This is a genomic window from Paenibacillus sp. TSA_86.1 (assembly GCF_052691815.1).
The window spans coordinates 1-57,671 of the sequence record NZ_JBQZGE010000011.1 but is presented as its reverse complement, the minus strand read 5'-3'; the positions used below and the strand labels follow the sequence as shown (position 1 = coordinate 57,671).

Annotated in this window: 58 protein-coding genes and 1 other annotated feature; of the genes, 9 read left to right on the top strand and 49 right to left on the bottom strand. The window is 45.9% G+C overall.

Annotated elements, in window-relative coordinates; translation table 11 throughout:
• Nucleotides 1-390: 390 nt before the first annotated feature.
• The 15 genes from ACUTVW_RS19240 to ACUTVW_RS19170 form a co-directional block, all read right to left on the bottom strand.
• Complete coding sequence (locus ACUTVW_RS19240; RefSeq protein ID WP_445647256.1) at nucleotides 391-1,326, bottom strand: acetamidase/formamidase family protein; 936 nt, start codon at nucleotides 1,324-1,326, stop codon at nucleotides 391-393.
• A complete protein-coding gene (locus tag ACUTVW_RS19235; RefSeq protein ID WP_445647255.1) occupies nucleotides 1,323-1,811 on the bottom strand; it encodes a DinB family protein in 489 nt (162 codons plus the stop codon). Before ACUTVW_RS19235 ends, ACUTVW_RS19240 begins: the two co-directional genes overlap by 4 nt.
• Before the next feature lie 101 nt (nucleotides 1,812-1,912).
• The gene (locus ACUTVW_RS19230; RefSeq protein WP_445647254.1) at nucleotides 1,913-2,446 is read right to left on the bottom strand and encodes a hypothetical protein; all 534 of its coding nucleotides are present in this window, start codon (nucleotides 2,444-2,446) and stop codon (nucleotides 1,913-1,915) included.
• A gap of 55 nt (nucleotides 2,447-2,501) precedes the next feature.
• On the bottom strand, nucleotides 2,502-3,095 hold the full coding sequence (locus tag ACUTVW_RS19225) for a hypothetical protein (RefSeq protein WP_445647253.1): 594 nt from the start codon (nucleotides 3,093-3,095) through the stop codon (nucleotides 2,502-2,504).
• Nucleotides 3,096-3,213: 118 nt separating this feature from the next.
• Entirely contained in the window at nucleotides 3,214-3,732 is a 519-nt protein-coding gene (locus tag ACUTVW_RS19220; RefSeq protein ID WP_445647252.1) for a phosphotransferase-like protein, read from the bottom strand.
• A 52-nt stretch (nucleotides 3,733-3,784) separates the two neighbouring features.
• Nucleotides 3,785-4,267 carry a DinB family protein gene (locus tag ACUTVW_RS19215; RefSeq protein ID WP_445647251.1) on the bottom strand — a complete coding sequence of 161 codons (483 nt, stop codon included), beginning with the start codon at nucleotides 4,265-4,267 and terminating at the stop codon, nucleotides 3,785-3,787.
• Between the two features lie 46 nt (nucleotides 4,268-4,313).
• Entirely contained in the window at nucleotides 4,314-4,607 is a 294-nt protein-coding gene (locus ACUTVW_RS19210; RefSeq protein ID WP_445647250.1) for a hypothetical protein, read from the bottom strand.
• A 75-nt stretch (nucleotides 4,608-4,682) separates the two neighbouring features.
• Nucleotides 4,683-5,195 (bottom strand): helicase, encoded by a 513-nt coding sequence (locus ACUTVW_RS19205; protein ID WP_445647345.1) that lies wholly within the window; start codon nucleotides 5,193-5,195, stop codon nucleotides 4,683-4,685.
• 250 nt (nucleotides 5,196-5,445) lie between these two features.
• Nucleotides 5,446-6,051 carry an oxidoreductase gene (locus ACUTVW_RS19200; protein ID WP_445647249.1) on the bottom strand — a complete coding sequence of 202 codons (606 nt, stop codon included), beginning with the start codon at nucleotides 6,049-6,051 and terminating at the stop codon, nucleotides 5,446-5,448.
• A 191-nt stretch (nucleotides 6,052-6,242) separates the two neighbouring features.
• The gene (locus tag ACUTVW_RS19195; RefSeq protein ID WP_445647248.1) at nucleotides 6,243-6,692 is read right to left on the bottom strand and encodes a hypothetical protein; all 450 of its coding nucleotides are present in this window, start codon (nucleotides 6,690-6,692) and stop codon (nucleotides 6,243-6,245) included.
• A 60-nt stretch (nucleotides 6,693-6,752) separates the two neighbouring features.
• Nucleotides 6,753-7,628 carry a hypothetical protein gene (locus tag ACUTVW_RS19190; RefSeq protein ID WP_445647247.1) on the bottom strand — a complete coding sequence of 292 codons (876 nt, stop codon included), beginning with the start codon at nucleotides 7,626-7,628 and terminating at the stop codon, nucleotides 6,753-6,755.
• 388 nt (nucleotides 7,629-8,016) lie between these two features.
• Entirely contained in the window at nucleotides 8,017-8,607 is a 591-nt protein-coding gene (locus tag ACUTVW_RS19185) for a hypothetical protein (protein ID WP_445647246.1), read from the bottom strand.
• Nucleotides 8,608-8,770: 163 nt separating this feature from the next.
• Nucleotides 8,771-9,652: a GNAT family N-acetyltransferase gene (locus tag ACUTVW_RS19180; protein WP_445647245.1), complete on the bottom strand. Its 882-nt coding sequence runs from the start codon at nucleotides 9,650-9,652 to the stop codon at nucleotides 8,771-8,773.
• 447 nt (nucleotides 9,653-10,099) lie between these two features.
• Nucleotides 10,100-10,522, bottom strand: a complete 423-nt coding sequence (locus ACUTVW_RS19175; RefSeq protein WP_445647244.1) for a VOC family protein — start codon at nucleotides 10,520-10,522, stop codon at nucleotides 10,100-10,102.
• A 536-nt stretch (nucleotides 10,523-11,058) separates the two neighbouring features.
• A complete protein-coding gene (locus ACUTVW_RS19170) occupies nucleotides 11,059-11,769 on the bottom strand; it encodes a hypothetical protein (protein ID WP_445647243.1) in 711 nt (236 codons plus the stop codon).
• 242 nt (nucleotides 11,770-12,011) lie between these two features.
• Here ACUTVW_RS19170 and ACUTVW_RS19165 point away from each other — a divergent pair, with 242 nt between their 5' ends.
• On the top strand, nucleotides 12,012-12,302 hold the full coding sequence (locus ACUTVW_RS19165) for a hypothetical protein (protein WP_445647242.1): 291 nt from the start codon (nucleotides 12,012-12,014) through the stop codon (nucleotides 12,300-12,302).
• Nucleotides 12,303-12,589: 287 nt separating this feature from the next.
• On the opposite strand, the gene ACUTVW_RS19160 is transcribed toward ACUTVW_RS19165, so the two are convergent.
• The 6 genes from ACUTVW_RS19160 to ACUTVW_RS19135 form a co-directional block, all read right to left on the bottom strand.
• On the bottom strand, nucleotides 12,590-13,690 hold the full coding sequence (locus ACUTVW_RS19160) for a Gfo/Idh/MocA family protein (protein ID WP_445647241.1): 1,101 nt from the start codon (nucleotides 13,688-13,690) through the stop codon (nucleotides 12,590-12,592).
• 110 nt (nucleotides 13,691-13,800) lie between these two features.
• Entirely contained in the window at nucleotides 13,801-14,973 is a 1,173-nt protein-coding gene (locus ACUTVW_RS19155) for a Gfo/Idh/MocA family protein (RefSeq protein WP_445647240.1), read from the bottom strand.
• Nucleotides 14,970-15,890, bottom strand: coding sequence for a sugar phosphate isomerase/epimerase family protein (locus ACUTVW_RS19150; protein WP_445647239.1), 921 nt, complete (start codon nucleotides 15,888-15,890; stop codon nucleotides 14,970-14,972). Before ACUTVW_RS19150 ends, ACUTVW_RS19155 begins: the two co-directional genes overlap by 4 nt.
• Before the next feature lie 263 nt (nucleotides 15,891-16,153).
• The gene (locus tag ACUTVW_RS19145) at nucleotides 16,154-16,651 is read right to left on the bottom strand and encodes a metallophosphoesterase family protein (RefSeq protein WP_445647238.1); all 498 of its coding nucleotides are present in this window, start codon (nucleotides 16,649-16,651) and stop codon (nucleotides 16,154-16,156) included.
• A gap of 15 nt (nucleotides 16,652-16,666) precedes the next feature.
• Complete coding sequence (locus ACUTVW_RS19140) at nucleotides 16,667-17,116, bottom strand: Rrf2 family transcriptional regulator (RefSeq protein ID WP_445647237.1); 450 nt, start codon at nucleotides 17,114-17,116, stop codon at nucleotides 16,667-16,669.
• Nucleotides 17,117-17,158: 42 nt separating this feature from the next.
• Entirely contained in the window at nucleotides 17,159-17,536 is a 378-nt protein-coding gene (locus ACUTVW_RS19135; RefSeq protein ID WP_445647236.1) for a DivIVA domain-containing protein, read from the bottom strand.
• A gap of 201 nt (nucleotides 17,537-17,737) precedes the next feature.
• On the opposite strand from ACUTVW_RS19135, the gene ACUTVW_RS19130 reads away from it, so the two are divergent.
• Complete coding sequence (locus ACUTVW_RS19130; protein ID WP_445647235.1) at nucleotides 17,738-18,304, top strand: TraR/DksA C4-type zinc finger protein; 567 nt, start codon at nucleotides 17,738-17,740, stop codon at nucleotides 18,302-18,304.
• Nucleotides 18,305-18,666: 362 nt separating this feature from the next.
• On the opposite strand, the gene ACUTVW_RS19125 is transcribed toward ACUTVW_RS19130, so the two are convergent.
• The 16 genes from ACUTVW_RS19125 to ACUTVW_RS19050 form a co-directional block, all read right to left on the bottom strand.
• On the bottom strand, nucleotides 18,667-19,416 hold the full coding sequence (locus ACUTVW_RS19125; RefSeq protein WP_445647234.1) for an ArsR/SmtB family transcription factor: 750 nt from the start codon (nucleotides 19,414-19,416) through the stop codon (nucleotides 18,667-18,669).
• Nucleotides 19,417-19,503: 87 nt separating this feature from the next.
• A complete protein-coding gene (locus ACUTVW_RS19120; RefSeq protein ID WP_445647233.1) occupies nucleotides 19,504-20,760 on the bottom strand; it encodes an MFS transporter in 1,257 nt (418 codons plus the stop codon).
• Between the two features lie 267 nt (nucleotides 20,761-21,027).
• Entirely contained in the window at nucleotides 21,028-22,044 is a 1,017-nt protein-coding gene (locus tag ACUTVW_RS19115; RefSeq protein WP_445647232.1) for a Gfo/Idh/MocA family protein, read from the bottom strand.
• Between the two features lie 2 nt (nucleotides 22,045-22,046).
• The gene (locus ACUTVW_RS19110) at nucleotides 22,047-22,421 is read right to left on the bottom strand and encodes a helix-turn-helix transcriptional regulator (protein WP_434751590.1); all 375 of its coding nucleotides are present in this window, start codon (nucleotides 22,419-22,421) and stop codon (nucleotides 22,047-22,049) included.
• 204 nt (nucleotides 22,422-22,625) lie between these two features.
• On the bottom strand, nucleotides 22,626-23,798 hold the full coding sequence (locus ACUTVW_RS19105; RefSeq protein WP_445647231.1) for an acyltransferase: 1,173 nt from the start codon (nucleotides 23,796-23,798) through the stop codon (nucleotides 22,626-22,628).
• A gap of 305 nt (nucleotides 23,799-24,103) precedes the next feature.
• On the bottom strand, nucleotides 24,104-24,712 hold the full coding sequence (locus ACUTVW_RS19100; protein ID WP_445647230.1) for a general stress protein: 609 nt from the start codon (nucleotides 24,710-24,712) through the stop codon (nucleotides 24,104-24,106).
• A 166-nt stretch (nucleotides 24,713-24,878) separates the two neighbouring features.
• Nucleotides 24,879-27,413: an ATP-dependent helicase HrpB gene (gene hrpB, locus ACUTVW_RS19095; protein ID WP_445647229.1), complete on the bottom strand. Its 2,535-nt coding sequence runs from the start codon at nucleotides 27,411-27,413 to the stop codon at nucleotides 24,879-24,881.
• 136 nt (nucleotides 27,414-27,549) lie between these two features.
• Complete coding sequence (locus ACUTVW_RS19090; RefSeq protein ID WP_445647228.1) at nucleotides 27,550-28,356, bottom strand: SDR family oxidoreductase; 807 nt, start codon at nucleotides 28,354-28,356, stop codon at nucleotides 27,550-27,552.
• Nucleotides 28,357-28,541: 185 nt separating this feature from the next.
• Nucleotides 28,542-29,384 (bottom strand): protein phosphatase 2C domain-containing protein, encoded by an 843-nt coding sequence (locus tag ACUTVW_RS19085; protein WP_445647227.1) that lies wholly within the window; start codon nucleotides 29,382-29,384, stop codon nucleotides 28,542-28,544.
• Between the two features lie 10 nt (nucleotides 29,385-29,394).
• Nucleotides 29,395-30,147, bottom strand: coding sequence for a vWA domain-containing protein (locus tag ACUTVW_RS19080; RefSeq protein WP_445647226.1), 753 nt, complete (start codon nucleotides 30,145-30,147; stop codon nucleotides 29,395-29,397).
• A 38-nt stretch (nucleotides 30,148-30,185) separates the two neighbouring features.
• Nucleotides 30,186-32,219, bottom strand: a complete 2,034-nt coding sequence (locus ACUTVW_RS19075) for a hypothetical protein (RefSeq protein WP_445647225.1) — start codon at nucleotides 32,217-32,219, stop codon at nucleotides 30,186-30,188.
• 153 nt (nucleotides 32,220-32,372) lie between these two features.
• On the bottom strand, nucleotides 32,373-32,648 hold the full coding sequence (locus ACUTVW_RS19070; RefSeq protein ID WP_434751598.1) for a WXG100 family type VII secretion target: 276 nt from the start codon (nucleotides 32,646-32,648) through the stop codon (nucleotides 32,373-32,375).
• Between the two features lie 182 nt (nucleotides 32,649-32,830).
• Entirely contained in the window at nucleotides 32,831-33,379 is a 549-nt protein-coding gene (locus ACUTVW_RS19065; RefSeq protein WP_434751599.1) for a WXG100 family type VII secretion target, read from the bottom strand.
• A 6-nt stretch (nucleotides 33,380-33,385) separates the two neighbouring features.
• Nucleotides 33,386-34,216 (bottom strand): hypothetical protein, encoded by an 831-nt coding sequence (locus ACUTVW_RS19060; protein WP_445647224.1) that lies wholly within the window; start codon nucleotides 34,214-34,216, stop codon nucleotides 33,386-33,388.
• A gap of 16 nt (nucleotides 34,217-34,232) precedes the next feature.
• Nucleotides 34,233-38,237, bottom strand: coding sequence for a type VII secretion protein EssC (essC, locus tag ACUTVW_RS19055; RefSeq protein WP_445647223.1), 4,005 nt, complete (start codon nucleotides 38,235-38,237; stop codon nucleotides 34,233-34,235).
• Nucleotides 38,238-38,287: 50 nt separating this feature from the next.
• On the bottom strand, nucleotides 38,288-38,608 hold the full coding sequence (locus ACUTVW_RS19050) for a hypothetical protein (RefSeq protein WP_445647222.1): 321 nt from the start codon (nucleotides 38,606-38,608) through the stop codon (nucleotides 38,288-38,290).
• A 419-nt stretch (nucleotides 38,609-39,027) separates the two neighbouring features.
• Here ACUTVW_RS19050 and ACUTVW_RS19045 point away from each other — a divergent pair, with 419 nt between their 5' ends.
• Nucleotides 39,028-39,267: a hypothetical protein gene (locus ACUTVW_RS19045; RefSeq protein ID WP_434751602.1), complete on the top strand. Its 240-nt coding sequence runs from the start codon at nucleotides 39,028-39,030 to the stop codon at nucleotides 39,265-39,267.
• 163 nt (nucleotides 39,268-39,430) lie between these two features.
• Here the strand turns inward: ACUTVW_RS19045 and ACUTVW_RS19040 are convergent, their stop codons facing one another.
• The 6 genes from ACUTVW_RS19040 to ACUTVW_RS19015 all read right to left on the bottom strand — a co-directional run bounded on the left by ACUTVW_RS19040 (nucleotide 39,431) and on the right by ACUTVW_RS19015 (nucleotide 44,650).
• On the bottom strand, nucleotides 39,431-39,583 hold the full coding sequence (locus tag ACUTVW_RS19040) for a hypothetical protein (protein WP_445647221.1): 153 nt from the start codon (nucleotides 39,581-39,583) through the stop codon (nucleotides 39,431-39,433).
• A 246-nt stretch (nucleotides 39,584-39,829) separates the two neighbouring features.
• A complete protein-coding gene (locus tag ACUTVW_RS19035; protein WP_445647220.1) occupies nucleotides 39,830-41,311 on the bottom strand; it encodes an aldehyde dehydrogenase family protein in 1,482 nt (493 codons plus the stop codon).
• Nucleotides 41,312-41,451: 140 nt separating this feature from the next.
• Entirely contained in the window at nucleotides 41,452-41,973 is a 522-nt protein-coding gene (locus tag ACUTVW_RS19030; RefSeq protein ID WP_445647219.1) for a GNAT family N-acetyltransferase, read from the bottom strand.
• 95 nt (nucleotides 41,974-42,068) lie between these two features.
• Nucleotides 42,069-42,407, bottom strand: a complete 339-nt coding sequence (locus ACUTVW_RS19025; RefSeq protein WP_445647218.1) for a L,D-transpeptidase — start codon at nucleotides 42,405-42,407, stop codon at nucleotides 42,069-42,071.
• A 57-nt stretch (nucleotides 42,408-42,464) separates the two neighbouring features.
• Nucleotides 42,465-43,439 (bottom strand): ribosome small subunit-dependent GTPase A, encoded by a 975-nt coding sequence (gene rsgA / locus ACUTVW_RS19020; RefSeq protein ID WP_445647217.1) that lies wholly within the window; start codon nucleotides 43,437-43,439, stop codon nucleotides 42,465-42,467.
• Nucleotides 43,440-44,056: 617 nt separating this feature from the next.
• Complete coding sequence (locus ACUTVW_RS19015; RefSeq protein ID WP_445647216.1) at nucleotides 44,057-44,650, bottom strand: DUF2087 domain-containing protein; 594 nt, start codon at nucleotides 44,648-44,650, stop codon at nucleotides 44,057-44,059.
• 178 nt (nucleotides 44,651-44,828) lie between these two features.
• On the opposite strand from ACUTVW_RS19015, the gene ACUTVW_RS19010 reads away from it, so the two are divergent.
• From ACUTVW_RS19010 to ACUTVW_RS19000, 3 genes are all read left to right on the top strand, one after another.
• On the top strand, nucleotides 44,829-45,848 hold the full coding sequence (locus ACUTVW_RS19010) for a YpdA family putative bacillithiol disulfide reductase (protein ID WP_445647215.1): 1,020 nt from the start codon (nucleotides 44,829-44,831) through the stop codon (nucleotides 45,846-45,848).
• Between the two features lie 5 nt (nucleotides 45,849-45,853).
• Nucleotides 45,854-46,297, top strand: coding sequence for a DUF441 domain-containing protein (locus ACUTVW_RS19005; RefSeq protein ID WP_434751610.1), 444 nt, complete (start codon nucleotides 45,854-45,856; stop codon nucleotides 46,295-46,297).
• A 183-nt stretch (nucleotides 46,298-46,480) separates the two neighbouring features.
• Nucleotides 46,481-46,993: an ADP-heptose synthase gene (locus ACUTVW_RS19000; protein ID WP_445647214.1), complete on the top strand. Its 513-nt coding sequence runs from the start codon at nucleotides 46,481-46,483 to the stop codon at nucleotides 46,991-46,993.
• Nucleotides 46,994-47,214: 221 nt separating this feature from the next.
• Here the strand turns inward: ACUTVW_RS19000 and ACUTVW_RS18995 are convergent, their stop codons facing one another.
• Together ACUTVW_RS18995 and ACUTVW_RS18990 are read right to left on the bottom strand one after the other, a co-directional pair.
• On the bottom strand, nucleotides 47,215-47,664 hold the full coding sequence (locus ACUTVW_RS18995; RefSeq protein WP_445647213.1) for an NUDIX domain-containing protein: 450 nt from the start codon (nucleotides 47,662-47,664) through the stop codon (nucleotides 47,215-47,217).
• 52 nt (nucleotides 47,665-47,716) lie between these two features.
• Nucleotides 47,717-48,013 (bottom strand): HesB/YadR/YfhF family protein, encoded by a 297-nt coding sequence (locus ACUTVW_RS18990; protein ID WP_445647212.1) that lies wholly within the window; start codon nucleotides 48,011-48,013, stop codon nucleotides 47,717-47,719.
• Between the two features lie 485 nt (nucleotides 48,014-48,498).
• Between ACUTVW_RS18990 and ACUTVW_RS18985 the strand changes: the two genes are divergently transcribed.
• Nucleotides 48,499-50,244 (top strand): ABC transporter ATP-binding protein, encoded by a 1,746-nt coding sequence (locus ACUTVW_RS18985; RefSeq protein ID WP_445647211.1) that lies wholly within the window; start codon nucleotides 48,499-48,501, stop codon nucleotides 50,242-50,244.
• Between the two features lie 12 nt (nucleotides 50,245-50,256).
• Nucleotides 50,257-52,350 (top strand): ABC transporter ATP-binding protein, encoded by a 2,094-nt coding sequence (locus ACUTVW_RS18980; RefSeq protein WP_445647210.1) that lies wholly within the window; start codon nucleotides 50,257-50,259, stop codon nucleotides 52,348-52,350.
• Between the two features lie 206 nt (nucleotides 52,351-52,556).
• Here the strand turns inward: ACUTVW_RS18980 and ACUTVW_RS18975 are convergent, their stop codons facing one another.
• The 4 genes from ACUTVW_RS18975 to ACUTVW_RS18960 all read right to left on the bottom strand — a co-directional run bounded on the left by ACUTVW_RS18975 (nucleotide 52,557) and on the right by ACUTVW_RS18960 (nucleotide 56,901).
• Nucleotides 52,557-53,102: a hypothetical protein gene (locus ACUTVW_RS18975; protein ID WP_445647209.1), complete on the bottom strand. Its 546-nt coding sequence runs from the start codon at nucleotides 53,100-53,102 to the stop codon at nucleotides 52,557-52,559.
• Nucleotides 53,103-53,269: 167 nt separating this feature from the next.
• Nucleotides 53,270-54,964: an arginine--tRNA ligase gene (gene argS / locus ACUTVW_RS18970; RefSeq protein ID WP_445647208.1), complete on the bottom strand. Its 1,695-nt coding sequence runs from the start codon at nucleotides 54,962-54,964 to the stop codon at nucleotides 53,270-53,272.
• A 69-nt stretch (nucleotides 54,965-55,033) separates the two neighbouring features.
• Nucleotides 55,034-55,324, bottom strand: a binding site (T-box leader).
• 80 nt (nucleotides 55,325-55,404) lie between these two features.
• Nucleotides 55,405-55,740, bottom strand: a complete 336-nt coding sequence (locus ACUTVW_RS18965; protein WP_445647207.1) for a four-helix bundle copper-binding protein — start codon at nucleotides 55,738-55,740, stop codon at nucleotides 55,405-55,407.
• A gap of 72 nt (nucleotides 55,741-55,812) precedes the next feature.
• A complete protein-coding gene (locus tag ACUTVW_RS18960) occupies nucleotides 55,813-56,901 on the bottom strand; it encodes a CobW family GTP-binding protein (RefSeq protein WP_445647206.1) in 1,089 nt (362 codons plus the stop codon).
• A 189-nt stretch (nucleotides 56,902-57,090) separates the two neighbouring features.
• On the opposite strand from ACUTVW_RS18960, the gene ACUTVW_RS18955 reads away from it, so the two are divergent.
• Nucleotides 57,091-57,609: a MogA/MoaB family molybdenum cofactor biosynthesis protein gene (locus ACUTVW_RS18955; protein WP_445647205.1), complete on the top strand. Its 519-nt coding sequence runs from the start codon at nucleotides 57,091-57,093 to the stop codon at nucleotides 57,607-57,609.
• Nucleotides 57,610-57,671: the final 62 nt, after the last annotated feature.

The window sequence follows — 57,671 nt, the reverse complement described above, 5'->3', positions numbered from 1 at the left end:
AAGATGAATCAAGCTTGCAGAACGCTCGGATGACTTCCTCGAATGACTTAACTCACCACAAGGCTGCCATAGATGGGAACTTGAAAACCTGTGATCACCCCTTCAAACAGAAAGCGCTTACCAAGTTGTCCGGAGTTAATGAAACGGATTTCATGAAACCCATTTCATTATAGTATCAGGAAAAGCCTTGGGTCAATACATATTCTGTTATTATTTAGAATATTTTGATCGTCCCCATTTCATTCCGCACAATTTCAGGAAAATAAAACACTTAAAGGGGATAATTCACCACAACCCTCTAACGTCAATCTAAATACCACGTTGGAGGGTTTCGTATAAGATATTATATTACCGCTACTTCACATGCCAGATAAGTTACTTAACATTCCGTCACTTAAAAGCGTCATGGGGCAAAAATGCGTGCACACCTTTTACACCATTCACAATTTGCGTGATACGCAGATCAATCACCGCGCTTCCAAGCGCAATCGCTTCTACACGTTGTAGACCATACAGCTCAACCATCAGGTTTAACATACCGTCCAACGCTTGAACGGTTGCCTCATTCAGATCCTCATCGAACCCAAAGGTAATCCAGCCGGATGGCGTATGCGCACGAGGATTGGTCAATTGCATATCATCTCTCACATTCACTGTGATATCTACTAGCTCCATGGCACATTCAATCGCCTGACAGCTGACTTCCCCATCGCCTTGCCGTGCATGACCATCACCAACCGCAAGATAACCGCCGTCTACAGGAACAGGTAAATATAACTTACTCCCCTGAACCAGTTCCTTACAGTCGATGTTTCCTCCACAATAGCGGGGCGGCCATGTTGTATGAATTCCACCTGATTCTGGTGGCATGCCCACGACACCCATGAATGGATTTAAGGATACGCTGTAAGACTTGCCCCCCACCTCACAGGAGCCGCTCATCGTGTGCCGATCAAGTGTCCAGTTGAGAGACAGTTCTTCTACCTCTGTTAGATGTAACTTTTGGTTCTGCCAGTTTGGATATCCGCCAGCGGAAGTGAAGCCGTAACTCCCGGGTACGATCTCATTGAAAATAATCTCTAGTACCTTTCCTTGCTTTGCCTCTTCGATATAAACCGGACCGATTAAGGCGTGACCCCCATCTTTTTCACCTTGCCGTGGAAAAGGTTTGATCCGTTCCGTATAACTTTCTCCCGTGCCCCAGCCCGCATCCAGCGTCTGAAAACGAATGGAATCACCTGATTTTACGTTCAAAACAGGCGATACCTCATTGGTAAATGAACCAATCAGATGTTCCTGAGCTAATGTAATCGTATGCATACTCATAACAATTCCTCCCTGGCCAGATATTGTTTTAACGGCTCCATATGATGCTGGTCATGCCATATAAAATCTTTAAGGTACTGGGAAATATAAAATACATTGTCCTTGTTCTCTGGATCCACATATCGTTGATCAAGTTGTTCCTCCGATAACCCTCGGATATCATTCATAATTTTATGACGGTACGTGATCGCCTTATGTACGATTTCGGACGTCTCTGTGCGGCTCGCGTACTCCACAGCTTTTCGATTGAATTCATCAAAATCCAGATGTCTCAGCGTAATCTGCTGTTTCAAAGCAATCTTCTCAATTGCTTCCTTGTAAAAATACCGATCCCATAACATGATATGGCTCACGATTGATTTGATCGTCCACTTTCCTTTTTCCAAGCTGGAGTTCCAGACCTTTTCTTCGAGATGACTCAACGTTTTGACAAACAACGTCCATTCTTCAAAAGCCTGAAGCAATTGTTCCAATTCTTTGTTCATAATCTACGTCCCCCTTCTCTTTGTTGAATTGGTATAAAGATATGAATATCAGATTCTTCACTGGAATGATATAATATTTGATACACCTCTTTTTGGTGGAGTTAATCCTCAACCAACGTGTTCAATCCTTCTCTGATTTCGTACGTTAAATTCTCACTAGCTAACAAGCTCTTGATCAAATCACGATTCACATACGTATTGCTCGTTTGTAAATACTCCATAATCAAATCCGCTTTCTCGGGTCTGCCCATCATGTGATAAGCAACGTACCATACCTCGGGACTTGAAACGTTCATACCGTGCCATTTTACATTTGGAATAGGGCATAGAGGTAACTCCAGTCGTCTTCCATCTACATCAAAAGCGAATCCTCCAATGACATCCACGTCTAATGACTTAATCTCCAGTCGATATTCACTTGCAAAAGGTTTGTCGCCACTCTCTTTCTCGATCCAGTCATATGCAGCAATCGCTTCTATGAATTTGGATTTTGGGCAATCGACCATCACATCCCAATCATTCACGGAATCGACCAAGCCAAGAACATACAACATTGCACTTCCACCCAGTGAATAGGCAATATTATTCTCTTCTAAACGTTTGATTAATGGTACGATCTCTTGAGGATTCATCATGGTTTGCCCCACCTCTAGCGCTAGATTTAGTTCAGATCATTTGTATCTAATTACATTAGTATAAAATCTCAATCTGGTTGTATACGTTCACAGGCTCCTGATCAATCAACACATTTGCATCACTCCGCTCGGTAAGTAACATATTCAATAGGTTTAGTTCATAGTACCATTCGCCCGTATCCTGATAGATATGCCTTCCGTTATACAATACTCTCCCATATGCATTCGAAGTTAGTCCAAATGCCCGCTCTGTCAGGAGTTGATATCGTTTGTCATACCGAACCGGTTTTCCACATTCCGGAGAGTAGGTGAAGGTTACATCATACTCGGTAGATTTGGATTCGGGATCCTTATTATCAATCACAATACAGCCCAATTTGCAATTCTTTGCAGTAGGTTTCAGAATAACACTTTTATCTTGAATCTTCTTAAAACCTTCTTTATTCTGCAAAATAACTAGTCTGTGGTAAGGAAAACCATAGGACGTGTCGTAATTGAATAGCGTATCTGGTAAACGGAAGGCTTTCTCCATATGATTTCGTGCAGTGGCAAAAGGTGCCCCTCTCACTTCCTTCTCCCATCGCAACGTAACGTATTGAAGAAGTAATCTTTCTTGGTCCAAGTGCCGTGCATGCTTTTCTAATCGCATCTCGGTTTGCTACTCCCTCCTGCTGTCGAACTGAAATAGTCAAGAAGCTGGAACATCATGCTTACGACGCCCCAGCTTCTTTTTGTCATTCTCTTCGTTTCATATGATGGAAGAACCCTTATTCACTTTTAAATAACGTGTTGATAATCATCTCAGCACATTCTTCCGGAGCATGCAGGCTCGTATCCACCGAATATGTATATTGAATGTCGGAAGCCATGATTTGATGCTGCTCTTCCGATTGATCTTCTCTCCGATCACCACGCTCAATATTACGCTGACGACAGATTTCGAGAGGACAGTACAACTCCACAATCTCCAGTGGATATCCTTCAAAAATGCTTTTCACTTGTTCATAATGCGGCGCAAGCTCCGGCCTTTCAACCAGAATTCCATCGATTAGTACATGTTTGCCATGGTCTGAGAATACCTTTGCTGTGTGATACATCATGATGATCGCTTCGCTCAGGTACTTCCAGTAATCCGTCTGGAGATGCTTATCTCCGATTGTATTTTCAAATAAATCATTCGCCACAACATAGAAAAACGGATCATCATAAGATTGCATCGCCTCTACAATAGACGTTTTCCCCGAACTCGTTACCCCATTTAAAAATATAATTTTGCCTTTACTCATATATGTTATCTTCCTTTGCTAAAGTATTATTATCAAAATATTTTACAACGCACTACGTCTGTCTCATTGTTTTTTTGAGCAACATAATCTGACCAATATGATACGCATTATGAGTACATAGATTCGAAACAACTCTCCACCAAGGAGCATTAAAAAAAGAAGGAATGGATTGGATCAGTTTGTTTTCGTCACTTTCCTCAAGCGCTTTGTTCCAATCACGAAAGACCGATTCCAGCTTATGTAGGGTCTCCATCCACTGCAGATCATTGATTTCAGACGGATCAACAACAAAGGTAGCATCATTTTGGGCTGAATAATTCCCTTCTATATGTTCGGATATATATCTTTCCAGCCATTTCTGATTCCAAAAAATAAGGTGGTTTACGATCCCCCATATGGAGTGACCCTGTTCACTTTGTACATAAGCTGCCTCCTCAAGTGTGAGATCGACCAATATATCATGAAGCGGCGTAAACCAGCTCGGATCGTCGTAACACGCGTTTAACTGGTCTAAAAGGATGGACTTATAACTCATCGTTACACCTCAATTTTCATCTCAAAATATCCCTATCAAAAGCTTGTCACTTATATTTCTCTTCAAACTCTTCGTCCCTCTTTTTCATTTCGGTAATTGAAGACGAGAAAAACTGACGAATGAAGGTGATCGTTCCAATCAGGATGCAGATGCCTGCAACCCAGTAATTCAGCCCCAAGTTCATCTCATAGCTACCTGGACTATAACTTCCCGCTCCTGCAGCCTGAAATGCGGCATATCCCAGTTTGGGAATGACCTCTTCAATCGTTTTGGTAAGTGTCGCTATACTGATTCCTAAAATGATGAAAATGAACGAAAAAATCATGGGGATTGGCTTCAACTCGAACCATCTCCTTTCCCAATGAACCTCGGATTGTTTGAAGTCCTTCAACGATTTCAGGTTAAGCTAAGTCTTCTATTGAATACTCCCCGTTCTGCAAAAGATAAAACGGTCATCGGGATTCCACACATGCAGATTATCCGCAGTGTATCCCCGTAACCATAACTCGTCATTTATACGTCTGAGATAAAAACCTTTTGGAAAGTAATCATCTGCACTAAGCGGTTGAGATGCTATCGTAAGTGAACCCGATGGTGCTTGGTTTCCTTTGTCAGAGCTTGATGTATATATCTCTGGTTGATCCAAATGCTGAATTCTAAGAAAGGGACCCAAATCGACCGGACATAATTGCAAACCATGAGCGTCTGCTGCTTGAAAAAGTTGCAAGGTTGTAGCTCCATTCAAAAACCCCAGATTTTCAACGGATAACTCGACGGTTTCTAGACTCCTCTTTGGTTCAGAAACAATAAATTTCTCGTCATCAAATAGTTTATGTCCGTATTCATTCATTCGAATTGAACAATGCTGCAGTTTATGTTTAAGCTGCGCTTTGCTTAGTCCCCCAACTTCTACAACTCTTATTTCCATGGGACAATGAGGATAAATTCCTTCATGGTTAAGCACTCTTATTCCCCCTTTTGATGTTATGATTATAAATTCAATTCACATTCTGGGCGCTCTCCCACCATTTCTCTACCAAGCAACCAAATCATAACCAATATAACCCACAATGTTCCATTTGCGAAGTGTAATATTGAAAAAAAGAAGCACCCTTGTTCTAAGGCTGCTTCTCAAGATTGACACATATTCTCGTTGTATCAATCCATTCATTACGAGTTTACAAATTATACTTCATTTTCATTCTTTCATATAAGTCAGAATTCGGATGACGGCTAATTAACTCCGCAATTAACTCTTTCCATTTATCCTCAATCCACTTAGGGCTCTGATCTTTCAGAATATCCTCGTTAAATTGACTATCTATATACTCCAGATCCTTTTTGAGAATCCCTACATCATTGAGCAGTTGATTCCTCGAATCTTTATCAAGTGACAACTTATTGGATAGTCTATCCTCCGATAGATCTGTTCTTACATACTCATAAAAATCTCGGAAGACACTATGAATAAGATTAGTTGATGCTGATCCATGTTCCTCAAAATCCGAAGCTAGAAAGATAAATGCTTCTTCGCCCACTTTTAACGATACTATCAGATTCCCTAATGTGAAGATGACGGTTTCTTTGGGAGAATTATTCTCCAAGCTTTTTATGACATAATCCAGAGTTTCAATGGATTGTTTTATACCAATCTGAAGACCATGGTTTAATTTTAAATTATAGTCTGTCTGCTGAAGTTCCTTATACCCTTTCAATTGATAATTGAAAAACAAACTTATGATCAGTCCAACCGTTAATAAGATGATTACGATATTTTTCTTCATTTTCTCTCCTCTATATATGTGTAATTTATCCGGGTGATACTGCAAGTAAAACCCTCGTTTGTCTTCTTTCCCCCCTCCTAATTCCATCTATAATTAATATAACCCAACTTGTTCCATATACGAACTCTAAAAATAATAAAAAGGCAGTCCATGGACTGCTCCTATTAATTAAACTCAGCTACGATCCACTACTATTTTTCATTTATTTCATACCAGATGTTATAACCCTCAATATTCATATCTGAGTAATCACTAGCATCAGATGTTTTGAAATACCTCGCGTAATAGGAATGTTCAATGGTTTCTGTATTCTCATCCGTATTAAGATTGAGGTAAATTTTGGATATTTCCAATCCCCATTTAATGCTGCGAGCAATTTCATTCATGTTATCAACTGTTGTAAATTTTTTGATTTCCGTAAGAATCGAATCCAGTTCTTTTTTACTTGGTTCCTGGCTCATGTCTACTCTGTAAGTCAGGTTTGGACGGGTAAATGTAAATTGGACTTTTTCGATTGACGGAGAAAGTTTCTTCAATTCTTTTGTTAATTCTTTAGTTGAATCGGTATGAATCTTATGAGTAGTACTACAACCTGTTAAAAGTAAGACGACGCCTATAAAAACAACAATTAGTTTATTCATTATAAGCTCCAATGATTGAGTATTTGTATATGTTGCTCTGAGCAGCGCAGCTTCCAATATCTATAACATATCCTTCTCATATTTCCTTGCTACTTCCGTAAGTGACCTATCCCATGTTGTAGAGATCATTCCAAATGACTGTGAATTGACCCCTTCAATCAAAGGAGAATAGAACACGATTACGTCAATTTCTTGATTAGCAACATTTAAGCCCTTAGCTTTGAAAAATCTTGCTGAATAATTATTCTCCAATGATTCCGTGGAGTGTTGCTCTTCATTTGTATTCTCGCTCACTTCAATGGATACTTGGAAATACTCTTCAAAATCGATCCGATCCTTCATTAACTTCCATCTGAATAAAGTAATATCCTGACCATAAGGTCTTAAAAAAGCATGACAACCCGTGCCATCCGCATGAAATTCTAATTGTGTATCTTCAAATGCATCATAAAAAAATGCCTCAGATGACCAAGTTCCCATAAGCTCATTTACATGAAAAAACGGCACTGGCTCCGTCATATGCTCCTCTAATCTTTCAATTGCCTTTCTATATTTCTCTAATCGATTGTAATCATGCTCGGTGGGATTTTTTATCCGGGATATATTCATATTTTCTTTAATATCAGCGATCTTCACATTTCTTGCGATTGGATTCATTAATGTCTTTTCAATAAATTGTTCGTACGTATCCTCTTTCGATCTTGTTAATAAACAGATTGCATGTAAAATTTCTTCCGAAAATCCGAATTCTCGTAACTCTTCAATCGTGACGTCTGTGTCTTCTATCACATCATGAAGAACAGCCACAATCTTCTCTTCCATGGTTTCAATCCTGTTCATAACAGCTAACGGATGTAAAATATACCGTTGCCCGCCTTTATCAAGCTGTCCTTTATGAGCCTGCAGCGCAATCGATATAGCTAATTCGATATTCATTAATATCAGCCCCTTATATAAAATTATACTCAGCTATATAGATCATTTAAACCAATAATTTTACTCGCCTTATTTTCATAATTTTGAATATGCAGACCGCTACGGAAATAAAACCGAACAAACCGTCGAACCCTAGCAGCCTGTATTGAAAGTAGCCATTGCATTGATTAGGATATTGCCATAACAGAAATGAAGCGTAGCGTACATAATATAGAATTTATATAAGAAAGTTGATAAACGAGAACAAGACAAAAAGGACAAACAAAGTTGCTTGCCCATTGATTCAGTGAGACACGCTCGAACGCATTTCGGGTATCCGGCATATGCGAGACACAGAGCTTATCCTCGCAGCATAACTATCATGCAATCCAATGTTTTTCTTTCTTGTTCATCTTTTTAATTCTAAATAATTCAGGTTGTACTCTTCTCCCGAGAAATTCAATGTTCCAGAAAAACCGCTGAATTCCCATTCGTCATTCTCATTAGGTTTGAAAATATATTCTCTGTTCCAGGACTTTAATTTTTCATCATCACCTACATACTCTTCTTTGATTTTCAACTTCGTTTCATTGAAAAATTCGTTATCAAATGTACTCTTATCAACAACCGCTTTTGTTATCTTTATCCCTTCATGGAAGACAGTCGGGTATAATATATTTTTATTAATGGATATATCTGCATTGGGCTCAGCATCCATATTATTGATAAATAATATAGATAAAATATCCTGTGCGCGGCTTCCAAACTCTGTAGTAAAAGATTTCTCGATTTCTTCATACTCCATTTTGGATACATTATCTCTCAATGCTAAGTCGACAATCATTTCTTCTTTCGTTTTCACCATTTCCATAGCAGTCTTTATATCGAAATCAGTCGTTTCCTCTTTTATCAGTTTGGGTTGTTGTGATTGTTGTGAAGATTGGCAACCGGCCAACAGCAAAATAACTGCAATACATATAAATAAATTCATTTTTTTCATAAATCAGCTTTTCTCCTTGGCTAAACTTTTTTGTTGTTAGAGCCAGTTCAATTCTTCGTTATTGTCATGAGCAACAGTGGTCTGACCGTCGATCTCAGCATCATCCGGGCAAGTGAGACCCAGAGTCAGCATGCACAACTATCACTTCATGATGATCAAAATATCAGATGTTATGCCAATAGAAAGTATAATGTGAATGCTGTTGAAATCCTAATGACTTATAGAAATCACTATCAGAAATAACATATGCTTTTTCAGCACCTAAAGAACGGCTTCTTTTTAAAGCTTCCAGAACTACTGTTTTACCAAGCCCCTTATGACGATACTCCGGAATTGTACATACAGGTTCAACATAAACATAATCCGTTTTCGGACTATACCATAAGCCACAGTACGCAACATATTCCCCATTTTCATTTTCAGCAATAACATGTAGAAATGTATTCAAATGGGTTGCGGATATCATTTCTTTTTGCTTACTCATCGTAGTTTCATCAACGGGTACAGGCCCTTCATTATCAAATGCCTTCCATAACATATGATGAAGTTTATATAAGTCATTTTTTATATCGATGTTTTTTATGGTTATGCCTTCAGGAATGCTACCTTCAAGGCTAACTTTCTCTAGTGCGAGCTCAAGTATATTTTCTGTCTGATCATGCTTCACAAAATGATGACTACGCAATAAATCTAAAATATGAGTATCTTTATCATTCACCGCAATCCCAAGACCATTTTGATTACTAAACGTAGCAATAACATATTCTAATATATCTTTTTCTAACTCTCTAAATTCCTCTTTAGTGGCAAAAAAAGCTTCACCGAAATAATGATCATACGTTGCTATAGCTACTAACTCATCATCAAGATACCATAATCCAATTTTATCTTTTAAGTCACGATCAAACTCAGGATGAAAAAACATCCATTCCCACCTTGCCCAATTCCAATTGATATGTTTACGATCCTCTTTTGATAATTCAATCAAAAAATCACAAACTTGTTTATAACACGAATCGTCGAAATTTCTAAAAACAATTTTCATTTTAATCCCCCCATATTATGTAGATCCTCTGTCTATTTTTTAAAACATTGATTGTTGAAAGACTCGACTTTTTCTATTAATTCAAATGATATTGGATGGTTTCCACATAACTTACAAACCAATGGATATGAATCGGTTTCAATTAGAACTAGCGTTTCCTGATCTACCAATATTACTTCAGAGTAATAGCATTTATTTGAATATCCCTTTATGTAACTTTCAGTTATATTACATTCAAGCAAGACCTTATAACTTCTTTCATCATTCAAACTAAGCAGTTCCTTTCATATAACGTTCCCTTATTTACGACTCAGGGCGTACGCCCACAGCGTAAATATTATGTTATCTGATTTAAGATGCTCCCTTGAATACGCCATTCTGGATATTTTTCGTCGTAATCCCAAAATAACTCTTCAAAATCTTCGGGCTCCTCAATTCTATAGCTTTTTAAATTGAGCCAAAAAGCTTCGAGCGCTGATTTTTAACTTCGTGCTTACTTGCCCACTTTCTTAAATCTTGTACGATCATAAAATCACTCGTTTCATAAAGTAATTTAAGCCTAACAAATGGATCTATTGAATCTCTTGTCCCAAATGGAACAGGCTCTATTTCAATCGTTTGAAGCCATTTCACACTCTCTCGAAGATCTTCGTAACTCACGCGAAATGCGATATGCCTTAATGATGGATGGTAAGATGTTTTATGCTCTTCGCCCTGCCATAGCCCCACCCAACTCTTTTCTTTTTCAATCCAGAAAAAAGCTGTATCTTCCTCTCTCCAAGCCAGCTCTAATCCTAGTTTAGAGTAAAATTTAATAGATTGTTTTAAATTGCTTACGGGTAAATGTGCTTCATATAATCCAAGTATCATTTTTTCTCCTTTCGATCTTGCCAATTTCAGATAACGTTTCTGTAATCTTGAACCCCAAAGGGGTTGTCTGCTGAAATTCCTCTTAATCCATCCGCAGACCAAGGCTCCTAAGGAGCCGTAGCGTGAATATAATGTTATACGGAGAACCGAGCTTCAGAGCTAAACCTAGAGTTCTTACTCTTCACCCATTTAAGTGTATTGACTCGATTTGCTCTCTATCAAAATTTATTATTAATATGTGATCAAGGAGCAAAGTGTCCCCACAAACGATTGTTGCACCATAGTCATCACTGCTATTGAATGTTATATCTACACTGTATACTTTTATTTCATTAAACCAATTCATATATACCTTTTCTCTAAGTTCATTCTCATAGTAGTTACGTAGTACAGTCTCACACACAGTAAACCAATACATATAACTCTCAATCGTATTTTTTATTGTTTCTAACTGGAAATCAATGTGTCACCTGAACCTCTTCCTCGAAATGCCTCTGGCGACCAAGGGGCCAATGCCCCGCAGTAGGAATGTGATGTTAGGTGATTTTATCAGACAGCATAGAATTAGCTCTCAAAAATTCTTTAGTTCTTTCGTTATATTCCTCCCATAAATAATCTTTGTTTTCAATAATTAATTTTGGTATATTCCATTCTTCAATCAATGACTTAATAAATTCTTGATTCGGTTTCCAATCTCTTTCAGCTTCATCTAATCCTTCTTGAGTATGTAAAGAAGCTATCCATTCTACACCTCTTATCTTACCAATTATTTCCCAATTTCTTCTAACATTTAATTGATAGATATAAACGAGAATAGGATTCATGTTTCTTAATATATCTACTAATTTACTAAATAGTTCTTCAATCTTTAACCGGTCCATTCCCCTGTTATATGCAAAACTTAATGTATATTGAAATAATACACTTTCGATTATAATAACTTCCGATTTATTTTTATGGGATTCTACAAAACTATTAAACAATTCAACTACTCGATTAAAATAATACTCTGCTTCCTCTTTATCTTTTAAGGTCGTAAATTTACGCTCCCATATAAATAGTGGGTGATTTTCAGTTAATTCATGATAAAATATATTGTTTATTTCTTGCTTATCCAACTCTTTAGATATCATTTCCGAAAGCGTTGACTTCCCGGATCCCGGTATTCCATCTACTATGATTAGTTTATGAGTCATTATATATTTTTCCTTCTTTCTGATAATTTCACCTAACGTTGTCGTATTCATGAACCCCGAAGGGGTTGTCTGCTGAAATACCTCTTCGAAATCCACCTCGCAGACCAAGGCTCCGAAAGAGCCGCTGCTTGAATATTATGTTATAGGATGGATCCATCTTCTTCGAAAACTCCTACAAGGTAGTATTATTCTCAACTCTTTAAATCTTCTCTCTTATTTCGTTTTCAATCTTCTTTTTTTTTTCGATCTCCCTATTCGTGTTATAATAACCTTCAAGAAAGGTGTGGTTATTCGTGGAACAAACCCTTAATCAGATTCTTCAAGAAATTCAAGCCCTCAGACAAGACGTTCAAAAATTGAGTCAGAATCAACTTCTCTTAGATCAGAATCAAAAACAAATGTCCATTCAAATCAATAGTATTTATCAATCCACTGTTCGATTAGAGAATGGACAACCTAAAGACACTTTTGCTCTTTTAGAAAAAATCCATCATAACTTTGTAGATAAAGATTCTGAAGTGGCCGCTTTGAATAAACGGATCTTTCGTTTGGAATCAGAGTTCGAAAAATTTAATAGACAATGATCATTTATAGTCATTCAATTTGATTGACTTTATTTTTTTGTGTTTTCGACCTTTCCTATAACATTATATCTACGAATTTCATATATACCCTTCATCTCAACCTCATATGCGAACTACATCTAATATAACCCAAATTGTTCCATCTGCGAAGTCAAAATAGAGAAAAGCAGTCCCTTCACTGCGTCGTTTGTTAGTACGAACTAACAAGCGTATCTACAGTTTCAATAGGACTGCTTTGCCTTATCTAAAACCTTACTGCCTCATACCTATCATCTTATTCCATACTCCTAAACCTTACTTCCCACACTCCATACCACGCGCTCGCTCATCGCTTTATGCTGGGCGATCAAGCAGAGTTCTGCGGCCTTGAATGCATGCTCCTGTGTCATTGCCGTCTCGGTGCGATCCAAACAGTCGCGAATGAGTTGACCGAAGAATGGATAACCGACTTTGCCTTTGACATTGTATCTGAATTCACCTTCATGGTTGACCAGATACACCTGATCCCCTTCCGGCTCGCGTGCAATGTCGATGTACTTGCGCAGCTCGATGTAACCGTCTGTGCCGAGAATTACAGTACGTCCATCGCCCCATGTGCCAAGGCCGTCCGGTGTGAACCAGTCTACGCGGAAGTAACCGGATGCGCCGTTATCACCGATCAGGGAAGCTTCGCCGAAATCTTCCAGTTCCGGGAACTGTGGATGATTGAAATTGTTGACCCGGCTGAAAGCTACCTGTGCATCACTACATGACGCAAAAGTCAGGAACTGCTCAATCTGGTGACTACCAATGTCACAGAGAATGCCGCCGTATTGCTCATGGTTGAAGAACCAGTCGGGACGTCCTCCCGCGTTCAAACGGTGTGGCCCTGTGCCCATGACTTGAACTACTTTGCCGATAGCACCTTGTTCAATGAGCTGTCCCGCATAGATTGCACTTTCCACATGCAAACGCTCACTGTAATACACCATGTATTTCTTGCCCGTGCGCTTCACTTCTTCACGCGCCAGATCTAATTGTTCCATCGTGGTGAACGGGGCTTTGTCCGTAAAATAATCCTTCCCTGCTGCCATGACTCTCATGCCAAGTGGTGCACGATCTGACGTAATAGCGGCGCTTGCTACTAACAGCACCTCATCATCCGCGAGCACTTCCGCTTCCGATGCGGCGACCTGTGCCTGAGGGAACTGTTTACGGAATGCATCCACTTTAGCCGGGTCCGGGTCGTACACCCATTTGAGCGTAGCTCCAGCCTCCAGCAGTGCGCCTACCATGCCATAGATATGTCCGTGATCCAAAGCCACTGCTGCGATAGTGAACTCTCCCGGTTCGCACACGACCTCTTTTGTAGCACTTTTGGGTGCATAAAACATTCCGTCTTTCGCCATGTTATCCCATCCTTATTAAAAGTTATATTCAAACGCATATTGATCAAGTTTGAAGTTCAAAGGTCATCCAAGTGTGCCGGGTAAATCTCCAGTTGAACTTATCTACATCATCATTTGAAAGTCTTGCTCAGATCGGCAGGCTGCCCACCCGCATACGCCTTGTCTTTCTTCGTTGTTGAATTGGCAATGCGCTCCTGCAAGTGCTCATAGAACAAGTCTTCATTAATCGGCAGATCAACCCAGTTATCCGTCCAAGTGGACAGCAGCATCGCGTTGGATAACGTTAAGCCGTGAATACCATCCTGCCCGGGAGCGATCAGCGGTGCGCCTGTGCGAATCGCATCAACCCAGTTACGGATTAAACCCGGATGTCCTGTCTCTATGCCCGTAATCGGCACATCACATTTCCAGCATTCGGGCTGTCCGAATCCTCCCGTAAAACGTTGATTGAACTCCCGCTCCGATTCACGCAGCCGCCAGAAGGTGAGCTGTCCGTCTTCGATGACGATTTTACCGCGGTCGCCGCTGACCTCAAAGCGGTTCGTTCCTGGTGCTTCACCCGTGGTGGTTACAAACACACCGGTTGCTCCATTTTCATATTCCACATAGGCAGTCACATCATCTTCCACTTCAATGTTCCGGTATTTGCCGAAGGCGCAGAAGGCACGCATACGCACAGGCATCATGCCAATCGTCCACTGCCATAAGTCCAGCTGATGCGGGTCTTGGTTAATCAAAACGCCGCCACCCTCGCCTGCCCATGTTGCACGCCAGCCGCCGGAATCATAATAACTCTGGGAACGATACCAGTTGGTAATAATCCAGTTGGTACGCCGCACCTCACCAAGCTCACCTGATGCAATCAGGTCTCGCAACTTGATATAGAGCGGATTCGTGCGCTGATTGTACATAATGGAGAACACTTTACCGCTTGCGGCTGCGGCTTCGTTCATTTCCCGCACCTGCTTGGTATAGACACCCGCCGGTTTTTCGATCATTACATGCAAACCATGTCGGAATGCCTGAATCGCTTGTTCAGGATGATCATAATGCGGCGTAGCCACAATAACAGCATCAATCGTTCCCGAACTCATCATCTGCTCCGCATCCTGCCAATACGTTACGGTGGACGGAAGGTTACTCGTTACCCAGCTCCCCATCTCTTCTCTCACATCACAGACGGCTACCAGCTCCGCACCCGGCACTTCTCCAGCCACCAATGTTCTGGCATGTGACGCTCCCATATTTCCAATACCAATGACCGCTACTCGAACGATACTCATGCTTGTTCCTCCTCATGTACGCGACGCTCAATTTCTGCAAAAACGTCGGCAAAATGCTGCAACATCGCTCTGGAATCCAAAGCTCCGCTAAAATCTTCAATGCCATAATAACCGTCATATCCAACCGCTTTCAGATCACGTACCATCTGCACCCAGTCCACCATACCTTCCGTAAGCGGAGCCCAGTGGCATTGCCAAGATGTGCTCAACAATTGTTCAGAGCCGCCGCTTCCAGCCAACGATCTCGCATCTGATGTATTCCCGGAGTTCTCCTTGTACCAACCCGCATTTTTCACATGCACATGGGCGAGATACGGTCCAAGCAGTTCAAGTCCCATCCGATGGTTCTCGTATCCTTCATGCACCATATTACCTGGATCATAGAGCACGCCAACATGCTCGGGATTCAGAGATTGCACAAGGCGATACGCAAGGGATGCCGTGGGTGCAATGGTTTGATGATGTGTTTCAATGATCGCTTTGATGTTGTACTGTTTTGCCATATCCTGAACTTCACTTAGATAACGAACGGCCTTTGCATATAACTCTGGATAGGCTGTTTTTCGGTCATAACCGGGAACTCCGACACGCATCATGGAAGCACCGAGTTGAGACGCAGCCTGGAATGCTTGCTCGGTTGCAGCCATGTCCCCGCAATTCAGATACGGCACAAGCGCAATAGACTGTCTACCTTGAGCCAAGGCTGCTTCCCGAAAAACAGGAACCTGTTCCGGCCATTTATCCGGATCAATAGAGCATCGATTGTTTCTCCAGAACGAAGGCTGTTCGGACAACGCATCCTCCGGTATTCCGCGATATCTCCACTCAATACCATCGATTCCCGCAGCCGCAGCTGCGGAAGCTAGCTCGGTTGCATCCAGATCCGGGACAGCAACGGTGAATATGGACAGTTTCATGTTCTTGAACCTCCCCTTTATGTAAACGCATTCATTTTATGTCGTAAACGCATTGTATCACTCTCTTAGACACTGCCATAGAGCAGAATGCAAACAGATGAATGACAGATAACAATCCGCACATATTCCCCATTCAGAGATAACCCTGAACATCCCAATCATGTTGCCTCACTAAAAAAAGCATCTCCAAATCAGAAATCCATTCTGATCAGAGACGCTCTTCATATGAACGTATTCAAGCAACTTATCCATACAAACGCAATCTATTCCCGGTCAAAAAATACATGCTCGGCCTGCAGTTTCCCATCTTCTGCCGTCATAATTCCGAACGAGAACCGCTTCTGGAATCGGCGATCTGTAGGTGAACCCGGATTAAATACAAGCAGGTCATCTACGGTATGCATTACCGGAATATGTGAATGTCCGTAAATCACCGCATCCAGCCGCTCTCCATCAAAGGTCTGAATGGCGTTCTGCTCTGTACCACCTGATCCACGGTGACCATGCACAAGTCCGAGCCTCAGCCCTTCTGCCTCAACAATACGGGAAAAGCCAAGTTTCTCCCCGATCTCGGATGGATCTGTGTTACCAGCGACGCCCTCAACCGGAGCGTATTGACTTAACAGCTCATACACGCTCCAGTCTGACCAGTCTCCCGCATGAAGAATAAGATCCGCACCTGACAACGCGTCTACCAGTGGTACTGGCAAAGTCCGTGCTCTTTTGGGTAGATGTGTGTCGGAGATGACTATGATTTTCATGTGACAACCACCTTCCTAGTTAGACTCCTGATTCGCCTCTAATTGCGCAGTTTGCATCTGCTGTGAGCAAGTACGCTCCATATCTTTAAGTGTGATCGTTGCAAAAAACTGCTCCACCTTGGACTCTGCGATCTGATACAAATTCGTCAGCAGGCCGTCCATCTGAATGCCCACTTCGCAATTGGGATTGCAGCCTCCATGAATCGGGAACAACGGCCCCTCATCCTTGGCAGCTTGATAGATCATATCAAGTGTAATTTCACTGGATGGCTTCGCCAGATAGAATCCTCTTGTGCCTGGTGAAGAGTTCACCAAGCCTGCCTTTTTCATGCCTCCCAGTATACGTCTGACAACGACAGGATTGGTATTTACGCTGCCCGCAATTTCAGCAGACGTAATTCGTTCAGGCGCGCTGATAGACAATAACAACAAACAATGCACACTGACCGAAAAATGAGTACTCATGGTTAACCACCTTTATTTAATATAATCCCGGATATGCCAGTGTTATTCTCTAAACAGATCCTGTTCAGGACGTGCTCTGACTTTGAGCTGACGCACTGTATATTCCAGTTGCTTCACAATCTCATCCAGTTGTTTACGATCAATCTTGTTCGGATCCTCGACAGGTTTGACCGAATTCTTCAGATCGCGAATGGTCAGCTGCTGTTCCTGCCATTTATCCATTAAATCCGCAATATTGGCATAAAAGCGCTCGTAATCCTTAATCACCAGATCCAGGTACGCATCTACCTCGTCCGGGTCATAACCCCGAAGTTTATAATTGAACTGTTTCTCATGAATAGATAGAGCATCCAGCTGTACACCCAGTTGTTTGAACAATTGTCTCTGTTTGTCCAATCTTCGTTTCATATGTTCATCCATCTTGACACCCCTCCATTATAGCCGAGCAGCGGTTCTATTCCTTGGAAGAGAACACACGGCAATTTCTCTCTCTATTTTTTATAACACATAATTCATCAGATATAAAACGAAACGGCCCGATCCCGTTCAAAATGATTGCTTCACTTGCTTTTCGGGTAAGAAGTCACTACAAACCCTCAAGCGGGAAAGGAGCATGTCCTTATGAGTACATTAACCCAAGATCAACATAAAGAATTACAACAAGCGTTGCTGAAACAGCGTGAGGATCTGCAACGTCATTTCGAATCCAGCATGGAGGACGGCGCACCAGCTGAGTCATTTAAAGATTCCACAGGTGAGTTGTCCTCTTATGATAATCATCCGGCAGACGCAGGAACAGAGACATTTGAACGAAGCCGTGACCTCGCCATCGACGATACATTAACCAATGAGTTTAATCAGGTCAATGATGCCCTCGAGCGCATGGAAGAAGGCACATATGGAACCTGTAGTACGTGTGGCAAGGAGATTCCTTTTGAACGTCTGCAAGCCATACCTTATACCGCCTATTGCATTGATGATACTCCCAATCGGGACGTAAGCAATGATCGTCCTGTTGAGGAAGAAGTCATGACGATGCCGCCGAGTGGCGCCGGAGAAGGGAGACAGCGTAATGCCGGCAAGTTTGACCAAGCGGAGGCATGGGAAGCGGTCGAGGAGTATGGTACATCCAATTCCCCTGCGATGGCCGCCAAACGTGATGTCAAGAACTACGACGAGAACATGTAAAGTAGCAAGTAATCCTGCCTAATCCAGATTGTGCAAATTATTGGGTCACCGAGGTTGCTAAGCAGAGTAATTATTGTAAACATGTTATTTAAGATTGTTCAGATTGCTTAGATCGTTCCCCGTGTGTTAGGACATTCAATAGTCTGGAGAAGCTTGATGATACACGCTGCCATAAAACAGACTCTCGCGATTGTATAACAAAAAGCCGCCAATGGCGGCTTTTTTGCTATGACTCCACGCTGCCCTATGTTCAACAAACTTCCTACATTAGTAATGAATTTACAGTTCCTACTTCTTACTCGGTCGCCTATATCCTGGATTAGAAAGAACTAATCTATATGAGTTTGATACAGCCATTCAAGCTATTCATCTGTAGACTCCGAAGCCTTAGGGCTTCCAGAACGTTTGTCTCTCTTCGCCGTACTCGGTGTACCAGGCGGTATGTCCGATGTTTTGGGTGCCTTGGCAGATGCCTTGGAAGCAGAATCTTTGTCCTTTTTCTGTACCGTTGCCTTCTTCTTGGACCCGGAACCAGCCTGCGGTGCAGCTTGAACTTCTTTGGACATGGCCGTGAATAACTGAAAAACTTGATGATCGGATGTCTGACCCTCTTTGGTTAGATAGGGTTTGCATAGCTCGACAATGTCCTGATATAACTTCTCTACTTCGTCCGCCGTAGCGTACAGCGTCATGTCGGATATAAAACGCTTTTCCTGCTTATCATGCTCTGCATGATTCATGAAACGCTGACGGCTCTGCTCAAACATCTCGTTCAGCAGCTTTAAGGTCTCGGACCGAAAAACCTGCTTCAATGGTGAATTCTCATCTTCTTCATCCTTGTGACGCAGATGAATTTCACCCGAGAAGGGTTCATAATATTTGGCGATAATGCCGTTGATTTCACGGGTCGATACCATGCTGAGGAGGCCGATCTTCTCCAGCTTTTTCACATGATAATGCACCTTCGCAGGCACTTCTCCCATCAGATCCGCGATTTCCTTCACGGTGGACGGTCGGCCTTGGCGATTAAACATATTCATAATCTGTATCCGGTAAGGATCAGAGTATATCTTGATCTCTTCAATCGTTGAAAGTACTTTATGCTGCTGCATACCTGAATCCTCATTTCCGGGGTACCTGCCTGCCCTTCGTTCCTTATATTATACCGTTCAGACAGGACTTCGGTCAAAAGGACTCACTTACATCTCCTGACGAAAACTTTTGCTGGCAAGCAGCAGAAGTGCAGACAATCCGAGCAGAACACCAAACAGAATGAACAGGATCGGCATCGAGAACCAGTCTGCAAGAACACCGGACAGAAGACTACCGAGCGGCGAAACACTTAACACCAGCATACTTTGCAACGCAGATACTCTGCCGAGCATATGGGAAGGAGTAACCTCCATCAGATAAGAAACCAGCGGTGTTGTCGCAAGCGGAATGCCGAGACCCATAAGCAGACAGAACACACCTGCAACTGGAAGCTGAAATGACGTCATGTAAGCTGGAAGGGCAGTCAATGCGTACCCGCAACCAAGCATAACAATGCCGGTGACGACCAGCACACTTTTGCGAAAACGAGCCCCGTTTTGTGACATCCACAGACCACCAAGCACGATGCCGCCAACTAAAAGCCCACTAAGCAGGCTTAACCCCCATGCACCCGCTTGCAGTGTTTCCATCACGTAAGGTGTGCGCAGCACATTAAATGGCATCAGGCAGAAGTTAACCCAAGCGAAGAGCGTCGAAGAGACCAATAACAGCGCATGTTTACGTAGAAAATGAAAAGCTTCCGCCATATCGGAGATTATACTCCTGGCGCCAGAGGATATTGCCCGTGGTGACATCCATTCCGGATAGTCCACCCGGCTCATCAGGATTGCACTCACCGCAAACAAGGCGGCGTCGATCCAGATCGTCCATGCAATGCCCATGGTTGCAATTAAGGCTCCGGCCGCAGCAAGTCCTGCGAGTTCAGCAAGCCGGGTGGCCGATGAGGTCATCGCATTACCCGAAAGCAGCATGGACTGAGGCAGTAACCTCGGAACGCTTGATACCTCCGCAGGTGACGTAAAACATTCCAGCAAGGAGTTCAAGATGGTGACTACGAATAGATGCCATACTTCAAGCTGACCCAGAGCGAATAAAAGTGCGGTAATACCAACCAACACTCCCCGACCGGTGTTGGTCATCACGATGACTTTTTTCGGGGATAACCGGTCAACCAGCGCTCCGGCATACAAGCCAAACAGGATATTCGGCAGAAAATTAACCGCTAGCAACGTTCCCATCAGCACCTTCGAACCGGTCAAAATATACACCATCCAGCTATACGCAATCGAATCGATGGAATCCCCAAACCGGGACACCATCTTACTCAACATAAATTGGATATAGGGTCTGATCCGAATTAATTCCCCCAACCCTTGTTTCCCAGCCACAGCACCTTCGTTCATCTCTCTCCACTCCCTGAAGTTAAAATATTTTTCATGTTAATATTATTTTAACGGGGTTTGTGGAAAAAGCAATACAAACGTGAAAATATTTTTAACGTTGGATTAAAAATAGGCTAGGCTGCATTGTTCAGCTGATCCAGGCATACAAAAAAAGACTCTCATCATTAGTGATGGAGTCCTTTAAAAGTCATGTATTTTATGGATTAGCCTTCAATTTATCAGCCATCCGTCCAATGTCGTATCGTTACAACCAGCTTCAGCAGTTATTCAGATTGGACTCTGATCCACCAGCACCCGTTGACGCGTGCGAGCAGATTCCAGACAGGCATCAATGACACGCATGTTCCGAATCGTGTTGTCCGGACCGAATGGCAACGGTTCTCCCTCAAGGGCCGCCGTCGCAAACGTCTCCACCTGAAGCACATACGAGTTGGATACCGAAACCCGTTCCTCCCGGCTCACCGAATCGGTATGAATGATAATCTGAGGCGGAATATCGCTATTCTCCCAACCGAACACTTTAGGCAGCTCAATGCGTCCTTCGGTTCCGAGAATCTCCATCTCGGCCCGTCCGGAAGCCCACATGCCACAGTCGAAGGTCAGGGCAACCGAGTTCGGAAACTCGATCAATCCCGATGCCATCATATCAACGCCGTCATGTTCCTCCGAGAACAGCGCATGTACGGTAACGGCCTCTGGCTCCTGTCCCAGATACATCCGGGCAGCAGAGATTGGATACACACCGAGGTCAAAGATGGAACCGCCGCCCATATGTTTTTTGAACCTCACATTTTCCCTGTCATCTGCGGTATTACACGTAAAATTTCCATGAATGGCTCTGACCGTTCCAATCTCGCCACTCTCGATAATCTCCTGCACCCGTCTGTGCTTCGGATGATAGCGGTACATAATAGCTTCTGAGAACAAAACGCCATGACGTTCACATACCTCAATCATCTCCATAGATTCCTTGGCATTCAAAGCCGCGGGTTTCTCACAAAGCACATGTTTTCCTGCCTCAGCAGCTTTAATGGTCCATTCTCTATGCATATGGTTCGGCAAAGGGATATACACCGCCTGGATGTCCGGATCAGCGATAAGTTCTTCGTAACTACCATAGGATCTGGCGATATTCATCTCTTCAGCCAACGTTTCCGCTTTTTCCTTCGAGCGACTGGCAATCGCCAGCACTTCACCGCGTTCGGACTGCTGAATCGCAGGAATGACTGCATTTCTGGCAATCGTTGAAGTTCCCAGTACACCCCACTGCAGAGGTCTGTTCATGCTCATCTTCCTTTCGTACCGTAATTATCCTCTTCTGCCTTGTGCAAAATACCGAGACAACGATCCAGATCTGTTTTCACCTGTTTCTTGTACAATTCTGCTTTGGCGGCGCCATCATCCGTAAAGTGATAGAGAACGATCTCCTGAAAATCCACTTTGGGATCATTGCCCTTTAATTTTTTGGTTCGATAGAATATTCCCTGTTGGACTAGCTCATGTAAAGCCCGATATACCTCACTTTGAGGTGGCACATATCCATAATCTTTGAATTCCTGCTTCATCGCTTCCAGCATCTCGTAGCCATAGCCTCTGTGCTGCTCCACCATCGTTATAAGATAAACCTTGATAAATGCCCGCTGTGCAATCATAAAAGCCATGCCCGTTCCCTCCTGTCAGAACCTGTCTATCTCTCATTATAAAACATATGTTCTGATCCTGCCATCTGGCTCCTGATCTTGCCCTTGTCCTTGTCCTTGTGACGGACTGCTATAGAGAATAAGCAAGATGAAAGATGGATTTAAACGGCTGGAGTAAGAAAGCAAAGACGTTTATTATTATGAATTTTTCATATGATGATATATTCACTTTGGAGTCGAAGCAGTCGCTTTACTGACTTGCGTGTGCTTGGGCACAACGCCCACGATCCATTTTCCCCATTTCAGACGGGAGATCAGCCAGGTCAGCATACAAGACACCCCAAGTGCTACAAGCCAAGTGACGATCATACGTACCGATGGATTCCATCCCCAAGCCACGTATAACCATTCGTCTGGGATGTAACTGTAACGGAGGACCAGGATATGCATCAGATAACCTCCATACGACATGCCACCGATCCATCCCAACCAATGGAGAACTTGACTTTGATGAAGCTTGCCAGCGAGTTGGTACATGACCATAATCGAAGCAATCAGGAACAGAATCATATCGGGCCTGATCAGGTTGACGGTATAAAAACGGATTTGAAGTCCTTCGGGTTGCTGAAACTCCAGCATTAATAGATAAATAAACCGTAACCCCAGGGTGATAAACACCGGCCAGTATACCCAGCGCAAACGAATAATCCATTCCTGCCAGCGCTGAACGGAAAGTCCTGCCGCCGCACCAAGTACAAAATAAAAGAAAAAGTAGATGAAATTACGGTCTGCATAGGCTGTAAAGGCATCGGTTAGCACCGGAATTTGCAGCCGCTCCATCCATCCGGCAATGTTCCTTAATTGATCGGATAGAACCAGAAACAAGACGCCTGAGACCAGCAGTGCGATCATTCGTCCCTTGGCTTGGTAACGATGGTACACGTAACGAATGCCACGCAGAAATAACGGAAAAAACACATAAAACTGAATCAGCATAATAATGTACCAGAAATGCGAAGCCGTCTTCCCCGTCACCAGTTTCAGAGCGAGATCAGGGATGTCCTGCCAGCCAAATTCTGCCCAGTTACGCGGAGCAAGTATAAAATAAATGAGAGTCCAGACCACATAAGGTAAAATCACGTCCATTACTCTTTTGCGCATAAACTGGCCATATTGCAACTGGTCTCCTGTGTTGTAGAACAGCACCATCCCGGTTATAAATATAAACAGCGGTACCGCAAACTTAGCGAGCATCAGTACCAAAGCCAGCACGACGCCATCCTGAAGTCCCGCTTGCGGAACCAGGGAGTAATGGGCAATGGAATGCTGCAGCACGACGGCTGCAAAAGCGATTCCTCTCAGTGTTTCGATTTCAGTAATGCGTTCTTTGCGAGGCAAATCACTCAACCTACCTTTCTTGTTTATCCTGGCATATGCAATCGTGCTTGCCCTGCTGTTGTATGTATTGGTATTCCCCGCCTGACAATGTAAAAAACAATGCTCTGATCCTAACATTGCTGTACCTGTAGAGACTCAAACATCCGTATGGTCAAAAACCGGCCTCCTCGGAGGAGACCGGCTGTAGTCCATTTTATAGATCACATGTATCATTTCACTAGTTCAAAGCCGCTAATGATAATGAGTCTACATGTGTTCTCTGTATTCACTCTCATGTGTCCCTTCCACCGACTGGTTTATCGGCTTTATAAAAAGGTATTGTTGCCGAAACGAGCAGCTTTGGTCTGCGCTTCCATGCGGCGCTCTTCCATATCCAGATCGGAACGAGCCTCAGCAGTGTTCACATCTTCACCGTGTACGGGGTCGATGTTCGAATGAGTCTGACGCTTCAGGTTGAACACATCGTATACCGTACTATCCCGGTCGGATGAATCAACCAGCAACAGAATTTTACCATTCTGCACATACTCCTCATACTCTCTCGCATCTTCTTCCGGAATGCCCAGCCCGACGAGTCCACCAACGAGTCCCCCGGCTCCTGCACCTACAGCTGCACCTGTGAAGGCCGCTGCAATGGGTCCTGCAGCCAGAATCGGACCGATCCCGGGAACAGCCAGCGCACCTATTCCGGCGAGCAATCCAGCTACGCCTCCAAGTACACCGCCAGTGGCCGCTCCAGCTGCTACCCCCTCCGGCGCTTTCGTACCGGTCTCTTCCCGAATGGCCTTCAGCTCATCTCTATCCTGCGTAACAACAGATATTTCATCAGACGTAAAACCTTCTGCTTTCAAACTATCAATAGCCTGCGATGCCTCACGTTCCGTATTAAACACACCTACGATTTTCTTCTTCATAGTGAATACCTCCTCATCATTTTGAGTGGTTCGCTTCGCTATGTTATTACCCGTCACTCCTTCTTTCAAACGTTCCCAGGCCGATAATTATATGCATAAATACTAATTTAGGTCCAAAGAACGAGCTTCACAAGAACGGGTAATGAAGAGACTGAAGTGCATCTTTTTACCGCGGTTTTGCCCGATTCGTTGCAATCGCTTCAAGGGGATTATCCGGCCAATAATGCTTCGGATAACGCCCTTTCAAATCTTTTTTTACTTCAAAATAGGTCTCGCGCCAGAAATTGGCTAAATCCCGTGTAACCTGAACAGGACGCTGCGCTGGGGATAACAGATGAAGTGTGACCGGAACCTGCCCGCCCCCGATGCATGGTGTCTCATGTTGACCAAACATCTCCTGTAATCGAACAGCCAGGATCGGATCTTCCGGATTACTGTAGTCCACCGGAATACGTGAACCACTTGGAACCCGAATATGGGTAGGAGCCTCTTCATCCAGTTGCTGCCGCTGCGTCCAACTAAGTCCGCCCAGAAGCACGTCATGCATCGATAGCCTCTTCAGATCAGCCGCGGAGCGCATGCCTGTTAAATAAGGTCCAAGCTGCTCGGACAGCTCATCCGTCAGATGATCCTCAATCAGATCAGGCCAGTCCGGCAAGTGCAAATGCAGAAAACGCATGCGATCCGCAAGTTGGCGGGATGTTTTGCTCCATGGCAGGATGTCCGATCCTTCCAGACGGATCCCTGATATAAGGGCTTCAAGCACCTGATCTTCTGGCGGCTTCACAATGGTGCTTTCCTTGATGATCAACGCTCCGATACGCTGCCGCTTGTGTGCCCGCACACTTTTCGTTGTGCGATCCCAAGCCACCAGCACCTCTTCGTGCAGGAGATGCTGTGCGGAACGCAGCATCGTCTGCTCCTGCACTGGCGCAGCCAGCAGGATGCGCGCATCTGCGCCCTGGTCGTCTGCCTCGGCTGCGACCAGATAGGCGGAACGGCTCAGCGACTCTGTTGCCGCGAGCCGTACCCCTCGGCCGCTGCTCAGCAGATAGCGGCCGTCCTCCCGGCGTTGCCCGATCCGGTCCGGATACGCGAAGGACAGCAGTAATCCACAGCTGTCCTCATCCGGCCGCACCGGATCGGCCGCCGGGCTGCCGAGCGCCGAGCGTAGCTGGCGGCTCTCCTGCAGCATGCGCCGCACGGCAGCGCCGTCTGCGCCAGCTGCTGCCGCTTGCGGTATGGCGCTGCTGCGGCCTGCGGCCAGCAGCGCTTCCACGCGCGGGCGCAAGTCCGTGCCCGCGCCGCCAGCACTTGCGCTGCTGCTGCGAGAGCCAGCGGGCTCCTGCAGCAGTGCCGCCAGCGTGCTGGCATAGCTGGCCAGCCCAAGCTCCGCCGCGCGGAGCAGCATGCTGGCCAGCCGCGGATGAACGCCAAGCGTGTTCATCCGCCGCCCAAAGGGCGTGAGGCGGCCTGCGTCATCCAGGCCGCCCAGCTGGCGCAGCAGCGCCTGTGCCTGAGCGTAAGCCGCATCAGGCGGGGTGTCCAGCCAGCGCAGCTCGGCCGGGGACTGGACACCCCAAGCGGCAAGCTCCAGCGCCAGCGGCGCAAGGTCCGCGGAGGTGATCTCCGGGCGCGCTGCTTCAGGCAGCGCGCCATGAGCCTCCTCGCTCCATAGCCGGTAACACACCCCCGGGGCGATACGCCCCGCACGTCCGCGCCGCTGATCGGCGGACGCCTTGGATACCGGCAGTGTCACAAGCCGGCTCATGCCCGTCCTTGGCGAGAAAGCCGACGCCCGGCTAAGCCCGGCATCCACCACCACTTTGACCCCCGGCAGGGTAAGACTAGACTCCGCTATGGAGGTGGACAACACGACCTTGCGCCAGCCATCTACAGCAGGCCGGATCGCCTCATCCTGCTTCTCCGCAGACATACTGCCATATAACGTATGTATGTTCACCTGTGCAGGAAATGAAGCTTGCAACACTTGCAACAATTCCCGTTCGGTACGATGGATCTCTCTCGCCCCAGGAAGAAAAACCAAGACATCTCCCTCTTCTTCACTCAATGCTCGAATGATCGTGCGAGCCGTCCAGTTCTCTAATTCAACTGCCGCAGGTTTAGGAACATATCGTGTCTCCACCGGAAACGTGCGCCCGGCACAGTTCACCACGCGGGTTTCTTCTCCCATCAAACTGCAGACCGGATCCGGATCAAGCGTAGCCGACATCACAAGCAGTTTCAGATCAGGGCGCAGCATCGCCCGGGATTCCAGCGCCAGTGCCAGTCCCAGATCCCCATGCAAATGCCGTTCATGGAACTCGTCAAAAATAATCATCGCCGTATCCTCAAGTCCCTGATCCTGCTGCAACATACGGGTTAACACACCTTCAGTGACCACTTCGATGCGTGTAGCCGGACTTACCCGGGTATCCATCCGTACGCGGTATCCAATTGTCTGTCCTGTCTTTTCACCCAGCGTTGCTGCCATTCTCGATGCAGCCGAACGGGCTGCGAGCCTGCGCGGCTCCAGCATGATGATTTTTTTGCCATCCAGCCATGGCTCTCCCAGCATCGCGAGGGGTACAACCGTTGTCTTTCCTGCTCCCGGCTCTGCAATCAAAATACCTGTGTCCTGATCACGGAACCATTCCTGCAATTCCGGAATAACCGCTTGTATTGGTAAATCAGTGTACATATCATCGCTCCTATGGGATGTCCTACCACTTTAATAAGACGATAAGTTCAATATTCGAATGTTAGCATTATAACAAAAAAAGCCGTTCCGAAGGAACGACTGTACAACATCGATGACTGTCTCATCATCTTCAAGATCAACTGAGCAGAGACTCCGCACCATCAATTACGATCTCCGCACCAGTAATATGTTTCGATGCACCGGAAGCGAGGAAACTCACCAGATCGGCAACATGCTCGGGCTGTCCTGGCCCGTCAGCAAGTGGCTGCTGTCCTTCGGGGAATTCGATCGGGATGATAATATCCTGCAAATCGTCCGCCTTGACTGTACTTTGATCAATATTCGTGGCAATCGCACCTGGACAGATCACATTTACTCTGATCTTGAACTTCGCCAGCTCCAATGCCGCCATCTTGGCAAAAGCAACCTGTCCTGCCTTTGACGTACTGTAAGCCGACATGCCAAAGCTCGAGAAACGCTGATTACCATTGATGGAACTTGTAATAATAATGCTGCCTCCACCGCGCTTTTTCATATGAGGCAATGCATACTTTACTGTAAAAAACGTTCCGTCAAGGTTCGTCGTAATAATCTGCTGCCAGTCTTGCACCTGAATCTCCTCAATTGGAGCTGACACCCCGTTAATGCCTGCATTGGCAAAAACGATATCCAGTCCACCGAACAGTTCCACCGTTTCCAGTACAGCCTTCTCAACCCGCGCCGGATCGGAAATATCCACATCAAATGCTCTGGCAGCTCCTTCATGGATCGCATTAATCTCCGCTTCCGTCTTAGAAATGCGATCATTCACCAGATCAAACAGGGCAACATGCGCCCCTTCACTCGCCAGCTTGAGTGCCGTTGCTTTACCGATTCCCGAACCTGCGCCCGTAATAATGGCCACCTTGCCCTGAAACTGTGACCTGTTGCTGTGTTGTGTCATCGCCCATTCACTCCTTCGATTTGGAAATTATGTAAGAAGATTCGATCCAACTTGAGTTCAATCATTTCTTCACAAGATTACCCAAAACGAGCAGCTTTTAAATCAACACTCGCAACTTTTTTCATTTCCCGACAGTCATGTACACCGAACTCGCTTGAGTATTGGGTCTTGTCACATAACTGCGTTTACCACTCCAATTCGATAAAAGCGGCATCATCCTCGAGTCCACCCGTGTGGGCAGCGTCCAACAACACCTGAATATGCTCGTCTGGAATATATGTACCGATAGCATCGAGATCATTCAGTCCATCCGTATAGAGCTGAAGGCGAAAGGATTCACTTCCTGAACCTTTCATTTCAAACACATGCGGGTGACCACCGACGGAACCTTCTCGTGTAGACCAGCGTTCACTCGTCTTGCAATGCTTTTGGAATGGCTCCGACTGCTCCTGACCATTACGCCAGAGCCGGATCCTGGAATCGCCTTGCCAAGCCAACCAGACTCGGCTTTTGCGTCCTCCAGACGTAAGTTCAATGCGTCCGCATACATACATGGCCTGGCTTCCCTGACTTCGCTTTTCCATCAGGACCTCCCGCAGCAAAAGCGGCGAGTTATCGAGCGGCTGCAATTGTGCCAGCTGTTCCGATGCAGACCCCGTTAGTTGTTGAAGGAACCGTTCGACTCCTTCGGCTGTCAGGGATGACGTCGTTTCCAGCCATTCCAGCAGCGCACTGCCGAGAAAACGTGCAGCAAAATCTCCCAGATAACTCATGCCGACTCCATCACACAAAACAAAATGACAGACATTGCCTTGCATGCGAATTGCAACAAAATCTTGCCCCGCGTCACCTTGATTTACGGTTTCCGCTGCACGTCCATACCCATATCTGCATTTCAGCTTGCCTTGGTAACGAGTTAACGGCTGTTCTCCGGTCTGCACGCTTACATACCGAAAATTGTCATGCCGTTGTTCGGCATGACCTCCTCGATCACTGGCAGACAATGTCGCCATACGCATCACTCGCATGATTCCCCTCCTATCTTACAGGTGTCGCAGCAGACATCTGGAATCCGATGGAAACCAGTTCTGCACAAGTACCAGGCAGCATCATAAGTGCTCCCGGCGCAAGCAAATAATCTGCCTCCACCAACATTTCGCGATAGCTTTCAGGCAGCACGGATGACATATTGCGCAATTTCTCCCCATGCTCATCCTGCAGGTTTGATTCTGGAGAAATGCCTTTCCAGCGTCTAGGCTCCGCAATAGGAGTTTCAAGCAGGTGATCACTTATAAAAATATTTTCAACCAATACGTTACCATCCGGTACGCTCATGCCCATAATGCGTTTGGCAATCGGCTCCGGGTCTTCTCCAGTCGCTACACCATCCGTCATATGACAGACGAGCGGAGCAGGACAATCCTGCATATTGGGTATCTCTGCCTGCAAAATTTTCTCTGCCTGCAAAAATGCCTTTGCCGAATCCGAGAAACGTCTCGGTGTCAGATCCGGCAACGAACCTACAGCGGCAACTTCATCAATCCCTTTAATTCCGTTCAATACATCATACACATCATCACTATAAGCCAAAATGGCAATACGGTAACGCGGCGTCAGCCGATTTCCTTTGGTGGAACGAAACACCATTTGGCGAATCGCCAAAGATAATGCATCATACACGATGTCAATTCGGCGACGATTATCCAGAACCATATTCATGGAGGCGCTGATATCAATTAAATATATAATAAGTGCAGGTGTACGCTGTGATGCTTGAATTGTGTAGTTCACTAGAGTGTGTCACCTCTATTATTCAATATAGATTTGATTTATAGGTCAGGCAGAGAATACTTGGAATTGCCTAAAAATTTGTTGATTGCACTCATCCGTGCAGCTACTTTTCCTACACCTTTGAAATACGAAGCATCCGTATTATAGAGGTTTTTGAAATCGCGGGCATATACGAGAGCATTATTTGTTTTTCTGCCTTTTTGCGCATTGTAAGCCTTGTTATAACTTGCAATCAGTGTCACGACGTTTTGAGCACGCTTTTTCTTGAGGGCTTCCTTCTGTGCCAGCTGCTGCTTGCGCTGGGCTTCGGCGGCAGCCTTCTGCTTGGCAATCCTGGCATCATTTTCTTTCTTCCAGACCAGATAAGCTTCGTACTTGGCTTGCTGTTCATATTTGGACTGCAGCGCTTTTCGCGCGGATTCCTTTTTCTGTTGCTCTTGCTTCGCCAGATAGGCCTCGTACTTAGCCTGCTTGTCATACTTAGCCTTCAAAGCTTTGCTTTCTTCCTCTTTTTTCTTCGTTTCCGCAAGCTTTTTCTTTTCCTCGGCCTCAAGCTTTGCCGCTTCCGCCGCCTTTTGCTTTTCCGCCTCTTCTTGTTTGACCTTGGCGTCTGCCGCATCCTTTATCGCTTTTGCTTCAGCCAGACGCGCAGCTTCCTGCTGTTTCACCTCAGACTGGTCTGCAAGAATTTTAACTGTAGGTACGCCCCCCGCAAGCAGAACGATAAGTACCGCCGAGGAGATCATGAATTTTCTGGATCGGTAAAAAGGAATCGGTACCGGTTCTGCGCTTTCGTTTTTCGCGTTCAATTTTGCATCCAGTTCCTTGATCGCCGCGTCCACTTCCGTCTGCATCGCACTGTTATCCGGAATGAAGTGATATAAAGAACGGTAAACTTCCAGCGCAGCGGCAGGTTTGTCTTCATCCTCCAGAGCTCTCGCTTGCAAAAACAGGCGGTTCACAACCGCTTCCTGATCCTTGGTTTGTTTTGCGCTTATTGTATTGCCTTCCACAGCATCTTGTTTCACAGCCTTTGATGCCTCATCATTCCCTTGAGCTGCAAGCTCGTCCGCTTCTGACGAAAACGCCACATCTTCTTCCGCCCCTGCCAGAGCGGCCATGTGAGCATCTGCCTGCTGAGTATTTGTAGCTGCAAGGGCAATGTACCATTCCCCAAACGTTGGACAGCTGCTCAGATCATGACTTTCCCACGCCCGAATAAACAGATCCGATAATTTGGAACCCCAGCGTTTCTCAAGGGAACTGCGCATCGTAAAATAACGCTCACTTGAGGTTTGCATCTCATGTTGGTCGAAATAGCTCTCTCCCCAGGCTTTTTCTACAATGACGGGGTCAGACCAGCACAACATTTCTGCGATAATAACAGCACCGGCAAAGCGATCTGCATAAGAACTCCACAGACCACTATGCACCGTTCGATGGGCTGCGTATCCAGGCGAACCTGCGAGCAGTGCATCCGGACGATCCATCTTGGAGCTATACATCTGCTCCACATCCACAAGTTCAACCGCAGAAGTCAATGCTGAGTTCTGCACTTCGGAAAAAAACGGAATCATTACATTGGGTGCGGACATATCACAATGTGCGAGTCCGCGTTGCTCCATTGCAGAACCTGTACCTGCAAGTGCTCTCGCAAGCTTCAGGCTTTCCTCCGCCGTCAGTTGCTTTTGATCACTGATCACATCGAACCAGGTCAGACCCTGCACCCATGGCATCAGTACCGCATACAACAGATCAGGATGTTCTCCAATAAGCGCTCCGTTTCTTTCCGGAGTGAGCACTTCACGCTTGCATACCTGCAGGCCTGGCAGTTCACTATATGGCTCCATATGCTCGGACTGATAGACCATCGCCGGGATACGAAATTTTGGAAAAAATACTTTTAGTGCTTTTGCCCCATGAATGGAGCCACGGCGGGGAATTAATTGATAGACAATTCCTTGCCTTCCGGCTTGGGCATAAGCAAGACCCGGCGCAGCCGGATGCTGACCTATTGTATAGACAATATCATTAATTACCACTTCATCCCCGGGATTCGGTTGAAAAGACATGCTCATCCCTCTCATTCTTTATGTCATAGTTGCGGCAAAAACCGGGTGTTAATCCACCCGGTTTTTGCCGTAATTGTGTAATCTTCAGCTTCTTGCCCGCATACATTCAGGGCGATTTCAAACGCCGCATCGTCCTGACCTATGTAAAGCAGATTAACGAGATTGGTCTGCTGTACGGAATTTGTTCGCGATTGCTGAAAGTTCTACGCTAATGCTGTTCAATGTTTGAACAAAAGATTGCATTTGTTTACTTGCTTCCTGGAACTCCTGGAAGAAACGTTGCTTTGTCATACCTTCCCATTGTCCTTCCATGCTTGTGATGGATTGAGTCAATGAAGATACGATCTGCTGGCTTTGCTCTCCACTTTGTTTAAATTGGTTGGAAACCTGATCCAGTTGTTCTGGGGTAACTAAAATACGTCCTGCCATTGTTAAATTCCTCCTTGATGTGTGCAATTATTTTGTTTGTTCAAATTGTACTATACAAGGATCACTCGGACAAAAGCCGAAGGACCTAATCCTATTTACCCCATTTTTAGCCTGTGAAACTTCAACTAACAGACTATTTACAATTTATTTTATGTTCAGTTGCACTACCTCTGTCGGGCAATCTATGAAACTACAGGTTCAGTTCCTCTTCTCTCTCGAAAAGAAGGGTCTCTGAATCTCCAAGCAACAGGCTCAGGCTGCATAGCCTGAACAAGTGTAGCTGGAGAACCATCAGGTGGAGCACTGTCCTGTATCCGATAGACAGCCGCCATAGCGGAGAGAGGGTCGGATACAACAGCTAAATCAGCAGCGTGAGCAGGCAGGATCTCCCCGCTTTGGCTGTTCTGTAGAACATTCAGCATATTGACGGCATTACCATAGGCCACATTGACATGACTCAACACGGAACGATATTCCATGTCTGCTTGTTGGAATAACACTGCCTTGCGTCCAAGCTGTACACTTAAGTCCATCAAACGACGAAGGGCTTCCTCACCCAGTCGTTTGCTGCGATTCCATTCGCTCATCACCGCTGCACGGGATTCAATATCCCAATCCAGCGAATGTATCGCTTGATCCAACACTGTCATTTTTTGCTGTATTTGCTCCGCTGCATACTGAATCTGCCTGCTCAGTGCCCGAAGCACATCCGGTTCCACACGAATGCGCATTTACCATCACCTTTCCTCTTCCCCTGCAGGCTGTTTGAGCCAGTCCAGCAGCATTTCGTGAAACTGTTCTTTTGTTGTCAGCGCTGCAACAAGCCAGTCATCTGAAGCCTTTGTACTCATTCGGAATAACCAGTTGGAGGCTGCACTGGCGGTAAATGCCGCCGATTGTGACTGCCAGCTCTCCTGCCCCCATACAAGTAATCTGAGCTCACCATCAGATTGCTTGCCAACCAGACAACGTGCTAATGCTAAAGAACCTTCCGGATCATTTGTCTCCTGTGACAGTTCTTCAGCCACGGTCTGTACTTCACAGCCTTTCAATCCATTCATGACATCATAAAACTTCTTCTTGGAACACATCAATGCCGGTTTCTCCACTGGAGAATGACCGCTCCACTTCATGCGTTCAATCAGGACATCAATAGCTTCACGGACATTCCCCAGATCACTGAGACGGAACGAATCAGGTACATCCATAGCGCGGGCTACTTCAACGACCCGTTCATCCGTGCAGTGTATATAACTTTCATACGACTTGCCGCTTATCGTATAGCGGAGCCAGCATGCTCTGTCGGACAATCCGGCAATGGCTACTCTGGAAAAAACGGTTGGTGTCATGATCAGCTCATCGGTATCTTGATCCTGAATCAAGTAACCTTTGTCCAGCAAGGAGGTTTTGACACGCTCCCATTCCATGGCGATATCTTCTGCCATATAACCGCGGAACGGATCTTCCACGCCGAGCAGTCGATCTGAACCGAGGATGCCAGCAAGGAAAAATAGTTCCTTAATCTGCAGCGTGACTACCTTTTGCTTAGAATCACGAACCGTCAACATTATGAGCCACCTCCCCTCAAACTACAACATGCCATCGGTCACGAATTTCTGTAATCCAATTATTCATATTCCAGCCGTTATCGCACGGAACTGCACCTTTAACCCTGGAATATTTGCGTTTTATATAATAACCTTGACCCGGTGGCAGTACCTTAAGCCCACCTGTGGTCCCTCCGGATTCCGAATAAGGTATACGGAAGAACGAGAGATCATTAGGGTCTAAAGTCCCTAAGAGCAATCCGCTTTGAGACGCTTTTACATCACTTACCCAATCGGAACCAAACGTTGGGAAGTCTGCCGGAACTCCGGAGAGTATAACATGAATCCCCCGATCCCTACCTTGACGAACAACAACTCCGAGCTGATCTTTTACATTAAAATCAGTGAGCTGTTTGGATAAGGTGTCCGCATCATCTATAACAAGCACGATTTCCGGCCCACCCTTAATCTCACCGCGTTTTAGAACTTCATCGTACAACTCCTGAATGACGGGCGCAAGCTGTTCTTCCCTCGATACATGTCCGCGGACATGGGGCAAACCGCTGATTTCTCCCAAACCACCTGAGCCATATCTCATATCTACCGTGTATATTTGCACATCCTCAGGTGAAGCATGATAGGCCAGTGACAACATCCAGGTTTGCAAGAAAGTTGTCTTACCGCCCTCCATTGGACTTGTCACCATAAAGTGTGGCCCTTCACGCAAATGAAGTTCAAACGGCTCCAAATCATCCGTAAGCAGCCCTACAGGTACATTCACCGTTGAAGTCTCCCATACTTTACCAAAGGAACCTGTACGAACAAGCAGGTCTTTAAGCATGATTTCTTCCGGCAGCGGTGCTATTTGCGGTGCCTCTTCCCCTGTCCACCCTTGACGAATTGCAGCAATTGTCCGCCGCAATGCGGATGAGCGTTCACCCTCATCCGCTCCGGAAGAAGGCAGCGCGGCCTGGAACATCAGCGGAGGGACTTGCCCCTTCACAAGACCTCTTCCTGGTGGCAGCTGGCTAGGAGCCTTGGAAGGACGTCCCACAGCATAATAGTAATCACTCGGATCAGACAGCTCAAATGAAACAGCGTTCTGAATATTACTTCTGAATTTCTCAAAGATATCCGTGACCCGATTCGCGGTCAGCACAAAGGTAATACCTAAACTTCCACCTTCTCGCAGGATGGTCTCCAGCGATTCATTTTCATCTGGATAAGCATTGCGGAAGGACATATACCCATCAATAACCACCACGATCTGTGGCACCGCTGCATGAGCGGTCCGGCGATAAGCCGAGATCGTTTTTACCCCGGCTTCCGAGATCATATCTTTGCGCTGCGCCGATATTTTCAGAATATAACGGAACAACCGCTTGATTCGATCTTCCTCCTCAGCCATCATCACTCCGCCGATCTGCGGCAGCCCCGCAAAATCTTTCATCATACGGCCCATGTCAATAATATATCCGTTCCATGGCTCTGTGCGCTCTGTACAGGCAAGAGACATTAATAACGTCTGAACAAAGGTCGTTTTGCCAAGACCAGGCATGCCGTACACGACAAGATGTCCTTGATCTACAGGCAGTGCCAGGGGCAGCTGACGCTGATTCGGCAGATCGTCCAGCATACCTACCAACGGTTTTAGACCATTAGCGCCACCATCAAGCAGAGGTTCCCTGTTTTCCTTTTCCTGCCATTCATGAAGACTATCCAGTTCCAGTGTCTCTGGCAACGGAGGCAGCCAAGGTCCAGGCAAACGTTCTATTCCTGCATCTTTAGCTGCTTTTGCAACATAATCAATAAACACTTGCAGCTGCTTCGGTACATCCTCTCCCTTCAGAACAGCTCTTCGCTCTCCCGTCAGCAGAGGCTCGCGTTTACCATTCAGGCGCACTTCCATTACAGGCAGAACCGTTGTTGAATCCTCCTGCTGGTTATAAGGTGCACCACTCCAGGCAAATTGCATTTCTTCAAAAACTTCGTCACTGCCGACCTGAAAATAACCTCGACCCGGCTTGGTGATCCAGGCAGCATTCGGAATTTTAATCATATCTCTGCTGTCTCCCTCACTCTGTACACGAAGGCAGATGCGGAAACGGGAGTTACTCCATATTTTATCATCGACGACGCCCGCAGGCTTTTGTGTTGCCAGAATAAGGTGAACGCCTAGCGTCCGGCCGATCGCCGCGATGCTGATCAACTCATCCATAAATTCCGGTTGATCGCGTTTCAGTTGAGCGAACTCATCAATGATAATAACGAGATGTGGCAGTGGTTGTTCATGTCTGGAACGCAAAATTTTATAATACTCATCAATATGCTGCAGGTTGCCTGCATCATTTAGAATTTTCTGTCTTCTGACCAGTTCTGCTCGAAGCGAAACATTAGCCCGCTCAATCAAATTGCCATCCAGATTCGTAATGGTACCTACGACATGCGGCAGATCAACAAAGGTATTGGACATGCCCCCGCCCTTGTAATCGATTAGCATGAAAGCCAGATCATGCGGATGGAACTCGGCAGCCAGTGAAGCAACGATAGATTGGATAACCTCACTTTTACCCGAACCGGTTGTACCCGCAATCAGACCATGCGGCCCATGCCCTTGCCGTTCGATTTTGTCGTGCAAATTAATGGAGATTTTTTTACCTCCAGCTCTTACCCCCATGGGTACAGGCAGTGTATCCGGATATCTGGTTTGTCCCCAGCGAGATACCACGTCCAGATCCTCTACATGTGAAGTGCTGAGCATATCAAATAACGGGAGCACTTGCGGAATCTCTGAAGCGGAGGAACGTTTCAGGCGAATCGGTGACATATAACGGGATAGAGCTTCTGCCGTCTCCTTGGAGATCACATCCGGTTTATACGTTTGTGAGATGACATCCGCATCTTCCGTCTTTTTAATGTAGACTCCTTTGTCTTTGGACGCCTCCATAATTAATTGACAATGCATGGGCAGTGACTGCTTACGGTTCGCCAGTACAATGGTGCATACATCAATCTCTTGCGCAGCCTCCAGAAGCAAAGGAAGTAAAGGTTCTTCTTCAATTAGCTGAGTCTCTGAAAGAATAACAACATAACAAGGCGTTTGCACCGCTTTTTTGTAGCGCTCTTCCTTATTATTACGACGGCGGTTCAACACGGAAAACAAGCTGTCCGCCAATTGATGCGCACTGCTGTGCCTGTCGGCCATATAACGCTGTCCCTGATCCTCATCCCAGATGTGGGGCAACCAGCGGAGCCATTCCCACTCCTTGGTGTCCTTTTCTTCATAAAATGCAGCAAGCTTCAGTTCATCCGGTGAGTGCCTTACCGTGAGTTGCGAGACGATAACCCGTAGCGAAGCCATCACTTCTTCCCGTTCGCCTACAAGTCCCATTACCTTGGATTCAAATAGAGGCAGGGTTATCGTAGCATCGGGTACCGTCTGAAATTCAGCAGCAAGTGCATGAGCAGCCTCAATCAATTCATCCTTCTCGTAGCCATCAATGCGTGGAACCTGGAGTTTGATACGAAACGGAATTTCCCCTGTCCCGACACGCACCTGTAGAAAATCTTCATCTTCCGGAGAACGCTCCCAGAGAGAGCTATGCCGGTTCTTTACAACCTGCAGGCATACAGACGGATCACCATGAATCTCATGCAGGCTTTTCACCTGCTCAGCCTGTGCTGCCTTCAACTCTTCACGATGTTTCTCCAGCTGTGCGAGATACATCGCTTTGCGTTCCTCGATCTTTTTGCGATACGATTTCTTATTGCTTAGATATACAAAGAACGGGATGGTATACGATGTAAGCATCATCATAACCGTCATCATCTGGAACATCATATAATTGCTGTTATTCATTTTGCCAGTCATATTGATGTATACGTAGAAACCGATGCTGACCATCGTCATCATCACGGGAACAACGATTGAAATCATGGAAAACGTAGGTTTGTTCGGTTCTGCAGGCGGCCTGAGGATTTCGAGGCTTTCTTCCTTCAAAACCGGTGTCATTCTCGGAGAACGCTGGTATAACACATTCACGAAGAAAAGACCTCCTTTTAGTTATTCAATTAATGATACGCTTTATAACCTTATTCGTTGCTCTCCTGCTGAAATAACGAGCGTCTTCCGTAGATCGGCGCCTCTTCAGAAGTCGTTGAAAATGCACGTTGTACGCGCACACAGCTTCCCTGGCGAAGCCCTGTCTCCATCAACTGCTGAGCGTTATGAGGAGTAAACCACAGCCCCTCCGGAAATTTAGCCTCCAATATATACTGAATGCCATCTCCAGGTGCTTGTCCGAATATTCGTACACCGAGTAATGTCTTTAGATGTTCAATGGTGCATTCATCCGGAACCTCAATGTCGAACCATTCGTCTTCCTCCCTGCCGGAATACACGGTTAGAATCATGTGAATCCCTCCCAAGGTCTCATATGTAAATTGTCCTAATGTCAGATTAAATCAAAAAAATGCGAGTGAAACGGTATTCCATCCTATTTTCTTATATAAAACCCTTGTTTGCAACGCATTCGCTGTAATTTTGTTACATATGACCCACGTATACATTAAAATATCGTCCGATAGACTCAGAACTTTCGTGTCATAATTCAATTTAAAATTTGCCACGATGCGAAAATTTCATTTTATTTCCCATTTAATAGAAAAATACAACAGATCATTCGGGACTTTTATTCCTTCGTCCACAATTGAATTGTGAACACTTTTCAAACTTTATCCACCTTTATGTTTTCATAAGCTGATTTTAAGGTAATTTTAAGCATTGGTATTTAATATTACCTGTATGAAATAACTCCGTGAGGTGATTTCAAGTGAGAACTCTAATAACTTTTCAAGACAAATCAATTCCTGTATATTTCAATCAAGAAAACAAACAACCTGTGCAAAAAACATTAAGATTGCTTAGCAGTGCCCTTGAGCATAAAATCAGTAACGGTAAACGCGCTTTGCAAAAATGTCTGCGCTCTTTGATTAGTATTGAAATTGTTGGCGGCGAAGCTATTCTTCACAGCCGCAGTGAAAATGACTCTCTTGCTCTATCCTTATATTGAAGAAGAGCCCATTTTCCAGCGTTTATACGTTACCGTGAAAAAGGAAGCTTCCCTCCAGGGACAAGCTTCCTTTTTCACGTTCTTTTACGCCGAGTTATCACAAGAGGTGAACTGCCGTTGCCATAGCTCCCCTAATGTGACTACTTGCTTCACGTTTTTTGCATTACTGTAACTTCTCCAACACATAGGACGCTTCATGCTCTTCCGCAATCTCGGCTTTCCGAATACGAATGACAAACAATCTAACCAGATTGGCACGTGTATGTTCTTCCTGACAGGTATTTAATTTCCTCAAAATAAAGCGGTCAATGGACATGAGTTCCAAGCCCCTTTGCCAAGATATTTACGGAGAATTTCGTTCCGTGTATCCATAAATAACCAGAACAAGACGTGCCTAAACCATTTTTTCATTCAATTGTAAGCCGTATTTTCATCTGTTGTAAAATGATGCAAAAGCCCGTCCCCACAGCGTTGAGACGAGCTCCATGCACCTCCTGTCGCTTCATTCCGAACCGACTCGGATCAGCAACGGACTGCATCTCTCCATTCATGCATATTCGACTTATTTCACGCCCGGATATTCCCGAAATTGATGCTGTAAACTAATCCAGCGTGTACGTGTAAACTTATCTATCGCCCAATCTCCGCCAAAACGACCGAGGCCAGACGATTTCTCTCCACCAAACATGACATGAGCCTCATCATTCACTGATTGATCGTTCACATGTACCATACCGGACTCGATCTGCTGTGCCACCTGATATCCCCGCTCCAGATTGCCCGTAAATACAGAACCGCTTAGACCATAAGGAGTATCATTAGCCAGCCTGATAGCCTGCTGCTCATCTTTAGCTTTCATGATGATGGCTACCGGGCCAAACAGTTCCTGCTGTACAATCGGTTGTTCCGGCTTCACGTCTGCAAGCACCGTGGGCATGAGCACATTCTCCTGGTGAGTACCACCTAACATTAAGTGTGCACCTTCGTCCGTAGCTTGTTTGACTAATTCGAGCAGCCGTTCCACTTCTTTTTTGCGGATTAGCGGCCCGACCAGTGTTTTCTCGTCAGACGGATCACCCGCTTGTATGCTTTTCGTTTTGTTCACAAACGACTCAACAAATTGATCGTAGATATTTTCATGCACAATAATACGGTTCAGCGCCATACAGATCTGACCCTGATGCAGGAACTTGCCGAATACCGCAGCCTGTTCCGCATGCTCCATATCCGCATCTTCCAAGACGATCATCGCATTGTTGCCACCAAGCTCCAGTGCGGTTTCCTTAAGGTGCTCGCCAGCAAGTTTGCCTATGCCTTTACCCACTTCCGTAGAACCTGTAAACGAGATCACTTTAGGGACTGGATGTTTTACAAAATAATCCCCAATTTCGCTGCCACTTCCGGCGACAACATTTAATACACCCTCAGGCAGGCCCGCTTGTTCAAACAGATCCGCAATCAGCCATCCTGCTGTTATCGGGGTATCTGATGCCGGTTTGATAACTACACCGTTGCCGAGTGCAATCGCGGGTGCAACTGAACGAAGACATAGATGCAGAGGGAAATTCCATGGCCCAATGACACCGATAACGCCTTTAGGCTCACGGATTACCCGATTTTCTTTGCCCGGCGTGTTGGACGGAAGCAGTTCCCCTTTCATTCGAAAAGGAAACGAAGCCGACTCGTCCACAATACGTTTCGCTGCAGCAAATTCCGCCTCTGCTTTGATTCGTGTGCTGCCTGATTCCGTAATGAGAAGCTGGATAATCTCTTCTTTTCGTCCATCCATCAGGGACGCCATTTTACGGAGTACCCCTTCCTTAACGGAAGGCAGCGTTGCTTGCCATTCCACTGCACTCTTTTGAGCGGACACATAAGCCTGATCGATATCATCTTGACTGGAAGAACGCCAGGTAGCGATCACCTCACCCGAATACGGGTTGATATTCTCCAGCATTTTATCCCCTGAGCCTTCCACCCATTTACCAGTAATATATTGTTTAGTCCACGTCGCGGTTGCATGTTGGTTCTCTGCTAAAGTCATTACGTACGCCTCCGATCTTAAGATTAGAATGTACATATATAAAGAATGTCTCATTCATTAACCTAGTTCGAAGTTAGACAAACGGTTAGCGCAACCTCAATGCGGTTCAGACTTGGACAATATGCCGCCGATCATTTGGACTACATATGATGAAAAGAAGTCAGGTCAGACCAACCATAGGCGACTTCTGCCAGATCTTTTTTCCCCATACGAATCCACTTTGTATGGACAGGAATGCCCCCTAATTTTTCATAAAAACAGCACGCCGGATTTTGCTGCAGAGCCCAAATGATCATACTCCGCATCTGGCATGTCTCAAGATGAAGAACCACCCGCTCGACAAGTTGTCTGCCCATTCCAGACTTCTGATAAGACTGCAACAAGTAAATGGCGTACAGTTCGCCATCATAGGGTAACGCTTGGCGTTCCTTACCTCCACAGGCAAAACCGACAATCTTCCCATCCAGATCCTCAGCGACGATCAAAATCTGATCTTTTTCGCTAGATTGTAACTGCTGCTCCCACTGGGATAATCGGGATTCTGTAGTCAAATGATCCAAAGCATCGTCTGGCACGATTCCCCGGTATGTTGTTTTCCAGCTCTCTGTATGTACGTATGCGATCCCTTGTGCATCCCCTTCACGTGCCAGTCTAATTCGCAAAGACTTCTACTCCCTTTCTTTTGAACTGGATTCTTTTCACATTAAATAGTGTAGTAACATTAAACACTTTCACTATCAAAGAAGCACAATCCGGCCTAAGGCCGGATTGTAACTCGTGTTCCCACAGATACTTTGGAGGACAAATCCAGCACATCCGAATTGTACATGCGTATGCAGCCATGCGATACGGATTTGCCGATCGACCAAGGTTCATTGGTTCCATGAATACCGTAATGCGGTTTGGACAAACCCATCCAGAGCACACCAAAAGGTCCTCCTGGATTCTCTTGTTTGTTGATAATCGTAAATTCACCGCTTGGAGTACTGGTAAGCATCTTGCCTGTGGCTACGGGATACCCCTTCACGACGTGATCTCCATCCAGTAGATATAACATATGGTCAGACAAATCCACGATTATTCTGTAATTCGGCATCACGACATCCCTCCTGCCTTATCCTATGCAAGACAAATACGGATGCCCCGCCTCAACTCAGTCCTGTTCCCAATCTTTGCCCCGCTTTGCATGCTTCGGCTTGCGTGATTGGACCGGTTTGCTTGAAGCTGTACGTTTTCTCGAAGCCACCTCTTCCTTGCGCCGCTGATATTGCAACTCCTTCTGCATCTTGAGAAAATTATTCAACCTCTTCTCGTCCAGTTCACCGTTTTCAATAGCCTCTTTAATTGCGCAGCCCTCTTCCTTCGTATGACTGCAATCCATAAATCTGCACGCACCAGACAACTCTTCAATTTCTCCAAACGCCTGGGAAAGGCCTTCTTCTCCCTCGTCCCAGAGATGAAGTTCGCGCATGCCCGGCGTATCGATCAAGACAGCTCCCTGCGGCAATACAAACATTTCCCGGTGTGTCGTTGTGTGTCTTCCGCGGCTGTCTCCCTCACGAACGGATTGTGTAGCCTGCACATCTTTACCCATCATCCAGTTAACCAGTGTAGACTTACCACTTCCCGAAGAACCCGTGAGCGCTACGGTTACCCCTGGTTTCAAATAAGCTTCCAGGAGTTCTTTCCCTTGTCCTTCCACCGCCGAGATTGCCAGTACCTCCACGCCCGGCGCTATCCCCTCTACCTCGCTGATCCGTTCCTGCACTTCGTCACAGAGATCACTTTTACTCAGAACAATGACGGGTCTAACGCCTCCATTCCAAGCCATCAACACATATCTTTCAAGTCTTCTAAGGTTAAAATCAAAATTGAGCGCTGCAACGATCAGAAGTGTATCTACGTTGGCAGCAATGAGCTGTTCTTTCGTTACAGGTCCAGCCGCCTGTCTGGACACACGGCTTTGACGTGGCAACAGATGATGAATGATCGCTTCCCCACCTGACTCGCGTGTCACGGCTACCCAATCGCCAACGGCTGGTGCCAGTCCAGTCTCCAAACTATCATGCCGAAGTTTTCCCGACACTTTGCCCCAGCATTCTCCGTCGACTGTAATTAGGCGCAGCATGTGCCCGTGATCCGCTATAATACGGGCAGGTTGTCTGGATTCTGATCCCCATTGTTCCTCAGACCACTGCTTCTCCCAGGCCGCAGACCAGCCATAGTTTTCGATACTCTTCTTTTCAATACGTTGATTTAAAATAAATATTCCTCCCAGATGGTTATCTCACTTTTTTCGTTTCGTTCTTGCTCTACGACTTCTTCCAGCATCTCCGATTACAGATCTAAACAAAAAAACCACGAGGTTGTTTGCACCCGTGGCAATACATAGTTACACGAATAAAAGAAAGCTTCCAAAGCATGTTGAATAACGATTATTTACCCATTCCGTTATGCAAATGTCCTGGATCTTCCCCTTACAGGCATACAAAAAAGCCACGGGAACATCTCCCGTGACTTTGTCTGAAGGTATACTCATTATTCGCCAAGACTGGATATCTCTATCCAACTATAGCAAAATTGATATACCTTGATCCGTTCCGGAGACGCTGTTCCTATTCAACTCCACGTATACTGCCGTTAGATTTGTCATTAACATCGCCTCCCTTGTAGAATATGCCATTATGTTACACAGCCTGCTAAGCGTTTGTCAAGCCCGTTCTTTTTTTTGCTGCCGTGCTCTCTTTATTTGACCTGATCCCATCTTGTCCACATTTCTCGAGGATTCAACTCATATACTCCGTCTTCGCGATACATAAACTGATGCATAATAAACTCCCGACGAAGGGTTGCGTAGTCCTCATGATAGTTCTGAATAAACGTATTGATTTCTTTCTCGCTGTATTTGCGTCCAAACTCTAATTGTTCCATCAAATATTCAAGCACAACCAGCTTTTTCTTATACTGTGCTGGAATCTGACGCAGCCGGCCATCTTTGGAGAAAAAGTTTCTCATGATGGACGTTTTAAGGGTCTCATTCACATCTGTCATCTCAGGTTGCTCCTTTCTTTTGAATATAAAATCAACTGAAGCCTGAGCATGTTCACGGATAAAATAAGGGTTCAATGTAAAATAAACCGTATTTCTCTCTCGCCGCTCCTGAATGAGTGCAGCTTCTCTCAGCTTGGCAGCATGATGTGTCACCGTCGGCTGCGACAGATTGAGGCGTTCCGCCAGCCCTTGTCCATTCAGTTCTCCTTCGGAGAGCAGCAACAACATCCGAAGCCGGGTTGGATCGGCCAAGGCTTTGTGATAGGCCACAATTTTCTCCAGTTGCATCGTTATACACCTCGATTCAAATTAGATGATCATCTAATTAGATATTAGCCTTTCCTTTTTGGGAAGTCAATCCAATTAAATGTTTGAATTATTATCACATTGCAGTCCGCGTCAGAACTGGCATTGAAGTGTTATTTACGGTAGGATTATATTGCTTGTATGAAGGAGGATTAAGAACATGGAAGATGTCATTATTATTGGCGGAGGCCCATGCGGTCTATCTGCAGCCATTGAATGTGAGCGGGTGGGATTGTCCGCTGTCATTATTGAGAAACACAATATCGTACAATCCATCTATCTGTATCCAACGCACATGCAGTTCTTCAGTACAGCTGAGCTGCTTGAGATTGGAAACGTGCCGTTCAGCTCCCCGAACGAGAAGCCGTTTCGTTATGAAGCACTAGCCTATTATCGCAAAGTAGCCGAACATTTCGGCCTGCGTGTTCATAATTATGAGGAAGCCCGTGAGATCCAGCGTAAAGAAGACAACACTTTCGAGGTACATACGGTGAATCGGCGCGGTGAAGTCATTATTCATAAAGGCCGCCATGTCGTCGTAGCTACTGGCTACTTTGATCACCCGAATTACCTCGGTATCCCTGGTGAAGACAAGGATAAAGTGACTCATTATTTCCGCGAGGCTCATCCGTACACCCGCACACGTGTAGCCATCATCGGCGGAAGTAATTCAGCTGTCGATGCCGCTATGGAGCTTGTCCGGGTAGGCGCTCATATTGATATGGTCTACCGCGGCACAGGTCTGTCGGAGCATATCAAACCTTGGGTTCGTCCGTTGTTCGAAAGTATGGTTCAGAAAAATCACATTACGCTGCATCTGGGCTCCCGTGTCAATGAAATTCTGGATGACTCGATCCGTATTGTTCATACAGACGGCTCTGAGACTGAACTGGAGAATGACTTTGTGCTCGCCATGACCGGCTTCAGACCAGACCGTCAGTTATTAACTTCCATTGGTGCAGAGATGTCAGAAGATATGGATAAACCATTATACAATCCACAGACAATGGAAAGCAGTGTGCCAGGCATCTACGTGGGCGGTGTTATCGCTTCCGGACGTAATGCCAATGAAGTGTTTATCGAGTCAGGCCGCTGGCATGGACGATACATTGCCGAACATATTATTAGCAAAACAGAAGATCCGAACGGCAAAAATCGCGCTAAGTCTGAGGAGCAATGAAGTCGATGGACATGACCTCTCTCCTGTTGCTTGTGTTTGCGGCGCTTGGCATCATTAGCAGTAATACACCGGTAACTGTTGCGATGGTATTTCTGTTGCTGCTTCGTGTGCTGAACGTGAATCAGGCCTTTCCCTGGCTTGAAAAATACGGGCTCACGCTTGGCATCATCATTCTGACGATTGGCGTAATGGCTCCTCTCGCCAGCGGTAAGATGAGTCTACAGACCATCGGTGAATCGTTCCTGCACTGGAAGTCACTGCTCGCGATCGGGGTTGGTCTGCTTGTCGCTTATCTAGGTGGACGCGGGGCTTCACTGATGACTACACAGCCAACGGTTGTAGCAGGCCTCTTGATCGGTACCGTTCTTGGTGTTGCCTTGTTCAAAGGCGTTCCTGTTGGCCCTTTGATTGCGGCTGGCATCCTGTCCCTGCTTTTAGGCAAATCCTGATCCGCTCGGGAAGCATGTAGGCTTTTGCAAATTGGCTGTATTTCCCACCGCTCTGTGCTATACTTCTATTCATGCAATCAAGTACATGCATCTGCAACAGTCAATGAGCATCTTTCTTCTATTGTCAGATGAACTCTTTCAGCACTTCACGACGTTTATCGTCCTCAGGAGGATTCAGGAACCATGTCACGTCCCTTTGTTACCGAAGCCGTGATGGTGGCCATCTACGGTCAATTACTTTCGCCGCCGGCGCCTGTACAATATATTGTTCCTTACACCACCATCCTTGAACTATACGAATTTCAGAGCAGTGCTGATCCCATGATGGATAATCCCACAGATGACCAGCACGTTAAAACCAAAATCAATGAATTGATCTCCTACTTAGAGGAGCCGTTGAATAAGAAGAAAATTGAACGTGCCCTGGCTGTCCCTTGGGCAAAAAGCCCTTCCATCCTGTTTGGCGATCAAGCCTCCATTACGATTGTTAACGCGATGGATACCGCCCAATATGGAGAGTATTTTGACCCGATTGAGACAGAGCTTATTCTCACATCACAGCGTCTGGACATTCCCATCCTGACCGATCAAGTGGAACTCATTGCCCGAATCATTGAGTCGGAATCACCCGTGCAGGTGTTTGATATTGATGATTTTGATTTTGCCATGGACGACGAGCCACTGGATCAGGTGTAATCGTTAGAGGACATATATGCAAGAGACCTCGACTTCCACTATGTAGTGGAAGTCGAGGTCTCTTTTTGAGTTTACACGCTTCAGTTGCAGATTGTACACACTGCAGCTTCCCAATGCGTGCACCGAAATACAGACTGAAGTTTCATCCTGTCACTTCAGTATTCGTTCGTGTTGCTCCGAGGAGAAATATAACTAGTGTTTATATAAAAATATTACCAAATTCACTTCAAGCCGGACTGTTCCAGTAGCGTTTGGCTAATGTTGTTCATTGGAGGCAGTGCGTTCGAATCAAAAAACTTCAAACCAGCATCGCTGTTTACACGCGCTTCCACAAGGTTATCCTGAATAATTCGGGCTTTGAACAAAGCGATGACATAGTATTCCTCATCCCCGTTCGCATGCACTTTCCGCAATTCCGGGCCAGAGTACAACGCTTCAAAACTCATCAGCTCTGTTGTCCACCCGGTCTCTTCCCAAAGTTCACGATGCGCTGCCTCTTCGATGGTCTCACCAGGGCGCATCTCTCCAACAGGCATACGCCAATGCCCCTGTTCGGCATGCTGGATGAGCAGTAGTTTACCTTGTTCGTTCGCAGCCATCACGGCCGCTTTCACCACTATATTCGCACGTTTGGCAATATATTGGCGTATATCCCGCGCTGGCAGATCCACTCCTCATCCCTCCTTGATCCTCGTGTTGATGTGTTAATATTAGATAGTGTTACTACACTTCAGTGTAACGATATTCAATATCCCGGCCTTCATCGACGACATCCACATGCAGCTGATGCCCTTTCAGATACCAGTAGTCGTGATCTTCCATAAAGAACTGAATGCCGGATACTTCCGTTTGATCCGCAGGATGTCTAGGTTTTTCAACGGCGATTCCCAATGAAAAACCCGGATGAAGACCTCCACCAGAGCTGTAACGGGCAAAAAAGCGGATGCTGTCTCCCTCATTCAGGTTCAATTCTTCTTTGTACCAGCGAGCAGCTTGATCGGATACATGTATGGTACTCATATGATGTCAGCTCCTTTTGTATATATATGTTACATCATATCGCTAGAGCGTCTTGAACACAAACCCTGCAATTCATACATACGCTTACGATATTGTGAAAAATGTTTGACAGATTGTAAAATCCGGTGGTAAGATGCAAACATACGAGGTTTACATTGCATTTATTTCCATTAACAAGAAAGGGTGATTACGGTGTTTAAAAGACATAAGTTGGTTCATATTCACACACAATTGAATACCGGAGTATCCCCGAAATCATTTTTCCGTTCTAAGACAGCACTTCAGGTGTCTCTTTTTTATCAGACCCCTGCCTAGTTTGCTCACAATATCTTATGTACGGCGGCGGCTCTGCTCTCGGAGTCCATGCTGCCGTATGAAGAACCAAGACATACCGCCTGCGTGCGGTGTGTCTTTTTTTGTGAGCATTTATAGCCAAACTGAGCGAAAATCTGCATTTCTTGGACATTGAAAGGAAGGGATAACACTTGTTCTCTGTACTTAAAAACCTGGCCTGGTTCTTCAGGCTGGAACGCAAAAGATACCTCATTGGTGTCATTTTGCTCATCCTTGTGGGCATTGCTGAACTGCTGCCCCCGCGCCTTTTGGGGAACGCTATCGATGAGATCGTGCGCGGCTCCATTACCAGCGCCTCATTAACGCTTTACATTGCACTTATTCTCGGCACGGTCATCATTATCTATCTGACAACGTACATATGGATGCACAGATTATTCGGCGGAGCCAATCTTGTAGAACGCTTGTTGCGCTCTCGCTTCATGGATCATTTGCTGCGGATGACACCGCCCTTTTTTGAAAAAAACAGAACCGGCGATCTCATGGCTCGTGCCACCAATGATCTTCGTTCCATTGCTACGACTGCCGGTTTCGGCATGCTCACCTTAACAGACTCGACAGCATTTCTCTTAACTGTACTGTTCGCCATGGGTTTCCTCGTCAGCTGGAAGCTAACCTTGGCTGCGATTCTGCCCCTGCCTTTTATCGCCATTGCCATGATGATTTATGGTAAAGCTGTGCATCAACGTTACACGTTGGCACAGGATGCCTTCGGTGATATGAATGATCAGGTGTTAGAGTCCATTGCGGGCATCCGAGTTGTACGCGCGTACGTTCAGGAGCGTCTGGACGAGAAACGATTTGCCGACGTTACAGAAGATGTATATCGCAAAAACCTCGCAGTCGCCCGGATGGATGCCTTGTTTGAACCAACCATTAGACTATTCGTAGGCCTAAGTTATGTCATAGCACTGGCCTATGGTATTTATCTTGTATTCCACAATGAAATCACCCTGGGAGACCTCGTATCGTTCAACATGTACCTAGGGATGATGATCTGGCCGATGTTTGCCATCGGCGAATTAATTAACCTGATGCAGCGTGGTAGCGCCTCCCTGGATCGGGTGAACGAAACGTTATCGGTTGAACCCGCTGTTCAGGATAAAGAAAACCCTGTTCACATTACGCAGCCAGACGAAATTTCAATGAAAGATGTGACTTTCAGGTATCCGAGCTCCACTGTAGATAATCTCAGTCATATCAACGTTACACTACAGCGCGGGCAAACACTCGGCATTGTAGGACGTACGGGAAGCGGAAAATCTACACTGCTGAAACAGCTACTGCATGAATATCCTGCCGGTTCAGGTACACTGAGCATTTCGGGACATTCGATCGAGGATATTGCGAAGGATGACTTGCACAGCTGGATTGGATATGTGCCGCAGGAGCAAGTGTTGTTCTCCAAATCGGTTCGTCAGAACATTCAATTCGGTAAGCCGGATGCGTCTGATGATGTCATTATGGAAGCCATTCGAACCGCTGCCTTTGACGGTGATCTCGGAACATTGTCTGACGGCCTCGATACACTCGTAGGTGAGAAGGGTATCGCCCTGTCCGGTGGACAGAAACAGCGTGTATCCCTGGCTCGGGCCTTTATTGCTGATCCGGATATCCTCATTCTGGATGATGCCTTATCCGCCGTTGACGCTCGTACAGAAGCCAAAATCATCGAAAATATCCGCAACAAACGCTCGGGCAAAACAACATTGATCTCGACGCATCGCCTGTCCGCCATTGAACACGCAGATCGGATCATCGTGCTGGAGCACGGTAAAATTACGGAAGAAGGCACTCACCAGGAACTACTCGCCAAGAACGGCTGGTACCGTGAACAATATGAACGGCAGCAGGTGGAGTCCAATCTGTCCACGTAGGAGGTTAACTCATTGAAGTCCAATACAGGTAAAAGGCTGCTGGAATATGCCTTGAAAGCAAAAGGTACATTCATCGCTGCCTTGATCATGTTGACGATTGGTGTTGCGGCTGAACTCGCCGGACCCTTTATCGCCAAATCTATGATTGATAATCATTTGCTCGCCATTGAGCAGCCGTTTTATGAGACAGCCACTTCGAATGAAGCAGCAGTCTATCAAGGAAAAAACTATAAACGCGAAGGATTGTTTGCACCCAACGAAACAAAAGGAACCGAGGTGCGGGTACTGCAAGCTGGCAAAAGCTTTTATTTCGTTAACGAGCCGGTCAGCGCTCCAGAAGGTGACCGTTCGTATGCGAACGGAACCTTGACGGTAACTCGCGCGGGTGAAGTCACCGGGCAATACGCGGCTGTACCGCTGTCTGCCGGCGAACTCTTTGCCTTTTACAAACCTGAGATGCCAAGCATCTATCAATTGATTGTGTATTATCTGATCTTTCTTGTGATCTCCGTTATTATGGAGTTCGGTAAAACCTTCTGGCTGCAATCTTCTGCCAACAAGGTCATCCAGTGGCTTCGCAATGATGTGTACGCGCACATTCAGCGTCTACCCGTGAACTTTTTTGATAACCTGCCCGCAGGTAAAGTCGTATCCCGGGTCACCAATGATACCGAGGCCGTTAAAGATCTGTTCGTTGCCGTGCTGTCCAACTTTTTCTCTGGCATTATTACGATTACAGGGGTGTACGTTGCTCTCTTCATTCTCGATGTTCGCCTGGGTCTGATCTCCCTGTTCGTTGTGCCAATGCTCATTGCTTGGATTGTGCTCTATCGCAAGTTCGCTACCCGTTATAACACGATCATCCGCTCGCGGCTAAGTGAGATTAATGCGATCATTAATGAATCCATTCAGGGTATGTCCATCATTCGAGTGTTCCGCCGTCAGAAGCAAACCCGGCAAGAATTCGAAGAGCTGAATGAAGACTATATGAAACATCAGAACAAGATGCTGAACCTGAACGCATTTACCTCACATAACCTGGTGAATGTGCTTAGGAATATCGCCTTTGCCGTTGTGTTGTGGTACTTTGGGTCAGGCACAATAACCGGCACAAGTATTATTTCACTTGGTGTGTTATATGCCTTTGTTGATGTTCTGGGACGTTTGTTCCAGCCTATCATCGGTATGGTGAATCAGCTCGCAAACCTGGACTCCTCTCTTGTCTCCGCCGGCCGTGTATTTGAGCTGATGGATGAAAAAGGAGAACCGGTTACGGACGGATCGATGCCGAGATACAAAGGAAACGTAGTCTTCGACGATGTGTCGTTTGCTTATAAAAAAGATTATGTGCTGAACAATATTTCGTTCAAAGCATCGCAAGGTCAGACAGTAGCCCTGGTCGGTCACACCGGTTCAGGTAAAAGCTCCATCATTAACTTGCTGTTCCGGTTCTATGATCCGCAAAAAGGTAAAATTACGATTGACGGACAACATGTCACAGAGCTACCTAAACAATGGATTCGGGAGCATATGGGCATTGTGTTGCAAGACCCTTATCTCTTCACAGGTACGATTGCTTCCAACGTCAGTCTGGGTGATGAAAAAATATCCCGGGAACGCATTGAGCAAGCTTTGCGTGATGTTGGGGCAGAACGTATTCTGGCGCATCTGCCAAAAGGCTTTGACGAGCCGGTTGTTGAGAAAGGTAGCACGTTATCTGCCGGACAACGGCAGTTGATTTCTTTTGCCCGCGCACTTGCCTTTGATCCAGCGATCCTGATACTGGACGAAGCGACGGCCAACATTGATACCGAAACGGAAGCACTGATTCAAAACGCACTGGAGGTCCTCAAAAAAGGACGCACCACCTTCATCATTGCTCACCGTCTGTCAACGATTCGCTCCGCAGATCAAATTCTCGTTCTGCATCGTGGAAGAATTGTAGAGCAGGGTGCGCATGAGGAGCTGATGGCACTGAAAGGTCGTTACTATAAGATGTATCAGTTGCAACAGGGGGTTCAAGGAGAAACATCTAACGATGGTTCAGCTCGTTCAGCAGAATCCTTCAGCACAGCTTCTTCATCGCTCGCAGGCGGAAATGCTTAACCTTCTTTGAATCCAATTTGATTCACCAAATGTTATGCAACAGATATACTCAGCCACATATTTAACACATAAAACCCGCTCTGTGCAGCAGCCTTCCGGTTACTGTCCAAGCGGGTTTTGTTATAATCTACGGACTTCCTCTTTAAAGTTTAATTCCAGCCTCTCCGTTCAATATTTATAGATACGTTGGACGGGATGACTAGTGCTTATGCTTCCTCATCCAGTTTCCGTTCTTGTAGACTTCCAGCATGCATTCGTTCCAAAGCAGCCCTTGCCGCTGCAGATTCATCGTTTAATCCCAATGCTGCGATCCAGGCAGTTATATAATGCTGGAGCGTCATCTCCAGTTCCTGTGCACGTTCTTTGAAATCATCCAATTCCTTGATCATACGTGTCCGACCTTCCGGACTGAAGGTTTCATGAATGCGTTCCTTGAAATAATGATGCACGATCCGATTCCGCTGCTGCCATAATTCATTTAATTGGTTCGTTTCTTCTTCCGAAAACGGAAAATGATGCCGTGCTTCATGAATGAGTTGTCCCAGTGAGCTACTCATTTTCCGCTCATACAATTCCTCCAGATCTTCTTCGGATACAACCTTGCCCTGCGATATTTTAGTTAACAAAATTAGATTAACAAGTTGCTGTTCCAGCGCCTGTCCATAATATACGGCCAAGCCGTAATAGGCAAACAGTTCCTTGGAGTGTTCGCTGTCCAGCATGAAATCATTCTGGAAATCCGTGTTATGCATATGCGAGCGCTCCTTTCCATTCCGTGCATCTTGACTGTTTATTATGCCTCTATCGTAACCAAACCGCAAACAACATTCAAGTTGCCGGAAAGGGCGGCGTCTAACTTCGGATCTTCTTAGGGTGTATCCTACCCAAACGAACATGCTGCAGAAATACTAGGGAACCATCACATCCGTTCTGGAGCCTGCACACCCAGTAAGGACAGGTTGTAAGCCAGACGTTCAGCGGTGTGTTTTGCCAGCTTGACCCGAAAAGCTCTGATGTCAGCTGGTGCGTCCGCAATCCGTTCGGCGTGATAGAAACGGTTAAAGGCCTGTGCAACGTCAATCGTGTACTTTGCAATGACCGAAGGTTCGTTGCGAAGCACTGCTTTTTCCAGATAGGACGGGTAGTCACTAAGTAACTTCAACAATGCCCACGATGTATTGCCGACAACAGCCCCTGGATGGTTATTCATACGTTCCTGTTCCTCACTCGATACATTGGCGGCTTTGAGAAGCACACTTTGAATCCGGGCATGGGTATATTGCACATAAGGCCCGGTCTCTCCTTCAAAACTGACCGCATCTTCCAGCGAAAAATCGATATCGTTCATCCGGTTGTTACGCAGATCACCAAAGACAATAGCCCCCACACCAACGGCTTCAGCGACTTGCTCAGCTTGTTCCAGATTCGGGTTTTTTTCCTGTATAATCTGTAAGGCACGAGCGACTGCTTCATCCAATACTTCCTGCAAAAAGACAACCTTCCCTCGACGTGTGGACATCTTACGTCCCTCGAAACGCATCAAACCAAACGGAATGTGCTCACAATTCGCTGCCCAGTCATAGCCCATCTTGGACAATACCGTAAACACCTGATGGAAATGTAGCTTTTGCTCCCCACCAACAACGTATAACAACCGCTCTGCCCGCATCACATCATGACGATAGAGCGCTGTTGCTAAATCCCGGGTTGGGTAGATTGTAGTTCCATCCTTTTTGATGATCAGACACGGCGGCATGTTCTCTTCATCCAACCGTACAACGAGCGCACCCTCACTTTCCTCCAGCAGCCTTTTGTCCTGAAGCTCCCGGGCAACTGCGCCCATTTTGTCATTATAAAAACTCTCACCCAGCGTATGGTCAAAATCCACATTCAAACGTTCATACATCCGGTTAAACTCCTGCATACTCACATTTACAAAGAAAGCCCATAACCGCTGTGCTTCCTCATCTCCCTGCTCCAGCTTGCGGAACCAGTCCCTTGCCTCGATCTCCAGAGACGGATCCTGCTCTGCTTCATCATGGAAACGAACATATAGCTCAAGAGAATTACGGATGGGATCGGCTTGCAGCGTTTCTTCATTTCCCCACCGTTTATATGCCGCGATTTGTTTGCCAAACTGAGTTCCCCAGTCCCCCAGGTGATTCACACTAATGGAGGTGTAACCCGCTTCGTTATAAAGACGATACAATGCTGCACCAATGACAGTGGACCGCAAATGCCCAATGCCAAAAGGTTTGGCGATGTTAGGCGAAGACATATCAATCACAACGCGCGAGCCTTGTCCCAACTGCAGTTTACCAAATGTTTTGCTACCGATCTCCTCAAGCAATGGCAATGCCAGGGCCTCCCGGTCAAAATGGATGTTAACATAAGGCCCCGCAGCCGCGGCAAGCATACCATCATCCTGAAGTGCAGCTGCAATCTCACTGGCAATAGCGACAGGTGCTTTCCTTAGTGTCTTGGCTAACGTAAAGCAGGGAAATGCGGCATCTCCCATCTCCTCCTGCGGTGGAATCTCCAACAATCTCAATACTTCTTCCTCTGTTAGTCCCGTCAACGGGGCAATCTGAACGGCAGCCTGTTTCATTAACACGTCCAACACTCCTTCTCCGAATGATATATCATCTAAAATAAACGCAAAAAAGCTCTCGTCTCTTCAACAATAAGAGACGAGAGCTGTGTTCACAGTTCCCGCGGTACCACTCTAAGTGAACAGTCAACTGAAATGCATCAAACTGCATCGTCAGATAGAACTGTTCCGCTCGGTGCAAGTAACGGTTGCATCCCGGATTACCCTCAAATCCATCAGACATGCTCCAATTCGAGTCATATATGGCTTCGGATAACCATCTCACGGGTGCGCTTCACGCAGATTAACACATACCGGCTTACACCTGCCCCGGCTCGCTGTCATGGCCTGAATCTGGGTTACTCTCCCGATCACGGATATTTCTGTTTCATTCATTTCAGACCATTATACTTATCCTGGTAAGGATTAGCAAGCCTGTTATTTCGTCTAATTGTACATATTGATTAAGCAACCACTGCCATTAAGCGGCAAGCTTCGGCACATTTGCGGCAAGCTTCCGCGCAGGCTTGACAATGAGCATGCCCGTGTTTTCCACATTCGGCTGCGCAGGCTTCACATGCTTTGACACACAGTTCACAGATTTCACTAATAAAGTCACTTCCACGAGTCATTGCTTGTGCAGCAAATGCACAAATGTCAGCACATTCCCGGTTCAAGCGGATACAATCACGCAGCATCGCCAAATCATATTCTTTTAGACTCGATATGTAACATACGTTGCAAGCATTCATGCATTCCAGGCAAGCATCGATACATTGTTGGTATTGTTGTTGTGTCATTTAAAGTTACCTCCCAGGCAAAGTTTGCTATGCTTCTTAATACCCATCAGGAAGGAACTTTGAACCATTAGCCTAGTCTTGTTTTACCGCTTCCATTTCCAGTAGTTGTTCACGAATGGCAGTTTGATCAAAATGCTCGCCAATAAACACAGCTACATTAGGCACATCACCTTGGGGAGTAATCTTCATGTAATCCGATTCACGATAGGCATATTGAAACCAGAATCGGCTTGCGGTATCACTGAATGAAAGGATTCCCTTCGCGCGGTATACATCACGAGGCAAAGCAGCCACGAACTGTTCGAACGCTTCGCTGTTCACAGGCTTGTTGAAATAATGGGTATATACCATAACATGTTCATGTGACGTGTGAGGCTTGGATGAATGCTCGTGTTGGTCACTGTCACGGTGATCCGTGTGATCATGGGCAGGATTGCATCCATGCGTACGACATGCATCTGTATGCACATGAGGTTCTACTACAAGGTTTGACTCGTCACCCGCTGTCCCTGACCGCTCGATGTGTACGTCAGCACCGCTGTGCAGCAAATGTTCCATTTGCACATCGCATTTTACCGTAGGAATTACAGGAGCAAAGCCATTCCATTTATTCAAAAGCTGTTCTAATTCCTGAAGTTGCTCTGCCTGAACCCGATCTGTTTTATTTAAAAGAAGCACGGAAGCACAGCGAATCTGCTCCTGCATCAGTTTGAAGGTTTTACCCTTTTGCTCATTATACAGACCCGACAAATGTGCCGCATCCACCACGGTGATCAAACTTTTTAGCTCCAAGCGTATATATAACGAAGTCTCCGTTACCGCATCCAAAATTTCCATCGGATTCGCCGCACCCGTTGCCTCGATTACGATAACGTCCGGTGACTCTTCCTGAACGAGTTCTGCAAGTTGAAGTCCAAGATCACCGCGTACGGTACAGCAGATACATCCGCCCAACATTTCTGTCATAGGCACTTCCTCATCCACGATCTGGCCATCCAGATTCACTTCACCCAGCTCATTCATTACGACAGCTGGACGCAGATTCTGCTGCTTCCAGTATTCAATGAGTTTGACGAGCAATGTCGTCTTGCCGCTGCCCAAAAAACCGGACAGGATATATACAGGAATGTTTTTTCCTTGTTCATTGATGTTATTCATCATACACACACCTCTCTGCCAATCATGTAACTAGTCTGACTCTATTAAGCGAGTGTACACTATCCTTTAATTATTGTGCAATATGGGCCGTGCCTATGTCGTTCTATACAGCTACTCTGATGAAAACTTCATTGCTTGAATTACATGAATGGTCTATGCTATGAAGACATGTTGATTCAAGGAGGATTTGCAATGACTAATTCAGTTGAACAGCACCGGCAGGAGGCTCCACAAAAGGTAGCCTGCATGATTGTCACGGTCTCGGATACACGCATCAAAGAGACGGATACCAGCGGTCAGTTGATGCACGAGTTGTTGCACCAATCGGGTTATCAGGTCGTGGAGTATATCATTACTCCGGATGAGACCGAACGCATTCAAAGCATTCTGCAAGATGCCGTTGTGCGAGATGATATCGAAGCCGTGCTGTTAAGCGGAGGTACGGGCATCGCTCCACGGGATACTACGTACGAAGCTGTATCTTCTCTGTTAGACAAAGAACTGCCGGGCTTTGGCGAAATATTCCGTTACCTCAGCTATACGGAGGATATTGGTTCGGCGGCTATTCTAAGCCGAGCGGTTGCCGGAACGATCGGGCGTACAGCCGTATTTTCCATGCCAGGCTCTCGCGGAGCCGTTAAACTAGCCATGGAACGTATTATTTTGCCTGAGCTGCGCCATGTCATGCGCGAAATATATAAACCCGTCTGAATGTAAAGTGTACCCTTTGTAAAGGACATTTTGAAAAAAAACTAGGCAACTTGTTGAAGCTG

Bases quoted from the DNA above. Each gene is read 5' to 3' on its own strand.
- ACUTVW_RS19240 (WP_445647256.1), bottom strand. From the start codon at position 1,326: ATGAGTATGCATACGATTACATTAGCTCAGGAACATCTGATTGGTTCA.
- ACUTVW_RS19235 (WP_445647255.1), bottom strand. From the start codon at position 1,811: ATGAACAAAGAATTGGAACAATTGCTTCAGGCTTTTGAAGAATGGACG.
- ACUTVW_RS19230 (WP_445647254.1), bottom strand. From the start codon at position 2,446: ATGATGAATCCTCAAGAGATCGTACCATTAATCAAACGTTTAGAAGAG.
- ACUTVW_RS19225 (WP_445647253.1), bottom strand. From the start codon at position 3,095: ATGCGATTAGAAAAGCATGCACGGCACTTGGACCAAGAAAGATTACTT.
- ACUTVW_RS19220 (WP_445647252.1), bottom strand. From the start codon at position 3,732: ATGAGTAAAGGCAAAATTATATTTTTAAATGGGGTAACGAGTTCGGGG.
- ACUTVW_RS19215 (WP_445647251.1), bottom strand. From the start codon at position 4,267: ATGAGTTATAAGTCCATCCTTTTAGACCAGTTAAACGCGTGTTACGAC.
- ACUTVW_RS19205 (WP_445647345.1), bottom strand. From the start codon at position 5,195: ATGGAAATAAGAGTTGTAGAAGTTGGGGGACTAAGCAAAGCGCAGCTT.
- ACUTVW_RS19200 (WP_445647249.1), bottom strand. From the start codon at position 6,051: ATGAAGAAAAATATCGTAATCATCTTATTAACGGTTGGACTGATCATA.
- ACUTVW_RS19195 (WP_445647248.1), bottom strand. From the start codon at position 6,692: ATGAATAAACTAATTGTTGTTTTTATAGGCGTCGTCTTACTTTTAACA.
- ACUTVW_RS19190 (WP_445647247.1), bottom strand. From the start codon at position 7,628: ATGAATATCGAATTAGCTATATCGATTGCGCTGCAGGCTCATAAAGGA.
- ACUTVW_RS19185 (WP_445647246.1), bottom strand. From the start codon at position 8,607: ATGAAAAAAATGAATTTATTTATATGTATTGCAGTTATTTTGCTGTTG.
- ACUTVW_RS19180 (WP_445647245.1), bottom strand. From the start codon at position 9,652: ATGAAAATTGTTTTTAGAAATTTCGACGATTCGTGTTATAAACAAGTT.
- ACUTVW_RS19175 (WP_445647244.1), bottom strand. From the start codon at position 10,522: ATGATACTTGGATTATATGAAGCACATTTACCCGTAAGCAATTTAAAA.
- ACUTVW_RS19170 (WP_445647243.1), bottom strand. From the start codon at position 11,769: ATGAATACGACAACGTTAGGTGAAATTATCAGAAAGAAGGAAAAATAT.
- ACUTVW_RS19160 (WP_445647241.1), bottom strand. From the start codon at position 13,690: ATGGCGAAAGACGGAATGTTTTATGCACCCAAAAGTGCTACAAAAGAG.
- ACUTVW_RS19155 (WP_445647240.1), bottom strand. From the start codon at position 14,973: ATGAGTATCGTTCGAGTAGCGGTCATTGGTATTGGAAATATGGGAGCG.
- ACUTVW_RS19150 (WP_445647239.1), bottom strand. From the start codon at position 15,890: ATGAAACTGTCCATATTCACCGTTGCTGTCCCGGATCTGGATGCAACC.
- ACUTVW_RS19145 (WP_445647238.1), bottom strand. From the start codon at position 16,651: ATGAAAATCATAGTCATCTCCGACACACATCTACCCAAAAGAGCACGG.
- ACUTVW_RS19140 (WP_445647237.1), bottom strand. From the start codon at position 17,116: ATGAGTACTCATTTTTCGGTCAGTGTGCATTGTTTGTTGTTATTGTCT.
- ACUTVW_RS19135 (WP_445647236.1), bottom strand. From the start codon at position 17,536: ATGGATGAACATATGAAACGAAGATTGGACAAACAGAGACAATTGTTC.
- ACUTVW_RS19130 (WP_445647235.1), top strand. From the start codon at position 17,738: ATGAGTACATTAACCCAAGATCAACATAAAGAATTACAACAAGCGTTG.
- ACUTVW_RS19125 (WP_445647234.1), bottom strand. From the start codon at position 19,416: ATGCAGCAGCATAAAGTACTTTCAACGATTGAAGAGATCAAGATATAC.
- ACUTVW_RS19120 (WP_445647233.1), bottom strand. From the start codon at position 20,760: ATGAACGAAGGTGCTGTGGCTGGGAAACAAGGGTTGGGGGAATTAATT.
- ACUTVW_RS19115 (WP_445647232.1), bottom strand. From the start codon at position 22,044: ATGAACAGACCTCTGCAGTGGGGTGTACTGGGAACTTCAACGATTGCC.
- ACUTVW_RS19110 (WP_434751590.1), bottom strand. From the start codon at position 22,421: ATGGCTTTTATGATTGCACAGCGGGCATTTATCAAGGTTTATCTTATA.
- ACUTVW_RS19100 (WP_445647230.1), bottom strand. From the start codon at position 24,712: ATGAAGAAGAAAATCGTAGGTGTGTTTAATACGGAACGTGAGGCATCG.
- hrpB (WP_445647229.1), bottom strand. From the start codon at position 27,413: ATGTACACTGATTTACCAATACAAGCGGTTATTCCGGAATTGCAGGAA.
- ACUTVW_RS19090 (WP_445647228.1), bottom strand. From the start codon at position 28,356: ATGACACAACACAGCAACAGGTCACAGTTTCAGGGCAAGGTGGCCATT.
- ACUTVW_RS19085 (WP_445647227.1), bottom strand. From the start codon at position 29,384: ATGCGAGTGATGCGTATGGCGACATTGTCTGCCAGTGATCGAGGAGGT.
- ACUTVW_RS19075 (WP_445647225.1), bottom strand. From the start codon at position 32,219: ATGTCTTTTCAACCGAATCCCGGGGATGAAGTGGTAATTAATGATATT.
- ACUTVW_RS19070 (WP_434751598.1), bottom strand. From the start codon at position 32,648: ATGGCAGGACGTATTTTAGTTACCCCAGAACAACTGGATCAGGTTTCC.
- ACUTVW_RS19065 (WP_434751599.1), bottom strand. From the start codon at position 33,379: ATGCGCATTCGTGTGGAACCGGATGTGCTTCGGGCACTGAGCAGGCAG.
- ACUTVW_RS19060 (WP_445647224.1), bottom strand. From the start codon at position 34,216: ATGTTGACGGTTCGTGATTCTAAGCAAAAGGTAGTCACGCTGCAGATT.
- ACUTVW_RS19050 (WP_445647222.1), bottom strand. From the start codon at position 38,608: ATGATTCTAACCGTGTATTCCGGCAGGGAGGAAGACGAATGGTTCGAC.
- ACUTVW_RS19040 (WP_445647221.1), bottom strand. From the start codon at position 39,583: ATGTCCATTGACCGCTTTATTTTGAGGAAATTAAATACCTGTCAGGAA.
- ACUTVW_RS19035 (WP_445647220.1), bottom strand. From the start codon at position 41,311: ATGACTTTAGCAGAGAACCAACATGCAACCGCGACGTGGACTAAACAA.
- ACUTVW_RS19025 (WP_445647218.1), bottom strand. From the start codon at position 42,407: ATGCCGAATTACAGAATAATCGTGGATTTGTCTGACCATATGTTATAT.
- rsgA (WP_445647217.1), bottom strand. From the start codon at position 43,439: ATGCTGCGCCTAATTACAGTCGACGGAGAATGCTGGGGCAAAGTGTCG.
- ACUTVW_RS19015 (WP_445647216.1), bottom strand. From the start codon at position 44,650: ATGCAACTGGAGAAAATTGTGGCCTATCACAAAGCCTTGGCCGATCCA.
- ACUTVW_RS19010 (WP_445647215.1), top strand. From the start codon at position 44,829: ATGGAAGATGTCATTATTATTGGCGGAGGCCCATGCGGTCTATCTGCA.
- ACUTVW_RS19005 (WP_434751610.1), top strand. From the start codon at position 45,854: ATGGACATGACCTCTCTCCTGTTGCTTGTGTTTGCGGCGCTTGGCATC.
- ACUTVW_RS19000 (WP_445647214.1), top strand. From the start codon at position 46,481: ATGTCACGTCCCTTTGTTACCGAAGCCGTGATGGTGGCCATCTACGGT.
- ACUTVW_RS18990 (WP_445647212.1), bottom strand. From the start codon at position 48,013: ATGAGTACCATACATGTATCCGATCAAGCTGCTCGCTGGTACAAAGAA.
- ACUTVW_RS18975 (WP_445647209.1), bottom strand. From the start codon at position 53,102: ATGCATAACACGGATTTCCAGAATGATTTCATGCTGGACAGCGAACAC.
- ACUTVW_RS18965 (WP_445647207.1), bottom strand. From the start codon at position 55,740: ATGACACAACAACAATACCAACAATGTATCGATGCTTGCCTGGAATGC.
- ACUTVW_RS18960 (WP_445647206.1), bottom strand. From the start codon at position 56,901: ATGATGAATAACATCAATGAACAAGGAAAAAACATTCCTGTATATATC.
- ACUTVW_RS18955 (WP_445647205.1), top strand. From the start codon at position 57,091: ATGACTAATTCAGTTGAACAGCACCGGCAGGAGGCTCCACAAAAGGTA.